Origin of the sequence: Chryseobacterium antibioticum (genome assembly GCF_012927325.1) — a bacterium.
Classification (GTDB): domain Bacteria; phylum Bacteroidota; class Bacteroidia; order Flavobacteriales; family Weeksellaceae; genus Chryseobacterium; species Chryseobacterium antibioticum.
In genome coordinates this window covers 1-57,671 of the sequence record NZ_JABBGI010000025.1, presented here as the reverse complement: position 1 = coordinate 57,671, position 57,671 = coordinate 1, and the positions used below count along the sequence as shown (strand labels likewise).

Genomic DNA, 57,671 nt, shown 5'->3' with positions numbered 1-57,671 from the left:
AGCGTGGAAAGATTCAGAAGGAAATTGAAGAACTTTCCAGAAAACGTCAGGAATATATTGATAGTGAAATGAAAAAACGGGGCAGTGCAGATTCTGATGACCTTGGAAAAGCCATTGAAAGATCTGTTTTAGAATTAGCAAAAACAAATGGATATACTAAATAATTATTAGAAAAGCCGCTTCCGAGGGAAGCGGCTTTTCATTACACAAAGACAAGTATTACTTTACCTGATTAATGGTAAATAATGATGAAGTTCCAGATAATAGATCTAATGAGGGAAGCGAAGATTTGGCACCAAAGTATACCTGGTCACCTGATTTGAGTGCCACCATTGTCTGTGTTTTTCTTGTAGCAGGAGATACCGGAATACCTAAAACACTTATATTAACATAACTCTCTTCTGCTACTAATTCAGGTTCATTCGTGCCTTTTTTTACAAAAATACCAATCCCTAATTCGCCAGCAGAAACAGCTGAAGAGATTTTATACTGAACATATAACTGATAGATCCCATCCGTAGGAGCCGTAAATGTATTATTTGTTATATCAAAATCATTATTTTCATCAATAACTTTCTTGTCAAACAAGATTTTACCCCAATTCGTGACACCGGAAATAGACACTAAAATGACACCGCTAATTCCTGTACCGGCAACATACGACTTAGCATTTGAAGCAGACAGCTGTTCTTTTGAAACAGTCTGAACATATCCTGCATTATTCCGGACCAAAATAAAGTCTGTACAGGATTCTCCCAGACATTTTTCCGTAGTGCGTATACGCAGATCCCCGTTAATATCCAGTGCAGCTTCCGGATTTGCCGTATTAATGCCTACCTGACTAAAACATTTAATTCCCACTAAAAAGAATAGTAAAACTGAAATAATTTTTTTCTTTTTCATGATTTTGTTGATTTTGAATTCTTCAATAAATTTAATTTTTAAAAATCAATAAATTATCATAATTATTATAAAACTGATAATTTATTAGCGAAAGTTAAATTATTAATTAACACCTGCTAACGATTCAATAACCAACACCCCTATTTTATTGTACTCCACCTATCTTGAAACTTGGAAATTGGAATAATATTTTTAACTTAGTTAGGCACAAAACACTTATTATGAAATCAAATGAATACACCAAAAATTATTTTGAACAAAACGATTTTTTAAACGACTCAGATAAGGAAAAGTTATTGGAAATGGTCCAAATAATAACTTATCCGATGAATAAAGTAATTCTACACAGAGGAGAACAGATCAGCCAGGTCGGAGTTGTATTAAAAGGCCTGATCAGGGTTTATGATAAAAACAATAAAACAGTCTGGCTGGTTCCTGAAAACAATGTATATGGTTCAATGGAGACTTTAGCCCTCCAACGTCCGTCTTCACTTACTTATGAAGCATTAGAGGAGACAACAGTGTTTTTGCTTAATTATGATGATCTGGAAAATGCTATAAAAGACCATCCCAATATCGCAACATTACTTTTAATGTACTGGAAAAGCACTGCTATGGATATTTACAGTAATTTCTACTCTTTCATTCATTTAACGCCTGAAGAAAGGTACCTTCAGTTAATCCAACAAAACTCCAAATTAATCTTACGCGTAAAATCTAAAGATCTTGCCACCTATCTGGGGATGCATCCTGTATCCTTGAGCAGACTGAAAAAAAGATATTTTAATTCTAAATAACAAAAAAAATAAATCTGGAGGCTTCAAGTGCCACAGCCATGAATAGAGCCTCAGCCACCAGATCTTTATCTTCCAAATTTAAAATACTCAGACAGCAGATGTTTTTTGTTTTTCATAAACTGAGAAGCCATCTCCATTCCTGTTACGGAAAAAGTAATTCCGTTTCCTCCGAAACCCAGGACAAAATAGGAATTTTTAAATTTTTTATGTTCCCCGATATAGGGTAAACCATCTTTGGTTTCCCCGAAAGTTCCGGCCCAGACAAAATCTGTATAGAACTGATAATCCGGTTTTATTTTTTTTAGATTTTTCAGGATCTCCTTCTCTTTTTTATCGAGAAGGGCATCCCTTTTTTTGGCATCGTTGAAATCTTCATCTCCGCCGCCGATCAGAAGCCTTCCATCATCTGTCGTCCGCATGTAGATGTACGGATCATCTGTATTCCAAACCAGGGTGCTGCTTATATTTTTAAATTTGTCATTATCAATTTCTGAAACAACGGCGAAAGTGCTTTTTAAATCAACAAAGTTTTCCCGGATGATGTTTTTACTCTCATAACCGATGCAATAGATTACCTTTTTAGCTTTGATCTGAAAACCACTGTTTACCGTTACCTGATTAAAACCTTTATGGTATTCTACCTTTTTCATTTCAGTTTTATCAAATATTTTCAATCCTTTTTTTGTGTTATGCTCAAATAATTCATGGGCAAACTTAAAGGCATCGATGCTGGCTCCCTGTTTTGAAAGAATACCGCCATAGGTATTTTCAAATCCAAACTGTTCTATAATTTGGTCTTCTTCCAGCCATTTTACATTGAATCCGGCATTTTTTCTGGCTCTACATTCCTCTTTCAGCCACTTTACATCTTTCTTTTTTGAAGCAAAATACAGAGATTTTTTTCGTTTAAAACCAGCATCAGACCGGATCTGTTTAGTCAGCTTTTCAAGATGGTCTATGGCGTCAGAGCAAGCTTTATAACTTTCCACGGCTCCTTTCTCACCGATCTTATCAATCAGTTTATAGAGCGGAACATCTATTTCGTATTGCAACATTGAAGTGGTGGCTGAAGTACTTCCATTACAGATTTCGCGTTTGTCAATCAGGATTGTTTTATAACCATCACTGACCATCTGGTGGGCAATAAGGCTTCCGGTAATACCACCGCCTATAATTAAAACATCACATTCTTCATTTGATTTCAGGGACGGATAAGATTCTATAAGTCCATTCTTTATAAGCCAGAAAGGTTCGTTTGATTTTAGATCCATAATTGAATATTATATTAAAAATATTAATATTTATAAGTATTTTAACGATTTATCATCAATTTATGGTGCAATTATTGTACCCAGTTTAAAACCCAACCACATAAATAATTTACTATGATAACGATTATTCCAGAAGCTCCGGAAAATGTTGCTGCGTTCAATGCAACGGGAGAAATAACCAGAGAAGATTTTGAAAACCTTGTCATTCCTCATGTAAAGGAAAAAGTAGACGAATTTGGTGAGCTGAATTACCTTTTATATTTGGACACGGATCTGGATAAGTTTACCATGGGAGCATGGCTTGAAGATGCGCTTTTAGGTCTAAAAAATCTTTCCAAATGGAACCGGGCAGCTATTGTTACAGACAAAGAAGCGGTACAGAACTTTACCGATATTTTCAGTGTTCTGATGCCGGGAGAATTTAAATCTTTCCCTAAAGAAAATTTATACAATGCCCTTTATTGGTGTAAAAACGGCAATGAGGTAGAAGTATAACCGTATTTTATAAAGAAAAAGAGACTTTGTTCATGAACAAAGTCTCTTTTTGTATTGATGAGCGAATTATAAATTCCTGACCTCCTTTTATTTGTAAATATCTTTTTAACGCAAAGGGTTTATTGTAATACCCAATGAATTAAAGAATGCATATCCATTCTTTTTTTACTTATCACAAGGCACGTACTCTACAACGGTATCATCGTTATCAGGAGTTTCCCGACCATACAAATATCTGTATCTTAAGCTTATAGCAAGACCAATGAATGTCATCCCCACTCCTACCAATGAAGGATATTTGAATGAAAAGCCATATTCTAAAGGAATCCCACCTAAAAATGCTCCCATTGCATTGGCAATATTAAAAGCAGCCTGCATGAATGCGGCAGCCATCATTTCACTTTTTGGAGCTGCTTTCATCATCATGATGTTAATAGGCGCGGCAACAGACATCGACAATGCCCCACAGACAAATGTCAGGATAAGTGCTATATTCTGATGCTCGGCAAAGAAAAATACACCGGCAAGCGAGATCATCATCAGAAAGATCAGTAATGCACATGTTTTTTCAGGTCCAAGTCTGTCGGAAATAAATCCTCCGGCAAGATTTCCAACCACCATTCCGGCACCGGCAAGAACCATCACGTAAGCCATCTGATTAGCCTGGATTCCGGCAACGATGGTCATCAAAGGTGTTATATAGCTGAACCATGTGAAAAGTCCTCCAAATCCAATTGCTGTAATCCCTAAAACCAGCCACGACTGCTTCCCTTTAAGAAATTTCAGTTCTTCGAGAAAGTGCGTATCCTGATTCGTTTCTATGGCAGGAAGCCACAATTTCAGGAATAATATGGCGAAAAGACCGATCAATGCTACAATGGCAAAGTATAGTTTCCAGTGATAAGCATGCCCGATATAGGTAACAAGCGGAACCATGACCAGATTGGCCACCGTAAGTCCCGTAAACATTAAGGATATATAAAATGCCTCCTTCCCTTTTCCAGCCATTCGCGATGCTACTACCGTTCCTACCCCAAAAAATGCTCCATGAGGAAGTCCAGACATAAACCTGATGATCAGCATGCTCGTATAATCGGGAGCTATCGCAGAAAGCCCGTTAAATAGTGTAAAAAGGATCATCAGAACCATCAACACTTTTTTTGGTGGAAATTTCACAGAATACCCGATCAGGATTGGAGCTCCGATCACTACTCCCATCGCGTAAGCCGAAATCAGATGTCCTGCTTCAGGAATGGTAATCTTTAAGGTATTTGCAATATCAGGAAGCAATCCCATCACGGTAAATTCCGTAGTTCCGATTCCCAAACCGCCGATGGCCAGCGGTATTATTCTTTTATCAATCTTCATTGTGAGTAAACTTCTTTTTCGAATTTAATTTTAAATGATTTTTCTGAACATTAAAAATGGGCATCCATCTTTAGTTTGAAAGTGCAAAATTCGCAAGAAATATCGGTTTTTACTTCTCTTGAAATGATAAAAATTTGCTCCATATTAACCTTTTTATGTAATTTTAAAATCAGAAACAATCAAATGAGGACAAAATGAAAATCCAGAAAGAAATTATAGAGTTTGAAAAAGGAAAGTCTTTTAAGCTTTTTTCGCCGTCTTTAAAGAACTGTTTTTTCTGGCATCATCATCCTGAAATAGAGCTGGTGTATGTACAAGCCGTCAACGGAATTCGCCATGTAGGAAGAGATATTTCAGGTTTTACAGAGAGTGATTTGGTTCTGATTGGATCTAATGTTCCGCATCTGAATTTCGATTATGGTATCCAGACGGAATGCAGGCAGATGGTACTGCAAATGAGAGAAAATTTTCTTCAGGATATTATTTTCCCTGTTCCGGAATTTGAATCTATTAAAAAGCTCATGGAAAGATCTTATCTGGGACTTTCATTCTCCGGAGAAACGAAAAAAACTGTTGTTGAAAAACTTCATGAGATTAAAGATAAAAACTCTTTTGATGCTCTGATGGGCCTGATTGAAATTCTGCAAATCCTCGCTGACTCCGATGAAGTAAAAGAACTGAACAAAGAAGACACGAGAATAAAATGGTTCCTGAATGACAAGATCAGAATGGGAACAATCTACGATTACATCCACGAAAACTATGATAAAAAACCGAATGTTAATGAAATTGCAAAGATCGTCAGCCTGAGCACGCCCGCTTTTTGCCGTTATTTTAAAAAGCAGACCAATATGACATTTACCGATTTCGTGAATAACTACAGAATCAATCAGGCTAAAATATTTCTTCTGAAAGATTATTCTGTGACGGAGGTTTGTTTTCAGGTGGGTTTTGAAAGTCTTTCCTATTTTAATAAACTATTCAAACAGCATACGGGTGAAACACCATCGGAGTTTAGGAAAAAATATTTGAAGAATATTGAGGTGAGAAACTAATGTAAGTTTCGTATTTACTATTTTTTATTACCCGCAGATTGCACGAATAGCACAGATTTTTTTTGCTGAAATTTTAATTCTTTAATTAAAAAAGAAAAAAACCGCTTCAAAAATGAAGCGGTTGTATTTTTAGTGAATATGTTTTTCAGCGTGGTAAGAACTTCTTACTAATGGAGAGCTTTCCACATGTCTGAAGCCTAAGCTTCTTGCAAAATCTCCAAGCTCATCAAACTCTTCCGGTGTAATGAATTTTTTCACCGGTAAATGTTTTTTGGTAGGCTGAAGATACTGTCCAAGTGTGATCACATCAACATTGGCATTTCTGATATCTTCGATGGTTTGGAAAACTTCATCTTTAGTTTCGCCTAAACCAAGCATCATTCCCGTCTTTGTTCTTCTCTGACCCGCTTCTTTTAAGTATCTCAATACTTCTAAGCTTCGCTCATATTTAGCCTGTATTCTCACTTCTCTTGTCAGACGTTTTACAGTTTCCATATTGTGAGAGATCACTTCAGGAGCTACCGCTACTAATCTGTCAATATGCTTGGTGAGTCCCTGAAAATCAGGAATAAGAGTCTCCATGGTCGTTCCCGGAGAAATTCTTCTTACTGCATTCACGGTTTCTCCCCAAAGGATAGAGCCCATATCTTTCAGGTCATCGCGGTCTACAGAAGTAAGAACAGCATGCTTAATCTTCATCAATTTGATAGAACGGGCCACTTTTTCAGGCTCATCCCAATTGACGTCAAGCGGTTTTCCTGTTTTTACACCGCAGAATCCGCAGCTTCTTGTACAGATATTTCCTAAGATCATGAACGTTGCCGTTCCTTCTCCCCAGCATTCACCCATATTCGGACAGCTTCCGCTCTGGCATATGGTATTTAATTTATATTTGTCGACCAAAGTCCTAAGCTCCCTGTAATTCTTTCCGGTAGGAAGTTTTACACGGATCCACTTTGGTTTTTGAACGGTAGTATCTTGAACTAAATTCTCCATTTATTTCTCAAATTGAGCTTCAAAGTTAGTGATTTTTTTATCGAAACAATCAAAGACAAACATTGATGAAACATATAATTTTGTAATTTTAAACCACCAAAATTAAATTATGAAGAAGATTCTTTTTACCCTATCCGTTATTATCAGTACATTTTGCTTTGCTCAGAAAGAGCTTCAACCGGCAGGTTCGGAGATCATTGAAACTGTGGAAGGAGATCTGGATGGTGATAAAATTCCTGAAAAAGTGGTTATTTATACTACAGCAGATGAAGGTGAACTGGGCAAGATCCGTGAAATTCAAATCCAGAAAAAAAACGGCGGAACGTGGATGATTTTGAGTAAATCAAGAAATGCTGTTCTAGAAAGTGCAGGTGGAGGCATGATGGGAGATCCTTATCAGAGTGCAACTATTTCAAAAGGAATTTTAAGCATCACTCAGGCAGGAGGAAGCAGCTGGAAATGGAGCTATACGGATAAATACAGGTTTCAGAACGGTCATTTTGAACTGATTGGCCATTCTTCAACATATGGAAGACCCGGAGATTATTGGACAGACATAGACTTTAATCTTTCCACAGGGCAGCTTAATTATAAGAAAGAGGTTGAAAATACCGCTGAATATGGTAAATCCCAGCAGGAAACCTATATTAAAAAAGGATTGAAAATAGATCTGCAGAATAGGAATCAGAAAGAGCCGAGGAAAATTATTCTTCCTAAAACAAAGGAGGAAGTTTATTTGTGAAAATTTTGAACCATTAAGATTCTATTAAGTTGTTAAGATTATTAAGGTAAGCTTTGCCTTTAAGATTGAATGAGACTAATTATCTTACTAAGCTATTAATTATCATCAAATTCATTGTTTTTTAGCAGCTCAGCAAGGACTTTCTTGGCGCGCATCACCCTTACTTTGGTATTGGCAACAGAAATCCCTAACTCTTCTGCGATTTCCTTGATGCTTTTTTCTTCAAAAAATCGTAATTTGATAATATCCTGGTAATTGGCATCCAGCGATTCAATGGTTTTGATGATCTTTTTTTGTTCTTCATTAGAAATCATCAGTTCTTCGGGAGATTTTGCGAACTGGTTTTTAACCTCATCAAGATTTTCGGTTGGATCCTGGTTTTCCCGGCTTCTTTTTCTCCAGAAATCAATGACTGTATTTTGGGCAATGGTTAATACCCAGGTTTTAAACTGAAAATGGGGATCATACATATCCAGTTTCGACAGCACTTTTGAAAAAACATTCACCGTGATCTCATCTGCATCATTTTCATCTTTTACTTTCTTCATCACAAAAGAGAAAACATCCACCCAAAAAACATTGATGAGTTTAGTCTGGGCCTTCTGGTCCTTTTCTTTTGCTTTTTGGATAAGCAGAAATAGCTGTTCGTCGTTCATTAGTAACAAATATAATTTTTTTAAGTGGAAAAGCAAAGGAGCCTATACGCCTTTTTATTCATTCCTCTTTTTGCCTTCCGACATCCACTCTTCATACTCCTGAATTTACTATCTTTGCATCGTAAAATTTTAAAGAAAATTATAGATGAATTCCTTTATAGAAGAACTAAAATGGCGTGGTCTTTTTGCCGATATGATGCCAGGAACCGATGAACAACTGAATAAGGAGGTAACTACTGCATATATTGGTTTTGACCCGACTGCTGATTCTTTGCATATCGGAAGTCTTATCCAGATCAAAATTTTAGCACATTTCCAGCAGCACGGACACAAACCGATTGCTTTGGTAGGTGGCGCCACAGGGATGATTGGGGATCCTTCTGGAAAATCTGCGGAAAGAAACCTGCTGGATGAAGCCACTCTTCTTCACTATGTAGACTGTTTAAAAAACCAGCTTTCAAAGTTTTTGGATTTTGAGGGTGATGGTGCTAATAAAGCAGAACTAGTCAATAATTACGACTGGATGAAGAATATTTCGTTCCTTGATTTTGCTAAAAATGTCGGAAAGAATATCACCGTTAATTATATGATGGCGAAAGATTCTGTAAAAAAGAGATTTTCGGGAGATGGCGGAGCAGACGGGATGAGTTTTACAGAATTCACATACCAGCTTATCCAGGGGTATGATTTCCTTCACCTGTATCAAAACAATAACGTAAAGCTTCAGATGGGAGGTTCTGATCAGTGGGGAAATATCACCACAGGTACTGAACTGATCCGAAGAAAGGCTCAGGGAGAGGCATTTGCATTAACAGTTCCTTTGATCACTAAAGCTGACGGTTCTAAATTCGGAAAGTCTGAAAGTGGTGAAAATTACTGGTTAGACAAAAAGAAAACATCTCCTTACAAATTCTACCAGTTCTGGCTGAATGCGACGGATGATGATGCTGAAAGATTTATTAAGTTCTATACTTTCATAGCCAAAGAGGAAATTGAAGCTTTGGTTGCAGAACACAAAACCGCTCCTCACGAAAGAAAACTTCAAAAGAGACTGGCTGAGGAAGTAACAGTGTGGGTGCACGGCAGAGAAGAATATGAAAAAGCTCTGAAGGCTTCTGAAATTCTTTTCGGACGTTCTACGGCTGAAGATCTTGTAAGCCTGGATGAAGAAACTTTCCTTGAAGTTTTTGACGGTGTTCCCCAAAAAGAAGTTTCAAAAGCTGATGTTTTAGGAATCAACATTGTTGAGCTTCTTTCTGAAAAATCTGGTTTCTTAAAGTCTAAAAGTGAGGCTCAGAGAGAGATCAAAGGAAATGCAATTTCTGTAAACAAAGAAAAGGTAGATGATACGTATACCGCTAATGAAAGCGACCTTATTGACGGTAAGTTTTTATTGCTTCAAAAAGGTAAGAAAAGTTACTTTATTGTAAACGTTCAGTAAGAGCCAACCCTTATTATCATATCAAAAGGCTGTTTTATACAGCCTTTTTGTTTTTCTTCCCGGGATTGAAAATGAAAAGACAGCACTTCCCGCTTCTTAAAAAAGCACCTATACTCTTTCTAAAATTCATAAGAAGTCTCAACTTCCCTCAGATATGCCTATAGAAAACAAAAAAACCGCCTTAAAAGCGGTTTCATATATGTTAAGTAAATAATATTTATAATTCTAAGAAGCTGTAATCAATAGAAGCTACTACAGGACCTGCTCCCACCATCTTTTTGGTTCTTACGATTTCCCCATCGATCCGAAGATTAATAACCAGTTCCGAATCTGCACTAGGAAGGTCTGCCTTTGCATCCAGATTCAACTGTGCCTGACTGGAATTCACGAAAAATTCGCCGCTCGCCCAAGTAGTTCCTACAGGATCGAAAATATCAGTTTTAACGGTTCCTACTTGTGTTACAATTGCTCTGATAACACCTCCGGTGGTTGTTTTTACTTCAAACTGAACAACGTGATCTGTAAACTCCTCATCATCATCATTATCCTTTTTACAAGAATTCACCACGGTAAGTACAGAAAATAATAAAACGAATAAAAAAGAAAGTCTAAGTAAACTTTTTGATTTGTAAAATTGCTTCATTTCTCCAAATAGATTTTTAATGTTTCAAATATAAGTTTTTTATTAATATAAAAATAACTTTTATGAAAAATTTCCAATAAAGTTTTCTAATTAATATCAAATCGACAAAAAGCGCAATTGCAGGATCAGTCCCTATTTAAGAGTACAATCTGTTAATTATCAAATATAAAAACAGGACGGTGATATTTTGAATTTTACAATATGATTTATTAATTATATTTGCTCTATGAATTTAGATTATATAGTAAGAGAACCGGAACATATCACTCCCAATACTACTGTACTTTTTATGCTTCATGGCTACGGAAGTAATGAACAGGATCTTTTCAGTTTCAGGGAAACCCTTCCTGCCGACTGGCTTATTGTAAGTTTCAGAGCACCCAGAGATACCCAGTTTGAAGGATATTCCTGGTTTGACATAGATTTCAATAATCCTGAAAATTTCATTGATATTCCCCAGGCTAAGGAATCGTTGGACGGAGTACTGGAAAACATATTAAAAGTTGTGAATCATTATGAGCTTACTGAAGGTAAGGTCCATTTATGTGGTTTCAGCCAGGGTGGAATATTGTGCTATGCTTTAGCTTTAAAGCATCCTGACATGTTCAGTTATGTGGCGTGCCTGAGCAGTTATCCTGAGGAAAAACTTCTGGATGGCATTGTAAAAGACAAGAAGAAACTGGAAAGACTCCGTTTCTTTGTATCACACGGAACAGACGATGCTGTTATCCCTATGGAATGGGGCAGAAAAGCTGCGGATCTTCTGTATGACCTGAGTTGTTATTTTACATTCAGAGAGTACATGAGCGGACACGGCGTGAATCAGAAAAACTATATGGATCTGATGGATTTCTTTTCAAAGTAGCCTCAGCCTTATTTTAGATAAAACTCAACCCATACAGCTGCTTTGTTGCAGTTTATGTAAGCATTCCTGTTTTTGGAATGTTTTTTTATTTATAGTAAGGATTATTTCACTAAATTCAGTAAATGAAACTAAAGCTTTTTTTTCTGACATTATTCTTCAGCATTTTTATTGATGCTCAGAACAATTTTGAGCTGGTTAATGTCAAAAAAGCGGTCATTCCTTTTAAGCTTATTAATAACCTTATTTTCATCCCCGTTAATGTTAATGGTGCAGAACTTACGTTTATGCTGGATACTGGAGTGGCAGAAACTATTCTTTTCAGTCTGGACAATAAGGAAATCAAGTTTGAAAATGTTGAGAAAATAAAATTTTCCGGACTTGGAGGAAATGTAAGTATAGATGGCTTTAAATCTGATCGTAATATTGCGAAGATAGGTGATAAGATCGTTAATTCTTCCATGCTTTTATTTATTGTCACTGATGAAGAATTCAATATTTCATCCCATATTGGAATTCCGGTAAATGGTGTTATAGGATACCATTTTTTCAAAAACCATCCTATTTCAATAGATTATACAGCAAAAAAAATAACTGTTTATCAGGATACTGAAATAGTTAAAAAGAAGATCAGAAAGTTTACGGAACTGCCTATAAGCATAGAAAAGGATAAACCTTACCTTTATGCAGACGTTGAAATGACGAATGGAAAGAAAAGCTCAAAACTTTTGATCGATCTTGGTAACAGTGATGCCATTTGGCTCTTCCCTGCCCTCATCAAAGATTTTGTGTACAACAGACCTAATATTGAGGATTATCTGGGACGTGGATTCAATGGAGATATTTACGGCAAAAGAAGCAGAATCCATAATTTTTATCTTAAAGACTTTAAATTTGAAAAGCCTCTCACAGCAATGCCCGACGAGTATTCTATTCAACATGTGAATCTCGTCGCTGACAGAAAAGGATCTGTAGGTGGAGAAATAATGCGTAGATTTACAGTTGTTTTCGATTATACAGCCGGAAAAGTATATCTGAAAAAAAACAGGAATTTTGACGATCCTTTTCATTTTAATATGAGCGGATTAGATTTTAAACAGGATGGATTGGAATGGCAGGAGGACCGCGTGAAAATTGAACCCAAGAAATTATCTGAAGCCAGCACCGAAATTTCGGTCATTAATAATTTCCAGTATAAATTTACTTTAAAACCTGTCTTTTCTGTTGCAGGAGTAAGAAAGGACTCTCCCGCATTCGTAGCAGGACTGAAGAAAGATGACCGGGTAATCACCATCAACGGAAGCAAAACTTCAGAGATGACCATGGAAAAGATCATGGAGCTGATGAAATCTGATGAAGGCAGAAATATCACCATGGTGATTCAGAGAAAGAACAAGGAAATGACCTTTAATTTTGTATTGGAAGATCCTATCCCCTATCAAGAATAAAATATGGAAACTCAAGAAAGCACAATAGATAAAATAAGAACCCGCCCGAGATTCAAGATGTTTACCCATCTTACCAAGGAAGAATATGCCGAGCAATTAAAAAAATATCTTGCCGATCATAAAGATGAATTTTCGGGAAATATTAACAAGGAAGTGGCTACCATCTGGGTAGAAACAAAATATGACAATTACTGGAAGCCAAGACTGTCTTTAAGGATAGAGGCTGAAGATGATGATATTGCCATACGGGGAATATTCGGTCCCAGCTCTGCAGTGTGGACGTTCTTTATGTTCCTTTATTTTTCCTTTTCTATTCTCTGGATGACATTTTTCACGATGTTCTATGTGGAAAAACAGATAAAAAGCGCTGAGTTCCCGTGGGCCCTGAGCGCTTCATTTGTTATGTTGTTTTTCATCCTTCTTACTTATGTGGCTGCCCGATTCGGACAATACAAGGGTAAAGAAGAAATGCTGAAACTTAGAAGATTTGCTGAAGAATCTACGTCACAGTTTGAGAAGAAACTTAGTTAGTAGGAACTTCTGTTGTTTTTTCAGTTTGAGCCGGTACCGCCATTGCTTTGGCGGTTTTAATGGAGTCTGATACTTTTTCCCTGTTGTCTTGCTCTTTCATCATTTTATCAACATGAGGTTCTAAGAGTTTGGTCATTTCTTCCACTGAAATATTATTTGCATTAGGATCATCCAAAAGCTTTTTCCAAGGTTTTCTCCCGCCCCATTTATAATCTCCGAAGACCATGACCGCAGTTCCTTTAGCTTTGGTTGTAGCACCTCCCGGATTCAGAATCCATGTGTCTGCATAAGAGTACAGCCATTGTGCATCTTTCATCAACAAACGAAGACAAGAATGTGATGCAGGATAGCCCGGAAGATCATACTGGTGCCATCCGATACCTCCGATATTATGAATATTGAAATTATAGGGAAGTTTCCACTCGCTGCTTACTGTTGAAATCGACAGTTTCTTTTTCCAATTGGCAAAAGTAAGTCCTCTTGTTGTCTGCGCCGCTTTTTTTCCCATACTGGTAGGGCCCCATTTTATAAGGCTTCCGTTGGAGTATACTCCGTAAGCCTGGATAGGATAGGAAAAGATCACAAACTTTTTCACTCCGCTCAATATGTCCAACTGCATTGGGAAAGGTGAGTAAGACATCAGCGTGGTATCTATTTTAGCGGGAACCACCAGGGTATCCGCATTAAATCTATTTTTGGAATCAAGCCTGTTCAATGCAAGGATCGAATAGCGTTCTTTCTCGCTGTATTTTTTGCTGAACTCTGCATATACAGAGTCTCTGAGCTTTTTACCTTTCGGAAGGACAAAGGCGTTATAAAAACCGTTTTCCTGCATTGCCGGCGGTACAGATTCTTTTTGAATTACAGAATCTTTCTTTATGGAGTCTTTTTCCACGGCAGGAGCTTCTGACGAAGATACTGTATCTTTAAAAGTATCGCTTATTTTCTCAATTTCTTTTTTACATGAAACCATGAACGTGGCACAGATACATGCATATAAAAATGATTTCTTCACAGATATGTTTTTCATAAATAAAACAGGTCATTTAGTTTGATTACCCATTGCAAATATCAGACCTAAATTTGAATCATAAAAGACATTATAAAAAATACCGTAAAAAAACGGTATTGAAGTATATTGTTTTACAGCAACTTATTCGTTTTAGCGTAGGCAAGTGCTTCAGCAATGTTATTAACTCCAATTTTTTCAAAGAGTTTTTTCCTGTGAAATTTTACCGTATCGGCAGAAATAAACAGTTTATCTCCAATTTCATTAATCGTCAACCCACTGGCATAAAGGCTCAGTATTTCATATTCTCTCTGGGAGAGCTTTACTTTTTCATCTTTCTCCCATCTATTGACCTCAGGATCATATTTCCAAAGCGCATCTGAACCTTCCCTGCTTACAACAACATTTCCGGATGAAGTGTTGTTGGACAGTGATACGATGCATAATGCTTTCCAAATTTGCCCGCCTTCGGTAAGAAACATCGGTGTCAGTTTATGGTTGACCAGTACCCTATTTTTTTTACCGTTGATCAGGTAAAAATCGTAAGAAATGGAATACAATTTCCGTTCGTCTACAGGAATATTTTCATAAAATTCAAATCCGGCTTCATTGATCTTGATCAACAGTTCCACATCTTCGGGCTTCACATTCTGAAAATAAAAAGCATACCCCAGTTCTTTCACTTCTTCCGATGTTTTACCACATAGAAACAATGGATTATCAGATACATACTCAAAAGCTCTGGTCTGATAATCTATGACATACAGACTCTGGTAAGTAAGCCTTGAAAATGCCTTTACTGCTTCTAAATACTCCCCGACCTGGCTGCGATCTATTTCAACATCACTTCGGACATCATTTTTATCGTTAAAAAATTTATCAATCTCTTCCATATACCACTTAATAAATTGACGAAATCACTACCCAAAAGTGTAGTATTTGTCGCACTTAAGCAAATCTACACAAAAGTGTAGTGGTTATCAAAATGCCGTGATATAATTTTGCTGAAAATAACTTCCGCTCTGTGCCAAAATGAAAAATATCTATTTTTATTCCCTATTTATTTTCTCTACAGTCCTTGTTATTATCCTGTCTTCTTTCCAGATTACCAGAGGCAGACCTATCTACCGTAATCAGTGGAAAATTCCTGCCCACAAAAATCTAAACATTAAAAATTCATCAAAAGAAAGTCTTGAAGTTGTTTTATACAATCCTTCACAGACCGATCAACTTCAATATGTCATCAATAACCGTGAAATAAAAGAGCTGCCAACCAACGATTCGGTCAAAGTTAAAGTAGATTTCAAGCATCAAGTTTTTATCGTAAATAACTCAGCCCATGAGGGACAATTCAGACTGAAAATATTAAATAACAGCGGCCGAATTAAAGCAGCCTTTAAAGATCAGCCTTCCAAGCAACAGAATTAATTTCTGTAGTAAAAAACCAAACTGTTTGAAACATCACATCAGCTGATCTTTGCTCTATTACTGTCTTTTTCGGCAGTAATTTTTATTTGTAGGAGTATGTGTGTAGGGTTTTAGGGTTGCGAGATTCGAAGTTGGAGAGCTTTTTGAGGTATGGGATTGGGTTTTGGTATTTGAGTACTTGGATCTCAAATAGCTTTCTCCATCTCGCTATCAATCTCACCCTTAGCTTCATTCTCAGCCTAAATATAATGTCCAAAATCCAGACTCCAAAATTTCATCATCCATTTGTGAAGCAAGTTCACTATTGACCTTTATTCTTCTGTTTCTTCCTGCAATTCTCTTGAATCTAGCCATTTTAACGCCCCATTCTTATCGAAACGGTATAAATCCTGATGCCATGAAGCACCACCTCTGCAACCGGTCTGCAGCAGTTTCTTTTCTTTGTTGACCAATACATCACACAGACAAGAGCAACTTGACTTAGAATAATCCGGTTCTTTAAATTTCTCGAAACGTTTCTTTTTCGGGTTATAGAGGTAAATGGTAAACATATTGTAGACCCCCATTCCTCCATCAGGAATTGTGAAGGCCAGGTCATCATAGCCGTCGAAATTATAATCTTCTATAAAACTCTGTTGGGCTGCATTCGGACTGTCCGGAAACGGAAGTTCTGCATTCATCTTTTTCCCGTCAGGATATTCAATCAGTAGTCTGTTATTATAAAAATGATTAAAAGAGATAATGGCACCATGCAGCAGGTACTTATCATCGCCGTCCGGATCTCCCTCTTCTTCCACAAGTTCAAGGTTGAAATGTGTGAAATCCCGTATTCTGATGTAAGAAGGATCTACAATAACATTCTTCATTTGCATCATTTTATATGTTCCGCTAAGTTTTCCGTTAACCATTTCATCCCACACAAAATAATGGTGGGCCGGCTGACCGGGGCCTTGCGAAATGGTATCCAGTTTGTAACTTTTGACCTTTAACGGAATAATTTCTTTTTTCCCTTCATACTGTATAAAAGCTCCTTTCCCGCCATTCCCATAATACAGCTTCAGCCTGAGTTCTTTCATTGCAGCAACATATTTTAAAGTGATCGGCTGGGCGTGCAGAAAAGTCCCGAAAATAGCAATTACAAAGAGTAGAAAAAGTTTTCTCATAATCTGTCCTTATCCGCTTATACATCATTAATGATTATTTAAATTTTTCTTAAAACTTAGCGTCAACCAATTTTTTTGAAAATAAATGATCCCCGGGGCAGAGCCCCGAGGTATTTAATGGAAGAGATTCTATTTTTAGTTTTATGAAAAACCATCCGTTTTTCAAACTTTTCCTCTTTTGACCCCGAGGCAAGCCTCGAAGTATTCTCTTCGAATAAAAGAATTTTTGCAGATATTAATTTAATTATCGGGCTTATTGAAAAAGTAGAATTAGTATTGAAACACTTCGACTTTGTTAAGCATGATACCGCAAATGCGAGCTCCTTTATTTATACATTAAAAAGCATAATTAACATTTAGCTGAAAAATTGTTCCGTTAAATCCAAACTGATTTACTTCCCAAGGATATTTGAACCTTCCTCCAAGATCTGTTACTACATCTCCTTTACTATCTATAACATCCGGATAAATATTAAATAAATTATTTACTACTCCGGAAACTTTAAGATCTTTCGTGATTTTATATGTTAAAACAATATCTGTAACTACCTTACCAGAAAATGTCTGATCTTTGGCAGGATCAGATGCGTGCTGCCATGCAACAGAACCAAAATAAGTATTATTAAGGTTAAAATTAAACTTTGAAATATCATATGAAAGACTAAGAATAGTTTTTGTTTTTGGTCTTGCAGAGGTAATTCTGGATTGCTCCTTTCTATCAAAAAAGTTTTCTGAATAGCCATTTTCAGCCAAAATAGATGGAACAACAATATTGTCTATTATTTTAGTTTCGTTATAATTGAACGCGGCTATAATTCCTAATCTTCCTTTCCCTATAGCAGAAGTATAATAATTAGCTACAAAATCTACCCCATTAGTGACTGTATTTACAGCATTGGTAAAAAACTTCAAAGAGGTTATATTGTTATTATCTAGTATTACTTCAACAGGATTTGTCATATCCGGAGTCCCAGGAGCACCTGTTTTATAGCCAATATCTCCTGAGAAAAGCACGCGGTCTTTAATTCTTATTCTATAATAATCTGCTGTAATGGTCAAGTTCTTAAATGGTTTTACAGCAAATCCTCCGGTAATGTTAAAAGCTTTTTCAGCATTTAATTTTGGTACACCAAGATCGGATCTTACAATTTGAGAGTCATTATTAAAAGTACCTTGATTGGCTACAGTGTTTCCTGTAATTTTGGTTTGAACATTCGAATAATAAATTTGGTGTAATGAAGGTGCACGAAATCCTGTAGAAACAGACCCCCGGAAAACCAATTTATCATCTAGCAATTTATACCTTGCATTTCCTTTCCACGAAACATTATTCCCAAAATCACTGAAATTTTCATACCTCACAGTTCCTCCAAGTAAGAAGTTTTTCGTAATATCCCATTCAGCATTCATATAAGCTCCAATATTTTGACGATTTTTATTGACTTCATTTTGAGGTTGTAATCCAGGAAATGATTCTGCACCACTTCCTATATAAGATGCTTCTTCTCCTGCTATAGCCTGATAATTTTCATTGCGCGCTTCAATACCAGCTCCCAAAACAAGTGTACCAAAATTTCGGTTAATATCTAAATTACCTATAATATTACTAAACTGATGCCCACCTGCTTTAAAACTAGTTGGTGAATTTCCACCCAAAGATGTATTAATGGTATTTCCTACAACATAATGTACTGCATTAGAGCCAAAAGTTGCACTACCATCAAAACTCCATTTTCCCAACATGCCTTTCCACCCGGAGGTTAAATTATAATCATAAACATCCGTTTTAAATTCCGGCTGAAATCCATTGTAAGGCTCTCCTTTTGGAGTCAATAAACCAAAATCTGAAGTTACCCAATATGGCGTTCTATACAAACCATAACTAGTCCCATTCCTGTAAGTTGTACCACCAAAAGCGTAAAATTTGCCTGTTTCACCTGTTGGCAACTCAAAATTGACAAACATATTGGCCACTTTTGTCTCCGGCTGCCCTATAGTCATTCCTAATCCAGGATTGGCTTGCGTCCAGGCATTATCAACACCAAAAAGTTCATCTTTTGTAACAGAACCTGCACGGTTAGTTTTATTTTGGGAAGAATACCCCAATGTAAGATTCAAACTTCCATTTTTTGCCACTCTGATTCCTGTATTAAAATCTGCTCCGATATTAAAGCCGTCTCCTTCTGAAGTAATACCTGAAAAAAGATTGACTGTACTTTTTCCAACGCTGTTCTTAAGAATAATATTAATAACTCCTGCAATAGCATCGGAACCGTATTGTGCAGATGCTCCATCTCTCAAAACCTCTACGTTTTGTAAGGCTGCTGACGGAATGCTTTTCAGATCTGTACCTACTTCACCTTTTCCTGGTGTATCATTTACATAAATTAAAGCACTTTGATTTTTTCTTTTACCATTAACCAAAACTAATGTTCTGGAAGGGCCTAATCCTCTTAAATCTGCTGGATCAAAGTGAGCCGTTGCATCGGAAACGGTCTGCTGTGATGAATTAAAAGATGGCACAGCATATGTCAAAGCTTTATCAAAAGTAACCTGCCCTGTGGATTTTAGTTGTACTGCCGAAATATTATCAATAGGACTTGCCGAGGTAATTATAGTTCTAGGCTTAGTTCTACCCGTAGTAACCACAACTTCATCTATGTTGTTTTCTTTTACGTTTTCCTGAGCATATCCCATAGTACCAATTCCGCTTAATACTAATGCACAGATTTTTTTATTAAATAGTTTATCTTTCATTATTTGTTAATTATTCAATAAATGTAGCAAAAATATCAGTATTAAACACAAAAATTCAATATAGAATAAACATTTCCTCAGCTCATGCAAATACTATTGCCTTATAAAAATATAAGACATTGATTTACAAAGTAGGCAATCCCAAAAAGTTAGACACTTTTTAGGAGTAGTCTAAATAAATGGAGGCTTAAAAAGTTTCAGCTGATGCATCAATCATTGAAGTGATCCATATTCCAACAGATGCACGGATACATCGGAAACTTTTATCTAGATTTGTGTTTAAAAGTAAATCATCAAATTCATGAAAAAAATAGGATTGGTAGGTGGAATAAGCTGGGTTTCCACATTAGATTATTATAAGTTCATCAATGAAGGCATGAATGCAAGACTGGGAGGACTGAATGCTGCCGAATGCATGATCTATTCTTTAAATTTTGGAGACATTCAGGCTAAAAGCTGGATCAATTCCTTCGAATTATTATTAAACGCCTGCAATCACCTTAAAAATGCCGGAACAGACAGCATTGTCCTGTGTGCCAATACCGCTCACCTCTTCGCAGACGAGCTTCAGGACAACATAAAACTGCCCATTATCCACATAGGTACAGAAACTGCAAAAGCCATACAAAAGGCTGGTTTTACAAGGGCAGGCTTAATTGGAACAAAGTTTACTATGGAAATGGATTTCTACAAAAAGAAACTTGAAGAATACGGACTTGAAGTACTGGTTCCGGAAAAGCAGGAAACAAGAGATTATATCCAACAGACGGTAAAAGATGAACTGGGAGTGGGATTCATTAATCCAGAGACCAAAGCCAGCTATCTTTCAATTGTAAAAGACCTTGTCTGCCGTGGTGCAGAATGTATTATTCTGGGCTGTACGGAAATTCCTCTGCTGATCAGTCAGGATGATTTTACCATTCCTGTTTTTGATACGACCAAAATACACTGTGAAGCTATCGTGGAGTATATGGTTTCTTAGGATTTTTGAGTTATCAAACTCACGACCACAGATCTTGTAAGGATACTCATAATTCATCGTTGGTTGCTATCTTTCCCTACTCCTTGAAAGATAACCGTTTACTATATGATTATGCCATTCGTGACTACATTTATTTTTACAAATAAGCCCCTTTGTTCTACCTAAATGTCGTCCATTAATGCCTCCAACTCATCTAATTTTTCAATAAAAATATTAATTGATTCTTCAGGGTAAAATAAACTTTGATAGTCTTTGGGGGTAAAACTATATTCTTAACAAAGTTATTTGTATGACAAATCGAAAAATCAATTTTATTAATGTTCATTAATCCATTTATAAAGATTTATATCCCTAGAAAGGTCTAGTTTTTTTCGCAATCTATATTTTTTAGATTCGACAGTCCTTACTGAAATATGATCATATTCTGCTATTTCACTAGAAGAAAAGTTTAACTTTATAAAAGCACATAATTTCATGTCATTTGAGTTGATATTTTGATACTTTGAAGTAAGATTATTATAAAATTCGGGATATAATTTCTTAAATTGATTCATGAAAGAAGGATCGGAGTTTATAGCAAGCTTTACCACTTCATCATATGCATTGTCTAGTTTTTTTTTAAGTTCTTGTGCTTCTAATTCTTTTTGACTAAGTAAATTTTGCCGGGTTTTATATTTGTTATAAATTGTGTAAATTAAAATACTGCTCATAAAAATAATAGCGAAAATAGTATAATAAAAATTGAGACTACTCCTTTTTTCATTCTCTTTCTGCTCAGTAATCAATTTTTCGACAACCTCATTAACAACTGTTTTCTCTTCTCCTTGTAAACTATCATCCAGTTTAGAATATTTTGATAAATATTCATTTTCCTTATCAAGTTCATTAAGTCCTTTATATGCCTCTGCAATTAGTTTATAAGATTTCAAATCTCTACTTCTTAGATTAGCTTTGTTAGTAATTTTTAATGAACTCAGCAAGTAATCCAGAGCTTTGTTATAATTGTGCTTCTCTATATTTAATCTGCCAAAAGCTCTCAAGATATTAGCTTTGCCTTCAAGAGGAATCTGCTTGGTGAACAATAATTCATTTGCCTTATTAATATAATATTCAGCAGAATCAATATTATGACTTTTAAAGTGTCTTTCCGCAATATTTATGTATAGCATAGGCGTCGGAGACTTCATGCACTTGTGCTCAGTACTGTATACAGAATCCATCATACCTAGAAATTCAAAACTAGATCTTTTCCAATCATAGATAAAATAGATTTTTTTTTCTCTTTCTTTGTTGTTTTTTATTTTTTTTGCAAATTCCAAAGCTATATTAAAAGATTTAATTGCCCGCTCATGTAATTCCAATGAATAATAATTTACACCATATACATAATTCAAATATGCTTCCAGTTCGTCATCTTTAACTTTTTTAAGTTTAATTTCAGCAATTTCAAGAAACTTTATACTTTCTTGGTTTCTTTTCATTGCACTCAGGGCATTTGCAATATTTAAACATCCTTTTATTTCCCCCTTTTTATAATCTATTTTTTTGCTTGCTTCAATCAATTTTCTTTCTTGCAAAATTACTCTGTTAAGATCACCTTCCTTTACCAGTTTACTAAAAATATAAGTTTGTATGCTATCAATTTCAGCGACATTAGATTGGGCTTTAAATTTAAAAACAAAAAAAAGCAGAGTAAAAAAAAGTACTTTTCTTAAATGTGTATTCATAATAGAATAGAATCTAATTTTCTAGTAATTTTTTAATCATTCTATTAAAAAATTATATATATATATCAAGATTTTAACTTTAATTATTTCATATAAATAATTGTTTATAATGATCCTTATTAGTAGAATCAAATCACTTACAGAATTAAAAATGTATTAAATTTTAAAAATCAAAGGTACAACATTTTGTTATCGAAAAACCTTGATGTCAGCCTTATAATTTAAATAAATTAGAATGTTTTTTTATATGATAATACAATTATTAAAAATAATATTTGAATATATCAATTACAGAAAATTACATAATAACCTCAAATAAAGTTTTAAAAATTGTAATATTCAAAATAAAAATCTAAGTTCTACTATATTAATATTTAAATTAACACAGAATCTCAGGTTAAATTAAGTATTTCCTCTCAATATAGATTAGAGGATTTTGTATTTTAGCATAATGGGAAGAAGCAATAGACCGATTTTGGAAGAAGGATAAGGATTCTCTTTTTTATGCGGTTAATAGATGTATGGCAAATATTGGAAAAGCAATACACATCCAATACTCACCTTTTTCTCTAACCTAAATTTGGTGGGATACTTATATGAATTTCTAGTTAGGTAAATTATTATCTCCAGTAAAATAGATTACTACAAAGTTTGAAATTAATATTATAAACTTTTGTTTAAAATATAATAGAGGGGAATATGAAAATTAAATCATAAAGATAAACAATAAATTATTTTACCAAACCTTTTCTCTATATTTTCCAAACTGAGAATTTAATCTCAGTTTGGAAAATAAATTTATTAAGGCACAGACAGCTGCTGCAGTGAGAAATTTCTGGTTTCTATTAAGGAATTGGGGGTGCCAATATGAACATTTGTTGTAGGAGATAATACACTATTATGATTTGCCTTATTGTGCCTTTGCAAATACCTGGGCAGTCATTGATCCATAACCCCAGTTAAAGTTGGGGTTACCAATATTATCCCACATATTGAATACCATATTTGTAGAAGTGAAACCAGCATTTCCCAGTTCTATATAGCCATTTAAATTATAGGTAACCGTTTGAACAGCACTAGTATTATTTGTTTCTATTCCTATATAGGTAGCTCCTGAACTTACCATTCCTGAAGACGCCCCGTCTCCAGAAGGAAGAATCGAATACTTCCGAGAGCCTGAAGGATCTTCAACTCCATTTTTCGTAAACCGAACACCGTAATATCCAAAACCACTTGCATTAATTGGTACTGTACTATAGGTCCCTACTGGAACAGAATAAGTAACAATCACCCGGCAAGCACTGTGGGGAGGAATATTGACAGTCAAGGATAATCCCAAAGGAACATTATTAATAATGGTTGAAGGTAATAATCCAGTTTGTTTTACAGGAGCGGTAGCCACAACACTATAAGTATCATCTAATATATACAGTGCAGGTGTCCACTGCTGATAAGTTCTCCACAGCGGAGAGGCAGGAGTACCATAGTTGACATAGAAACCATTACCTGTTGTGATGGTACCTCCATTACTGTACACCATAAGTCCTGTGGCAGGAGAGGCAATAGTGGTTCCGTCTGTATGGTTCACCAAAGAGACTTTGGGGATTAACAGTCCTCCCTTTTTAGTAGCAGTAGATTGTACATCAAGTATGGCTGAAGGATCGGGCGTTGAGGTATTGATACCGACCTGAGCGTATGTTATAGCAGGCAATGCTAAAGCTACGATTGTCAAAAGTGTAAAAAATGTTTTTTTCATTTTGCTGATTGTTTTAAACTATTTTAAATATAATTTTTTTATTTCAAGAACTAATAAGTCTTTTAAATGCTATATTCTAAACTTCCAAATATATTGCTGTAGTGGCAGCTATGAATGTAGGTAGGGTGAATGTTCCCGCTATATTGCCTCCAAACGCCATATAAAAGTCGTCTGTTCTTGGTATCATATGATGCGAATATATTACTCATATATAGAATCATTTACAATAATAATAATAATAATACATCCCAAAATCCTTGGATTTATTTCTATCTGAGTGTTAAAATTTAATTAATTAATTTTTCACTAGACAAAGCTAAAAAAAAAAATATAAACACTTAAAAAAAATTATACTGCATTTATACTGCATTTTACATTCGACTGATTTACAATACCTTAAAAACCATTACATTAGTTTATAATATCAAGCTTTTTTAATTAAAGCAGTGATATTTCACAAATTAAAAACAGCAATGGAGAATCGCAATTATATTGTACACTTTGGAAGAAATGATTGAATTTGATGAATCTTATTTTACAGTAGAATCCAGTAAAACAGAACAAGATAAAGATATTTGTGGGAAAGGAGCAATTGACAAACAAAACATTTCAGTGATGGAAAAGTCTTGACTGTATATTCCAGCTAAACTGACCAACTAATTCCTGATTAAATTGACCACTAAGAATGAAGTTAGTCTTATAAACGATTTTAGTAATTTTTTATGGAAATCCTTATAATACAGTAATTTGGAACCATCCTTTCTCAAGGATTAAAGGTCGTTAGTGTTTTTGTGTTGCAATCTCTCAGAAAAATCATAAAACCTGTAAAACAGCTAAACAAAAAAATATCTCTTACCAAAGATAGCCCCTCATTCTTAAAATCTTTAGAAAAAACAGCCTCTATTTCAAGCTCATTCAGAAAAACTCTTGTTACTTCCTTAAATTTAGAATGATAATTTATAAAAGGATCTTTTTCAATCCATCCATTAGCAATACAGATTCTGATAATTTTTCCTAAATTCTTTATGTACTTTACTGAAGAGTTATTCTTACACGATTTTTCTGTTCTCAGAAACAATTCAAAATCATTAAGAAAAGCATAATTAATTCTTCGAATATTAATATCAGAATTGTTATACTTCCATACTAAAAATTCTTCAGTATGGCTTAAACTGGTTTTGTAATGGGTTAACGTTCCTTTAGCAAATTCTTTCCCGATTAATTTCTCCATTCTGTTATTATGATCCTGAAAAATTGGAATCAACATTCTCTGCTTTTCGGTTCTTCCTAAGAGTTTGTTTTTAAGAGATTCACAAGTCACTGTTTCTTCCTCTCTCATTAATTCATGATAGGTTCCGTAAACTTTCTGTTCAAATGTTTTAAGATAAAATTAAGTGATTTGATTTCTTCTGAAGAACCACTGACCTTTTGTACGATTGAATTCCATTTTAAGGGCTGTACTGTACGTTTTGTACTGACCTCGGATATTCTGCCGTCAATGGTAATTCGTAAGTAAATAGGAGCCTCTCCTACAGAATTAACCTTAACTTTCTTTACATAGAAAAGTAAATTAAATGTCTTGTTCATTTTGTGTGGATTTTAAGATTTTAAAATTAACCTTAGCAAAACCTTATTACAAGATATTCAGTTTCTGAACTCGCTCTTGAACAGGTTTTGTCTGAATTTCCAGTGACCTTTTTTAACCTGTTGCAACAGGTCACTGAATAGGTCACTTTCAGATTGTGCTTTTTTAACTCTCTTTGAATCGACACAAAACAAAAAATGCTTTAAAACATATGTTTTAAAGCATTTGCACTATTTTGATTTAATAGTTGCGATCCGGACGGGACTCGAACCCGCGACCTCCGCCGTGACAGGGCGGCATTCTAACCAGCTGAACTACCGGATCAATTTTTTTAAAGTAAATTGATGAAAACTTCTGCGATCCGGACGGGACTCGAACCCGCGACCTCCGCCGTGACAGGGCGGCATTCTAACCAGCTGAACTACCGGATCAATTTTTTTTAAAAGAAATTGAATAAAAACTTCTGCGATCCGGACGGGACTCGAACCCGCGACCTCCGCCGTGACAGGGCGGCATTCTAACCAGCTGAACTACCGGATCTAATTTTTTTTAAAGTAAATTGAAAAACTTTTGCGATCCGGACGGGACTCGAACCCGCGACCTCCGCCGTGACAGGGCGGCATTCTAACCAGCTGAACTACCGGATCATTTTCTGTTGTTATAAAGAACGTTGTTTCTTTTTTGTGATTGCAAAACTACGACTTTTTTTGTTACCTGCAAACTATTTGCAAAGAAAAAGCCTTCCAAAAATGGAAGGCATTCATTATCAAAGTTATTTTTTACAAGTGTGCGCTTAATTTTTCAGCGATGATCTCCTTTGGAGTCACGCCTACCAATTTATCAACCACTTCACCGTTCTTAAAAATCAGAACTGTAGGGATATTTCTGATGCCATATTGCATTGAAATTTCCTGATTGTTGTCTACATCAACTTTTCCTACTACTGCTTTTCCTTCAAAATCTGATGCTACTTCTTCGATGATTGGTCCCAAAGTTCTGCATGGTCCACACCATACTGCCCAAAAGTCTACCAATACCGGCTTATCTGATTTTAAAACCATTTCCTGAAATGAGCTGTCCGTAATTTCTAAAGCCATTTTGTTTCTTTTATTTAAATTAATATTATCTTCTTATTTAATCCTTATTGGATATTCAAAATTACGATTTTTAAGCAATAAGACTATCTATGCTCAACATTTGTTTTTTCTATAGCATAGTCTTTTGAAATTTCTTTCAAAGCTTCTGCCAGTGCGTCTATATCTGCTTTTGTCGTCATATGGCTGAAAGAAATGCGTAAAGGCGTACAATGTTCCATTTCATCCTCAGAAAGAACCATCATCATCACCATAGAAGGTTTCGATGCTCCTGAAGAACATGCACTACCTTGAGAGATTGCAATTCCCTTCATATCCAACTGAAGTCCGATCAAAGGATTTTTATATGGAAGCAATGCACTTAGAACACTGTCCACACTATTTTCCATCTCACCACTTCGTCCATTGAATTTAATATTGGGAACCTCTGCATACAATTTTTCAATAGCGTATTCTTTGATTTCTCTGATATGACCGGCATAAGCCTCCATATTGTTAATACAAAGCTCTAAAGCCTTACCTAAGCCTACGATACCCGCAACATTTTCAGTTCCTGCTCTAAGACTTCTTTCCTGAGGACCACCCGTAATAATTCCTTTCAAACCTGTAGCTTTTCTAATAAAAGCAAAGCCTATTCCTTTCGGACCGTGGAATTTATGAGCACTGCAAGAAGCAAAATCTACAAGGATATCTGAAAAATCAAATTCCATGTGGGCCATTGTCTTTACTGTATCAGAGTGGTAAAGGGCATTATTCGCTTTGCATAAGGCTGCAATTTTTTTAATATCAACGACATTTCCAATTTCATTATTGGCGTGCATTAAGCTTACCAAAGTCTTTTTATCAGAAGCTTTTAATAGTTCTTCCAGCTTATTAAGGTCTATATCCCCTTTTTCATCAGGACGGATATAGACTACCTCTACTCCTTTTCTGTTCTTCATATCCAGAATACTCTCAGAAACACATTTGTGCTCCATCGGGGAACTGATGATTCTTTCTACGCCAAGATGCTCTACACTCGACTTAATAATCATATTGTTCGATTCTGTTCCGCATGAAGTAAAGATGATCTCTGCAGGACTTACATGAAGATAGTCTGCAACCTGTCTTCTTACATTTTCAATAAGGATCTTAGCTTCCTGACCGAAACTATGAGTAGAAGAAGGATTTCCGAAATTCATCTTCATGGTGCTCACCATTGCATCTATGACTTCTTCTGCCAAAGGGGTCGTTGCAGCGTTATCTAAATATATTTTGTTCATTTTTATTTGGAATATTTTAATTCTACTGAGGTAAACTGATAATCTGAAGGAACGGCAAAAATAAACCATGGATTTGAAAGCACCTGAATTTCCATTCCACCTGATGCTGCATCCGGAACTTCCACATACAATACCCTGTTTTTTACAGATATATTTCTGATGCTGGTCACTCTATGACTTCCTGATCTAAAGATTCCCATGTGGTACAAAACTACTTTTTTGTTTTTAGGAAATTTCGGATAGTTCACAGATGGTTCTTTTTTCAAACCAATAAGACCAAAACTACCCTTGATGGAGTTTCGGAATTCCTGTTCATTTTTAATAATAGTAAATCCAGCTTCATCTGTACCTCCCTGCGACTCAGAAACAAGCAGTTCTGCATTTTCCTGCATCCCTGATGATGGTTGAGACGGCGTAGCTGTACAGTTCATTAAGATTGCAGTACATACAATAAGCAGTCTTTTCATTTTTACATTTTTACCTCCCAAAATTAGTGAAAAAATTGGTAATGACCTTCATTTGCCCACTTAAGCATCTGCCGGTCTCCGGAAGTATCCCCGAAAGCGATTATTTTATCGTATTTGGAATCGTGTATTTCAGCTTTTATTCTGATCAGTTTTTCCTTTCCGTTGCAGTTTTTGCCTATGAAATTCCCTGTAAAAATACCATTCTTAAACTCTGCACGTGTGGATACCAGCTGCATTTTCAATTCTTCAGCAAAAGGTTTCACCCAGATATCGAGTGAAGCGGTGACCAATAAACTCTGTGTATTATTCCTATCGATATTTTTTATAAAGTCCAGAGCATTTTCTCTAACGATTTTAGGATAGTGCTGCTCAAAAAACTGTTTAGACTTCATCTCGATTTTTTCCTGGCTCTGCCCTTTCAGAATAGATCCTATAAAGCTTTTCTTTACTTTTTCTGTTTCTGCAAGCTTCAGTTTCAGTAATATAAAAAGAGGAACGTGTCTTAAAAATTGTATCCGGAATTTTGTAGGATCGTAGAATTTAAGATACATGAACATGGTATCTTTATACGTTAGAGTTCCGTCAAAATCAAAACAATACAATTTTTTCATTTTTACTAAAGCTTTAATTTTTTAAATATAAATTCAGGTATATTCCTGATAATCATCATAATAATACTCCAAACCGGTAAAACGTACGCTACATTTTTTTGCTTTTTAAAAGCTTTGTAAATGCAGTCCGCAGCTTGCTTTGGAGTAGCTGTCAATTTCGGATTTAAGGGCAGTCCTTCCGTCATTTTTGTGGCCATGAAGCCAGGTTTTATGGTAAGAACATGCACTTTCTTCTCAAAAAGATAATTTCGGAGTCCGCTCAGATACGCTGTAAAAGCCGCTTTTGCGCTACCGTAAATAAAATTGCTCTGTCTTCCCCGGTCTCCCGCTACAGATGAAAGTCCAATGATTGTTCCCGACCTTCTGCTTTCAAACTTCTGTGCAAAATAGTTCATTACAGGAATCAGTTTGGAATAATTGATATTGATAATCCTTTCTGTATTCCTGTTGTCATAAAGACCTTCCTCGGTTCCATCTCCTAAATATCCGACAGCACAAAATAATACATTTGAACTCACATGATCAAATTTATTATAATCAATCTCCTTCATCAGATCAATTTCGATGACTTCAGACTGCTGTAGAAATTTTACATCAATATGTCGTGCAAATCTTTCCGTGGTCTCTTTACTTGAAGTGAAAAGATATATTTTTTCAAACTTTTCTCCTTCCTGCAGAGCCTTTTCCACAAAAGCCTGAGCCACCTCAGACGTACTTCCCAGAACTATCATTTATGAATTGTTGTTTATGATTCTTTTGTGCTGTAAAGACACAAATTTTGAACTTTGAATATTTTTAAGGTAATTCGTGAGTGAGGACCTGCTCATGCTGTCTTTGGTAAGATAAATTCTTCCTCCGAACTGCTGTACGATATCATCTAATTTCTCCACCAGTTTTTTCAGTTTTGAATTGACCTTAAAATCGAGAGCCAATGTATATCCTTCGAAAGGAAATGAGTTATAAGCCTCCGGATTATTTTTTCCAAAGAGCTTTAAAACAGCCAAAAATGACCCGTTGCCACTCGATGCAATAGTCTCAAGGATCTGCTTCATTCCTTCTTTCCCTGCTTCTTTAGGAATCACCATCTGATACTGGATGAATCCTGATTTTCCGTAGATTTTATTCCAATCGGTAATAGCATCCAGCGGATAGAAAAAGGTTTCGTAATCAATAAAGGATTTCACTTCTTTTTTTGCCTGTTTTTTGTAATACAGCAGATTGAAAATTTTGACAGTCAAAGCATTCAAAACAAATCCCGGAAAATAAAACGGAACGGTAGGCTGAAGTTTTTTCTTCAGTCTTAATGGTTGTTTGTTCAGGTTTTGGGGAAGTTCATGCTGAAAAGCGTGCTCCCCTCTCATTAGAATACTTCTTCCCAGGTTTTTTCCTTTTTGAAGACAGTCGATCCATGCTACGGTGTACGTCCAGCTTTCACTTTCTTCAAAGAGTCTGAAAATTTCATCCAGGTTCTCTGCTTTAATACTTTCCTGACGAATGTAGGCCGATTCAATGTTTTTAAGTTTAAATTTTATCGTAAGAATGATTCCCGTAAGTCCCATTCCTCCGATAGTAGCCCAGAATTTATCTGCATTTTGTTCTCTGGAGCATGTTATGATGTCTCCGCTTTCTGTCATCAGCTTAAACTCAATTACATATTCTGAAAAACAGCCTTCTGCATGATGATTTTTGCCGTGAACATCTGAAGCGATGGCTCCTCCTACAGAGATAAATTTTGTCCCCGGAGTTACGTACAGGAAATATCCCTGCGGAACTGCAATTTCAAGTACATCTGAAAGCAGTACACCGGATTCACATTCTATAACACCGTTGAGACGGTCGAAACTGATGAATTTATTTAATTTCTTGGTAGAGAATATGGTTTCTCCCAGGGAAGCATCCCCGTAGCATCTTCCGTTTCCTCTTGCAATAATTTCGTTATGATTAAGTACAAACTCCTTTATTCTTTTGAAGCTGTCCTCAGATCTCATTTCTTTTTCTACTACTGGAAAATTACCCCAGTTTGTAACTTTTTGTGTGAAATTTGGCTTCATTTTTTAAAATAAATCTGAATTAAGAATGCCGCAACCCAAAGGACTAAAGTTACCTGGATATATCGGTCTCTGTAAACAATTTTTGTAGGAGATTCTGTTCTGTTGTACACCAATGTCTGCTGCAGATATCTCAAAAAAGCAAAGACTACAAATATAACGGTATAGAAAACCCGCTGGTGAAATCTTCCCTGAACTTCAGGAGAGAGGGTAAACATCAGGTAACATACAATCGCAAGCGTCACTGAAATAGACAGTGCAATATCTGCAAACTGTACATTATATCCGTCCAGTGCTTTTCTTGTTTTTCCGGAAACCTGTGCATTGATGAGCTCTCCTCTTCTTTTTCCAATCGCTAAAACAAGAGCCAGCACAAAAGTCAGCAGGATGGCCCACTGAGAAATACTAATTCCTGTGATGTAACCTCCCGCTAAAACTCTAAGTACAAAACCTAAAGCAATAATGAAAATATCAATGATCGGAACATGTTTAAGTTTAAAAGTGTAGGCAATATTGATCACGACATAGAGGCCGATGATTGTAGCAAATTTCCATAAGGGTTCATGAAAATAAAGCTGAGCAAGACACACCAGAGCTATATCAACAATAACCAGCCCTGCAAGAATGCCTAACGCTTTTGGTTTTGAAATGGCTCCGCTTGCCAGAGGTCTTCTCCTTTTTTCAGGATGTTTGCTGTCTGCTTCTATATCATTGTAATCATTGAGTATATAGACGCTGCTTGCTGCGAGGGAAAAAATGATAAATGCAAAGACGCTTTTGCTGAGTAAATCTACGTTTGTAATGTTTCCTGAAAAGAACAAAGGAACGAAAACAAATAAGTTTTTGACCCACTGTTCTACCCGGAGGAGTTTAAGATATTTCTTCATTTATGTTATTTCAGTTACAAAAATAGTGAATTCAAAATTTAAAGCATAAAAATACAAAAAAAACCGCCGAAGCGGTCTTTTACGAAAATATTTATATATAAAATTAATTACTGCCCTTGCTTGGCTTCATTAATCATTTTTTCATTGGCTGTAATAGCAAATTCTACTCTTCTGTTTTTAGCTCTTCCTTCATCTGTATCGTTGCTAGCTACCGGCATAGCTTCTCCTTCTCCTTTTGTAAACATTCTTGCTGATGCAATCCCTTTTCCTGATAAATAAGCTTTTACAGCATCTGCTCTTCTTTGAGAAAGCGATAAGTTGTAAGCATCTGCCCCTTTGCTGTCTGTATGCCCGTAAATATTGATATTGGTATCCGGGTTGTCAACAAGAACTTTAGCTAATTTGTCAAGGTTAGTTTGAGCAATAGAAGTTAGATTTGAAGAATCAAATGCGAAGGTCACAATGCTTTCGTTCATTGTAATTTTAATACCATCTCCTACTCTTTCTACTTCAGCCCCAGGTAAAGTTTCCTTAATCTGTTTAGCCTGCTTATCCATTTTGTTACCGATAACATTACCTGCAACACCACCGATAATACCTCCCAATACTGCTCCTAAAGCTGAGTTTTTACCACTTCCTACATTATTACCCAAAATACCTCCAAGTACAGCTCCGGATGCAACACCTACTGCTGTACCTCTTTGCTGGTGGTTAGAATTCTGCACAGTTTCACAACTGGTTAATAATAGTGCTGATGATAAGAAAAGAGCTCCTATATATGTTTTAGTAAATTTCATTTTTTTAATCTTTTAAATTGATAAATTATTTCATTCCTGTTCTCTGGAAGTTGTAAACAACCTGTACTGTGCTTCCGTCGAAAGGAACGCTTTGTACAAGTGAAAACTGATCTGTAGACTGGTTGGTAATTGTTAAAGAATATCCTACAGTATTTTGCTTAGCTTTAGTTCCCGCAGCGATTTTTTTAAACAAGAAAGTATTGCCATCTTTTACTTCAAATTTAATAGGCTGTGTAAGGCTTGGGCAAGCTCCACCTCCGTTTAAAGTATAGGCACCGGTGTAGTTATTAGGAATTAATCTCCAATGACTTCCTACAAAACACTGAGCATCTGCACCTTCGTCAAAAGGCTTGATTTTGAGTCCTTTTTCATAATCAACGCTAACAATCTGCCAGTCGCCTTTTAATTTCAAGTATTCAACTCTTTGGTTTTGTGATGTTTCTGCTTTTTTCACTGAGGAACAAGACACTGCAAAAAGTGATGTTCCGATCATCCCTGCAAGTAGTAACTTTTTCATTTTGTTGTTTATTATTTTGTTATTATAAAGTTACAAAAAACCGTGCCAAATTGAAAAATAAAAATAAAAAAAGTCCGAAATTTTCGGACTTTAAATGGTTTCTCTTTATATACAGGGAGATATACTATTTTTTAACAGTCTTTTTTATAGATTTCGCAGGCTTACTACTTGTTGAAGATTTTCCGTTGTAGAAATTCGTATACGCATACTCTGCGGCTTTTTGAAGATCTATCACGCCTCCGGCCTGAGAATACTCAGGAAATTTATTTTCTGAACTCAGGTTGCTGCTTTTTACAAGGGCTTCAATAATCTGGCCAGGCTTCAGGTTAGGCATATAGGCTAATAATACAGCCGCTGCTCCCGCTACTACAGGTGATGCCATAGAAGTTCCCTGAAGATATTTATATTCGTTTTTAGGCACGGTAGAATAAATTTCTTCACCCGGTGCGAAAACGTTGACCATCTTCTTGTTATAGTTAGAGAAATCCGCTCTCAATTCATTATTTCTGTTGGTACTTGCTCCTACAACCAGTACGTTGTTGACAAACGGTTTTTCATCTGTAACGTTTTTAAAGTTGGTAGGGAAAGCAAGATGCTCAGCTACGTCTTCATTTTCGTTACCTGCTGCTTTTACTAAAAGTACGCCTTTCTCTTCAGCATATTTGAAGGCATCCCATACTACATTTTTTCCCGGAGATACTGGTTTTCCGAAGCTCATATTTAAAACTTTAGCTCCATTATCCACTGCATATCTTATCGCATTGGCAACGTCTTTATCTCTTTCGTCTCCGTTAGGAACAGTTCTTACAGACATGATCTTAGCTACTTTAGAAGCTACTCCATACTGAATTTCTTTTCCCTGTGGAAGACCTGCTATAATTCCCGCAACGTGTGTTCCGTGTTCTGCATCAGGTCCTTCGTAATGGTTGTTTCCGTAGCTTTTCTCAGAATAGTCGTCGTATTTATCTCCTACAATTTCTTTCCTCGGATCATAGCTCAGATCATACTGCTTAGATTGTGGTGCAAAATGATCGATTGCTTCCTTCATTTGCTCTTTCATCAATTTTTCGAAATCAGTGGAAGATTTCCCCTTGAATTCAGGGGATTGAGAAACCTGCCCAAGAACATTAAGTGCAATAGCATCTTTCTGATCCGTTGGAGGTTTGATTCCCTGTAAAGTTTCTGCAGTAACAGACTTACCACCTAATAGTTTCACCATATTGGGGATGATGCTGTTGATCATCGTGTAAGTCTGTAAGTTTTGTTTTGCATCGATGCTTTTTTTATTGAAAAGCTCTTTCGATTTCATATACATCGCAAACTCTTCCGGCATTTTCGCTTGGTTTGCTTTGTTTTTTGCAGAATCATCACCTTCGAAAACCGACTTATATTTAGCAACGACTCTCGTTACTTCCATATTGTCGATATCAATATCGCCATTTTTGCCACCGATAAAGTTCCAACCGTGTACATCATCGATATACCCGTTTCCATCATCATCTTTTCCGTTTCCGGGAACTTCATTAGGATTTGACCATACGTTCTTTACAAGACCCGGATGATCAACCTGAACACCGCTATCTAAAACTCCTACAACAACAGTTTTAGGTTTAAGGCCTTTGGATTCTAAATATTTATATGCATTTGCTGTATTTACACCATATACTTTTGTTCCCGAAAAGTCTTTATGGTACCAAGTCATGAGATCTTTGTCTTCTTTTGGATCAATACTCTTAGCCTGAGCTTCCTGAGCATAAGAGAAACTAAAGCCTGCAAAAAAAACAGCTGCTAATAATACCTTTTTCATATGTTGATATTTATTTTTTTCTAAAATTATATGCAATCGCCATATTCATTGGTTTATACCCTTAGAATTTCGTTAACGGCGATTTCATGTCAGTATGATTGTTTAATATTTTTTATATAAGTCAGAGATTCAGGTCCTTTGTTACATATAAGATCTAAAATTGACAAATCTTCTAAAAACCCTAATTTGTCTGAAAAGGTCTGGTAATATTCTTCCATTTGAAACTCAGAAGGAAGTTTAGCCGAAAACTTTTCTCTAAAATTAATGCTTTCAGGATTTTTGATATATTCTACATTCAAAGACTGTGCCTTTTCCGTTTTCAGGATCTGCTGGATGATCTCTAATACTTTAAGATTGAAATCAAGGAGAAATTTCTCTTCCAGATCAAAGATTTTCTTAAACTTATCTTCATAATACTCAAAGTACGGCGAGCTCTGATACGCGGTCTTGATGGATTTCCAGTGCAGGCTTCTCCAGTCTTCCCTGTAAGAGATCTCAATATCTTTGAATTCTTTTTTACCGTTATGATTGACAGGAATGATTAAAGAAAGCTTTCCATTTGCCCCATAGATATTGGCTCTGCTCCTATAGGTCTGCTTAGGGAAACTCTCAAACTGTTCAAATATAATCTCATTTTCAGGATTTAAAAACACTGAAAACCATGAAATCGGGGGCATATAAAATACCGGTAATAATACATTTGTCATGTTCATCATATTAAAAAATGAAGTATTTTTTCAAATACTTCATTCTATCTTTAAGTTTTAAATTAAATTATGCTTCGTCTTCCGTTTTCTTTTTTCCGAATAATTTCGTGAAATATTCCCATCCGAAAAACAGGATAAGGATCATGGCAGCTACCCACCAGTATGAAGTTTTATTAGCTTCTCCTGTGTTGGTTGCTTTAAACATTCTGTCCCAACGGACTTTGAACGGCGCCTGATATGTAGAGCTGCTGTCTTTGAAAGCACCCTGAAGGCTCATCCATGTAAACATTGGCTTTCCTACAATATTCTCTTCCGGAACGAAACCAAAGAATCTCGCATCCAATGATGCATCTCTGTTGTCTCCTACCATCATATAATAATCCTGCTGAATCGTATAATTATTTGCTTCTTTTCCGTTGATAAAGATCTTTCCGTTCTTTGTCTCAAGGCTATTGTGCTCGTATTGTGAAATAATCCACTGGTATAACGGAATTGTCTGAGTATTGACTGCCACTACATCCCCTTTTTTAGGAATTCTCAGCGGGCCATACCAATCCTGGTTCCAAGGCTGATTGATCGGGAAGATCGACTGAGTGGTATCAATTTTTGTTTTAGCTTCGTCTCTGTAGTATACTGCAGCTTCTCCTTTAGGGGTAACATCCTCTTTCATGTCAATGACCTGAGGAAGCTGTTTGATTTCTTTAGCGGTTTTATCCGTCAAGCCCTGGAAAGCATAAATATATCCTTTTTCACCCTGAATCTCCTGTACAGGTAAGAACCCATAGGTGTTATATAGAGCAGGAATATCCAACTGGCTTCCTGTATTGACAATATATCTGTGCTGTACTTCCTGATCGCCTAAAACGGCTTCCGGTTTTCCATTAACAAAAAGTCTTCCGGCTCTCATTTCAAAAGTATCACCGGCAGTGGCCACACATCTTTTAACGTATGGATCTTTTCTGTCGATCGCAGTATGTACGGAGTCTCTAGGATAGTTGAATACTACGACATCATTTTTCTGTGGCTTGCTGAACTGGAAAATTCTTGTATACGGAAGTTTTATACCATCAACATATGATTTCGCATCATCTTTTGGATTTCCTTTCTGACCTGTATCCATAATAGTTCCCTGAAGGAATGGTATGGCAACGGGACGCATCGGCATTCTGTATCCGTAGCTCCACTTGTTTACAAAAAGGAAGTCACCTACAAGAAGTGTTCTTTCCATGGATCCAGTAGGAATCCCGAATGGTTGCGTTACAAAAACATGGATAATGGTTGCAAAAACCACCGCAAAAGTAATAGACCCGATGAACGTATCTTTCTTTTTTGCCATTTTCTCATCATCTGTAATGAACAGGTCGTTGGCATTTTCATCTTCTATTTCAGGATCTTTTGAGTAGTTCACTGTCGCCATATAGATAAACGGCAGGATTACGGTAAGCAACTGGTCCTTGAAAAGAGATTTTCCAAATTTCTTCATTAAATAAAGATGGAAAGCAGACATCATAATAGGTCCTACTATCGGAAGATAGGACAGGATAGCCCACCATTTCGGATGTTCCGTTTCCTTTAAAATAAGGAAATAATTATAGAAAGGTATAAATGCAAATACGGGATTGTGTCCCATTTTTTTGAACAGTTTCCAAGTGGAAATCCCCATCAGTACAGACAAAATGAGAACATATACTGTATAAGTTAAAAAATAATTCATAGTTTTTTGTGCCTATTCTGATAATATAAATGATCAATGATGATTAATAAATGATAACATCATTACCTGTTATTAGTTTACTATTTAGCGTGTTTGTTACAAATTAAAGCCCCAAAACGTCTTTCATTGTGAAATTTCCTTTTTTATCTTTGATCCATTCTGCCGCCACTATAGCTCCGAGTGCAAACCCGTCTCTGTTGAAGGCTGTATGTTTGATTTCAATTTCATCAACTTCACTCTTGTAATAAACGCTGTGGGTACCCGGAACCTCGTCTTCACGAATCGCAAAAATTCCCAGTTCCTGACCTTGCGTTTCTTCCAGCTTCCAGGCGTTAAATTTAGGATTATTTTTGATGATTCCTTCAGCAATTGAAATTGCGGTTCCACTGGGTGCATCTTTTTTATGAACGTGGTGAATTTCTTCAAGCTGGCATGAATATTCATCCACATTTTTCATGATATCAGCTACTTTTTCGTTAAGGGCAAAAAATAAATTTACACCCAAACTAAAATTTGAACCGTATAAGAAAGCGCTGTCGTTATCTGCAGCAATATTTTCAACTTCTTTTTTTTTCTCCAGCCAACCTGTGGTACCACAGATCACCGGGATTTTATGTTCAAGACAGACTTTGATATTGTCAAATGCCACTTCAGGAAGTGAAAATTCAATAGCTACATCCGGATTATTAAGATTTTCAGCGGTTGGAGTCTCTTTCAGGCGGGCTACTATTTCGTGACCTCTCTTCTGTGCAATCTCATCAATGATCTTCCCCATTTTACCGTATCCAACTAATGCTATTCTCATGTGATGTCTTTATTTATAATGATCCTTAACCGTAAGGTTGGTATCAACTTTATTAAAAATTTGTTTTAAAATCTATAACTTAAACTCAAGCCTGTTTTCGGATTAGAAATCCCATACTGATCCTGGATCACTGTAGGATTAAAAGTAAGATCCGGGTCGTGGCGGCTTTCGTAAAGATGGGCATCTACCACTGCATCTACAATGTTCAGGATGTAGATCAGACTTGTAATCGCTATTGCGTAATCCCTTTGTCTTTTATATCTGTCCTGGGCATTCCCAAAAGCCTTTTTATCCAGCCACGGATGACTGTCTACGAATTCGTTAGGCGTTCCATTAAGTTTTGCCACGTAATATTCCCTATATTTCTTGTACTGGTTATTGCTCCACAGCGTGTATCCAATACCGGCACCCATAGCCCCCCAAACAATAGGAATTTTGATGTACCTTTTATTGTAATACTGCCCAAGTCCCGGTAATACTGCAGAATACAGTCCGGCTCTGGTAGGATTCAGTTTGATGGTTTTCTTTGTGGGACCGTTCGCATTTTCAAGATCTTGAATAATCTTAGCTTCTGTTTTCACAGGTTTTGCCGGCTTTGCAGATGGAGTCACAACCGCAAGGCTGTCCTTAGGGAGAGGTCCTACACGAACTGTATCGCTGGGTGTAACCTGCGAATAAGCGAAAGCAAAAGTGCACAAAAAAAATGTGAAAAATATTTTCTTCATTATTTAATATGGGATAAAATATACTCCAGTTCTTCTTCGTTTTTGAAGTCCAGGACGATTTTACCTTTTTTACCGTTTCCGGAGGTTTTGATCTCTACTTTTACGTCTAAAATATCAGCGATCGTTTTCTGGGCTCTTTTAAAATTATTGGAAAGCTCAGCATTTATTTTTTTCGCTGCCGGTGATTTAGGGTTCTTCAACGCTGTCGCAGCCTGTTCGGCCTGACGTACATTGAGTTTTTCTTTGATGATCAGATCAAATAGGATCTGCTGATGTTCTTCACTTTCAAGACTGATGATCGCTCTTCCGTGTCCTGCAGAGATTTCACCGCTTCTGATCGCATTCTGAATATCAGGATTTAACCTTAATAGCCTGATAGAGTTGGTAATGGTACTTCTGTCCTTCCCTACTCTCTGGCTCAGGTTTTCCTGGGTAAGACCGATCTCATCCAAAAGTCTCTGATATGTAAGAGCAATCTCGATAGCATCAAGATCTTCTCTCTGAATATTTTCAACAAGAGCCATTTCAAGCAGCTCCTGATCGTTTACTAAACGGATATATGCAGGAATCGTCGAAAGTCCGGCAATTTTACTTGCACGGTAACGTCTTTCCCCTGATATGATTTCGAATTTCTCACCGTCTTTCCTTAAAGTAACCGGCTGGATCACTCCTAAGTTTTTGATTGACAGAGCAAGTTCGTTTAATGCTTTTTCATCAAAATAAGTTCTCGGTTGGGTAGGATTCGGATAAATATCTTCAAGGGCTACCTCTACAATATTGCCCACAAACTTATCTGCTCCTTCATCGGTAGCGGAGTTGACACTTGCTTTGGATTCAGCACTTAAAATAGCACCTAAACCGCGTCCCATTGCTCTTTTTTTGTCCTTCATAGATATAATTGATAAATGATAATTGATAAGTAATGATGTACATTCACTTATACTCCATTTATTATTAAATTAATTTTTTACTAAATTTTCGTTCCTCAACAGAACTTCTTCTGCAAGCTGAATGTACTGGATAGCTCCTTTACTTTCCGCATCGTAGTTAAGGATACTTTCTCCGAAGCTTGGTGCCTCACTTAACCTTACATTTCTGCTGATGATTGTTTCGAAAACCATGTCAGGGAAATGTGAATTCACTTCTTCAACGACCTGGTTAGACAATCTCAATCTGCTGTCGTACATCGTAAGAAGAAGGCCTTCAATCCCAAGATCTTTATTATGGATCTTCTGTACATTTTTTACGGTATTCAAAAGCTTACCCAATCCTTCCAATGCAAAATATTCGCACTGGATCGGAATGATCACAGAATCTGCTGCGGTAAGCGCATTGACTGTAATAAGCCCTAAACTCGGTGCGCAATCGATAATAATATAATCATAATCGTCTCTCACCTCAGCCAGTGCTTTCTTCAGCATGTACTCACGGTTTTCTTTATCCACGAGCTCAATTTCTGCTGCAACAAGGTCAATATGTGAAGGAATGATATCCAGGTTGGGAGAAGCGGTTCTTTTGATACAGGTTCTTGTATCGGCGCTGTGCTCCAATAGATTATATGTAGAATACTGAACATCATCTACACCAAGCCCTGAGGTTGCATTAGCCTGTGGGTCAGCATCAATAAGGAGTATTCTTTTTTCCAATACCCCTAATGCTGCCGCCAAGTTTACAGCTGTGGTCGTTTTTCCAACTCCACCTTTTTGATTAGCGATACCTATGATTTTTGCCATTATTAGAACTTTAGGTTTCAAAAATACACTTTTTTCTTTGCTCTGTAGGAGTGGCTAAATTCAAAATTGAGTTAAAGTACTGTTAATAAACAGTTTAACAATTAAAAAAATTATCCACAAAAAAAATTCTTTGTGGATAACTATTAAGATTTGCTTTTTTATCTCAATTATTCAAAGTTCATTGTAATTGGAAATTTGAAATAACTTCTTACGGTTTCGCCCTGTTTATTTTTAGCAGCTTTCCAGGTTCCTCCGATACTTTTGATGGTTCTGATCGCTTCTTTATTAAATTCAGCATCCTTACCATCCGCTTTAATTCCGGAAATAGTTCCGTCCTTTTCTACAATAAAAGTAATTACTGTTCTCATTGTTTCTCCGGTTCCGTCAAATCCTGAACCGTCAAATTTATTAATCACTTTATTTCTGAATGACTCAAGTCCTCCTGGAAATATTGCTTCTGCTCCAAGCTCTCCTGTATCTGCAATATGATTATCAGGACCTTTTGGAGCTGGTGGGGTTGGTGGAATATAAGGCACTGCAGGTCCTGTTCCTGCTTGGGGAAGTACAGGATGGTAGTTTGTTTTTGCAATTGCCCCTTCTGAAGAGTTTATTGGTCCTGCAATCGCTCCTTCAACCTTTTCTATAACCTGTTCATTTCTTACTTTTGCTTTAGGTTCTGGTACAACATCAACATAAGTTTTAACCTTTTCAGGCTTAACCTGTGGTTTCACAATTTCTACAGGCTGATCTTTGGGCAGATCCGGCTCAATATAAATTGGTGGTGGGAGTACATATCCTCCACCAGTTACAACTTCGGTAGTTTGAAATGCTGAAATTACAAGGGGGGTTATTGAAATGGCAGCCAATAAACTCACTCCCACAAAAAGTGCTTTGGTTAGTATTCTATCTGATTCATTTCTTAATGCATAGGCTCCGTATTCTTTGTTGCGGTGCTCAAAAAGAACTTCGTTGAAACGAAATTCCTGATTTTGGTTTAGGTGTTTCATCACTATTAAATATTTAAACTGTTAAAATAAGTGATTATTAGTTTTAATGGCTTTTTGCAAAAAGTTTAAAATATCAATCAACAATCCTGCCAAAAAAATACATAAATGTTAATTATTTAACTAATTATATGAAATATTTAACAAAATAGCGTTTCACCAAATTAAAAGGGTGAGAATACTTGTAAAATAATTATATGCTATGTGTAGGAAAACAGAAAGTATTCCAAGACAAGCTACCGATTTTGAAATGAATGCTTCAGATTGGTATCCCGGACTCTATTTATTGATTCCTGTAAAAGACGGTGAAAGGAAGCAACCCATAAAGCTACTGAAAAAATAAAACCATTTATTGAACTTAAAAAATCACCTCTCTTGCCGGGTGATTTTTTGCACTCCATTGTAGAATACCACTGCTCGATCAGCATTCCAACAACATTTATTTGATAAAAATAACACATATAAATTAAAACAAATTCAACATAAATTAAAAAATAGTGAAAACCACGCCTAAAAAACAGGAAAAACACTGTTGATTTACTCACACCACTGAAATACATTTGTACTATAAAAAATCGGGGATGCTGAAAACCAAAAAGAGTAAGCAAAGAAAATTTTAAAAACTTATAATTATGCCAACTTTAACTCAAGAAGCAAAAACAAATTCATTAATGAGCATGCTTTTAAAGCAAGTTTATGACACGGTAACCAACGGAGGAAATCCGGAATCTTTAGGAACTGATGATTTCATCGCCTTTGATCCGGTAGGGATTACACTTTCTGAAGACACTTTCGATTATGCGCTGAACGGACTTTTCGGAGATGCACCTTCTCCAAAACCAATGCTGGACGGAACAGGAAAACCTATTCTGGACGCCAACGGAAATCCGAAAATTGATATGGAGGCCTACCAAAATGCTTTATCTAACAGCAAATTCAAAAAATACCTTCAGATGGAGCAGTTCGCAGCGATGACTGATGCTATTCCTTCCCAACTACCTCCTCTTACCGAAGACGGAAAAGGAAGAGCGATCACGATTATGAATGATTCCCAGAAGAGGGTTTCAAAAGTATACGAGGATCTTTTGCAGTGGTCTGTAGTTGTAGACACAGATTTTGACCAAAAAGTAGAAAAGAAGCTTGATTCTCTGAGAGATAAATTATTCAAAATCAAAAAGGTAAAGAATCCTGATTTTGACGAGAATGCTCCGGTAGATGACCTGAACAAGCCTGAGCTGATCCACACTTTTGTAGCGCCTAGTTATGCTAAATATGTAGAGTATCAGATGAAGTATTATGATATCGTAGATGCAAACAACGAAATCAGAGTGGCAGCAGACAATGGGGACACCGATGCTATGGCTAAGGTTTCTATTGACGGAAAAAACATGAAAAAGCGCGAGGAAGCTGCTTTAAAGGCATGGCAGTCTCTAGGGTATAAGGAAGCTGTGGAAAGAATTCAAAATTATCTGAGCGAAATTGAAGAAAAGCATATGCTCGTGATCAAGAAAAGAATCCAGGCAGAATTCAGAAACAGTCAGAGAACCAGAATTTTAGATTACACCAACTATTCTCCTTGTATTCCGGTTGCAGCCAACGCTTTAAGGGAATCAAAAGGCTGGCCTGAAATTTCTATTTCACAAGGGAAATCAAATTATGATTATTCTAAATCTATCCATAACTGGGGTGCTGCCGGCGGGTTCAGCATGGGATTATTCTCTATCGGAGCCAAAGCAGGAGGAAAAAATGAAAAGACCAAGATCAATTCTGATTATACCAGCATGGATATTTCCTTCAAAATCGGAAAGGTAAGAGTGGAAAGAGGCTGGTTCAATCAACAGTTTATAGAATCTAAATACTGGAAGCTTCACGAACAGTCTCCACAAACATTGAACGGTGACATGATCAGTGATGGAAAAGGTAAAGGATTAATGCCGTCTATCATCACGGAACTGATTATTGCAAAAGATGTTTCTCTGAACTTTAAAGACAGCAGCTCGGCATACACTGAGGCTAAAAATTCAGTATCCGGTGGTGGTGCAGTAGGAATAGGACCTTTCGTAATCGGAGGAAACTACAGCTACGATAACCAGAATGTAAAATCCACCTATGAATGGGAAGGCAAAAAGCTGGTCTCAAAAGGAATTTACATCATCGGGTATAAATGCCACATTGTCCCTAAATCTCCCAACCCGAATCCGGAGATCAAAAAATGGGCAGACGGAAAATCATAATGAGGTAAGGAGGTTTGAAGCCGGAAGAGGGAAGTTACTGGAATCCTAAAATACAACGATAGTGCAGTTTTATTATTTTATTAAAACTACTTTATAAATTTTACGGCATCTGTTCAATATAAATGTTCAGGAGTAACTTCAAGCCTCCCTCTTCAAACTTCCAACTCATTAATATCATTTTCTTTAACCCAACCTGAGATTACTTATATATCCTTCTCAATAAGAATAGCCGGCAGAAGTTTTTTCTGTCGGTTATTCACCTAAACTAAAAACTATAACCATGAAATATTTTGTAGCCGTTTACCAGAAGCTTAAGAATATCTATATGTCGCAGAGTTCGATGGAAAATGACCTGCCTATGATCTGCCCATCTCTTCGGGTATATGATAATGAGGAACTGGAGCTCCTGAAACCTCAGAGTCTGCTGAACGATGACCAGAAAAAAGCCCTTTCGATCATCAAAAAACAGAACGTCGCCTATGAGCTAAACTCTGTTCCTATTTCTCAGAATTTCTGGGATCTGAATCCGAACAATTCTTTATTTGATATCTACAGAGATATTCTGGACAAAAACAATCTGAAAAATCTGGAGGAAAATCTGGACAAAGTTCTGGACAACAAAAGCACGGTTCTTTTTGATGCTAAAAACAGTGACACCAAAGAATTCAAAGCTTATAAAAAATACAGAACATTATTTGAAGAGGCTGTCAATACAATAACAGACCATCTGATGGTATTGGACGGACTTGACACTGAAGAAGAAAAAAGCAACTGGAACGACAGGCTTATCAACCTGAATAATCTGAAAGAACTGGCTTTTTCTGAATGGAAGGTTAAAGGAAGTAAAGACAGCATTGAAAAGGAACTGGCAAGGATCAACAAATCTTCTGACGCTGACCTCTATCTTGCCATGGCACAGAATGCGAAACATACTTTTGAGGCCGCTGAGAAAACGGATGTGATCAGCAATTCTTCAATTCACGATATCAATTTTATTCCATATGATTTCATGGAAAATGAATCCGGATGGAACAGCATGCGCATTGAAAAATCTGAACTGGAGGGACTTCATTCTGAGGCGAAAAACAGCAATGAAAATATTCCTTCTGAGATTTTATCTATAGATTATGATGAAAACATGATCCAGGCTGTGGAAGCAGATTATTCTTTCGTGCATTTAAAAAGAAACTGGTTCAATAAAAATTTTATGCTGTCGGATTATTTTGAATGGAAAGAACCTAAAAAAATATCAGACGGACAGACCATTTCCAATGACTTTAAGCTTCCGGCTTTTCCGAAAACCATGATTCTGATCAAAAATCTAAAAGTGATTCTGGATCCTTCTATTGTCAGTACCAGTGTTAGCAATAACGAGCAACTTGTTTATTTTGGACCGATGGTGATGAAGCAACAGGTTTTTGTCAACAAAAATAATAATCAAAGGTTTCTGAAAGCGATCACCAATGTAAAAACCATCAAGTCTGACCAATTTAATTATTTAGCTAAGAAAACAGCTATTGCAGGAACTCAAAAAGCAATGGTTATTAATGGTTTTACTGCCAGACCCTCTGTGGAAACAGAACCTTCAGAAACACTGAAAACAGCAGCCAATCCTTCTTTCGCCGGTAAAACGAACATGGGAAACCTTATTAATACTATTAAAAACTTAACACCGTTGAATCCGGTTCCTCATGGAGCAAGTCCGGTACAGCCTACGCCCCAACCTGCCAACCCCATTAAAGTACCCTGGGGTTCATGGGGCCCTAAATTCCCTACTATTCCAACTCCGACACCGACACCAATTCCCACCCCTATTCCATTACCGCCTGCAGGTGCTGTTGTACAATTCAGAGTTTCGGATAAAATTAATAGCGACCCCATCTATAAATGCGCTATCTCCATTAAAGGGACGAACAACAACCGGATCTTTGAGATCGAAAGCAATGAAGCCGGTATAATCAATCAACTCATCCCTCTAGGCGAGTACAGTATTGAACTGAGAATCGATGATTACGCCGTTTTAAATCAGAGTTTCAGCGTTACCAGCGCAATGCCGCTTAACCTGGAATATAAACTTCAGAGGGAAGAAGTGAAATTTAAGTCGTTCTTTCTGATCGGAATGATTTGTGAGAGAATGCCGCGTATACCGGTTAATTAGATGCTAGACTTCAGATGTCAGACATGAGATATGAGACTTCAAATTTTGATACATATCTAAAACTATTCACTATTCACTATTCACTATTCACTATTCACTATTCACTATTCACTATTCACTATTCACTATTCACTTATAAAAAATATTACCATGAGACTTTTAAAACATTATACAAAAGCACCGGAAGTACTAACCTTATGTGAGATTCTTTACCAACTTGGATACAACATTAAGATCTCGGATTCATTCACTCTGGAAGTAGATGCAGCCGTGAAGGATTTTCAAAGTAAAAACTCTTTGGTTGTAGACGGAATCGTTGGGGTAAAAACCTGGGCCGTTCTTCTTGAAAAAGATGAAAGACCTGTAAACCAGACCGATAAATTCCTGAAGGAGAGCGACCTTGTTAATTTTGCAGATGAATACAATCTGGAACTCGCTGCCGTAAAAGCCGTGAACGAAATTGAAAGCAGCGGAAAAGGATTTTTAATCAATAATAAACCTAAAATTCTGTTTGAGGGTCATGTTTTCTGGAATGAACTTAAGAAAAGAGGTGTCGATCCTAATTCTTATTACAATTCAAACAGCCAGAACGTTCTTTATCCGAAATGGACCAAAGTGTATTATCAGGGTGGTGTGAAAGAATATGACAGACTCAGTGAAGCTATCAGCCTCAACAATAGTCCGAACTTCAAAGAGGCCGCATTATCTTCCGCTTCATGGGGGAGTTTTCAGATCATGGGCTATCATGCTAAAAATTTAGGCTATAGCGATGTTCATCACTTTGTTTCGCAAATGGAACTCAATGAGGGTGCACATTTGAAAGCATTTGGGAAATTTCTGGAGAAAAATAACTGCCTTGTTCATCTCAGAAATAAAAACTGGGCGGGCTTTGCAAAGCTTTATAACGGAGCCGGATACAGGGAAAATAAATACGATGAAAAGCTGGCTAAGGCTTACGCCAAATATTCTCAAAATTAAATAATCAACTTTTTTATTTCCCGCAGATGACGCAGATTTCGGAGAGAATTTTGTGGGATCTGTGGGATTTTGTTTTATAGCTGCTGTAAACCACCCCGTCAAAAATTCTTTGAATTTTAGCCACCTCTCCGTGGGGGAATTAAGGGCCGACGGATTCCTGTCATTATGAAAATATTTGATTTTCAAAAAACTTAAATGATCTTCTTTTTGTAAGGCTTTCAAACTTAAATAACTGAAGTGCTTAAAAAATTTTCGTGCCTTTTGTGGTTGCAAAAAAAATCCAAAGGATATCACATTATGAATTTAAACAACCCTTCTTTTCATCATTAATTCAATCCTATTAAAAAGAAAGGACATTTTGAAACAGGTTTTCCGGAATCGTTTTTATAACAAAGCTTCAACCAGCTAAAATTCAATTTTTTGCAAATCGACACTTTTCAGTTACAAACTGATAATCAAACGGTTATATTTGTATTTTTTTAACATTAGTTTAACATTTTTGCTTATCTTTGCCTTTCGTCAAACAATCAGGGATGTCTTTATATCAACAAATTGCAGAAAAACTACAATATATAAGTCCGAGTTTTTACAAGAAAAGATATTTTAAAAATTTAAACCATCTTACTCAAGCTAATTTTTCGGCACGGAATGTAGAACCGGAACTGGTATGGATCAAGGAGTACCTCCCCAAAAATGCTGTAATACTGGACATCGGGGCCAATGTCGGGACTTTTCTTTATCAACTGGAAAGCAAACTGAATCATGAAAATATTTATGGTTTTGAACCGAACAAAAAACTTTACCGACGTCTGAAAAGGCTTTTCCCAAGAATGAGAGTATTCCCCCTGGCTCTCTCTGACGAAAACACGACCGCTGAATTTAAGGTTCCGATTATTAACGGCAGACAGATTGCTTCCCGTGGAACTTTAAACACATTATACAAAGAAAAAGGTGAAGAGGAAAGCTATACCGAAAAGGTAAAGGTGATCAAACTGGATGAATGGGCTGCTATAGAGCACTTCGACAGACTGGACTTCATCAAAATAGATGTGGAAGGAAATGAAATGAAAACCCTTTCCGGCGCTAAAAAAATCATCAAAAAGTTTCTTCCGACATTGATGGTCGAAATGGAACAGAGACACCATAACAATCCCATTTGGAATGATATTTCTGAAGTAAAAAGCTGGGGCTATGAAGCAAAATATCTTAACCGTGACAGTTTTAAGCTGGAACTTCTGACGGAAGAGATTTTACTACACAATACAAACGATGAAAAAAATAAAACCAGCTATATAAACAATATTATTTTTACGCCAAAAAACCATTAAAAGAACAGTATGAGTGTAGTAGCGAGACAGGGCTTCAAATATTCCATCATAGGTTATATTGGTTTTCTGCTGGGTACCATATCCGCCATTTTTATTTTTCCGTATAATTTTGAATTTTATGGAAAGCTCCGCTATATCCTCCCTACCGCAGAAATGCTGGTTCCTTTTGTAGTATTGGGTATTTCCTACTCCAATGTAAAGTTTTTTCATAGAGTGGAAAAAGATGGCAAAAAGCAGAATATGCTGTCGCTGTCGTTACTAACGGTTTTTATCAATTTTATCATTTTTACGGGCGTATTTTTTGTACTCCCCTATTTTTTCCCAAAATTTCAACATTCGGAAGCCTGGAAGCTAAAGGAAATGATCCTCCCACTGATTCTTATCCTTTCATTCTGTGCGATCTTCAATAAATATACATCCAATTACAAGAGAATTGTAGTTTCCAATATTTTTGACAATCTTTTCCCTAAAATAGCCAATCTGGGAGCTTTCTGCCTGTCTGCTTATTTTATGCTGTCTCAACAAATAGCATTTGCTTTCTTTTTTGGAATATTTGCTTTAATGCTTTGTGGATATATTTATTACACCAACAGGCTTGAAAAGATACAGCTGGATTTTAATACTGATTATTTCAAGAAAGATCATTTCTGGAAAGAGTTTTTCAATTACAGTTTTTTCGGATTCCTGGGAACTTTCGGCAATTACCTAGCGATCAACAGCTTCATGATCGGTGAATTTATGGGAATGGAAGAAGTGGGAATCTACTCTGTTCTGTATGCCCTGATTTCATTGATCTCTGTTCCACAGCTGGGGCTGTTTAATATTTCTGCCCCGATTATCAGTAAGACATTGGCTGACGGTGATATGGCGGAACTTGACCGATTTCACAAAAAGACATCTCTATCTTTATATTTTTTAGGGGCGGTCCTGTTTTCGTGCATAATGGTCGGTTTTCCTTACCTGACGGAATTTATGCCTAAAAATGGAACCATGCTAAGGGAATATGAGCCTGTAGTATGGATTTGGGGCTCTGCCGTTTTAATTGATCTTGCGACAGGATTTAACGGGAATATTATTTCGCTTTCAAAATATTACAGATTCAATATCCTGATCATGCTGCTTCTTGCAGGACTTACCATAGGACTGAACTATTATTTCATTAAAAATACAGATCTGAAACTGATCGGAATTGCTTTATCTACAGCTATTTCTCTGACGACTTATAATGTCATCAAGATCGCTTTCAATTATTTTGTTTTCAAAGTATCTCCTCTGACGATTGAAATGATCTTCGTTTCTATTATCTGCACTTTAGCCATTACAGTGGCTATTGTTTTACCAACTTTCAATAATAATTTCATCAACCTGATTTACAAACCGGCTGTCGTTTTGATTTTGATTTTTATTGGTAATTATTTCACAAAGGTTTTCCCACTCGAGAATTATCTGAATGCAAAATTTATTAAAAGTATTTTTAAATTTAAATAGAAATTAAGCCAGACAGAACATCTTCAAGCTTTTTCAGCACTGACTTTTTGTTGTAATTTTCCTGGAAATCGAAACGGGTGTTTTTAAGCTCTTTAAACTGCTCTAAAACATTTTCCTTCTCAGGAATAATAAATTCTAATTTCGACGGATAATCTTTAGGAAAAACGGCTATTTTACCATATTTGATGGCGTCTCCTAAGTTTCCAGTCATTTTTGTACGCCCATAAATTTCTTCCCTGCTGAAAAATTCTGCTTTCTGCTGAATAGGACACCATAAAACGTCTGCCTTCTCCATCCCTTTTTGGAAATCGATATTCGAAACTCTGTCAGAAAAATACTGTATGGAGACATTTTCGGGAAGTTTTTGTGACAGTTTTTCAAGATGTTTCAGTTCGTCATCTTTAGCTTTCCCCAGAAATATGAATTCACACTTTTCACCGGTTTCTAAATGTTGAATTGTTTTAAAAACACGATCATAATCTCTTCTTTTTTGAGAAACTCCCCCGGGAATAACAACAACAAGCCCCTTATTCTCTTGTTTTTCAATAGGTTCACTATAAAAAAGAGGCAGAAACTTATAAGTGCTTGATGAAAGTTCTTCGTCCAATATCAACAGGCTTTTGGCATTCCTGTAGGTCTTCGAAGTGTAAAACAAGCCTTCTTTCCACCATAATTTCAGCCGATACACAAGATCTCCCTTGAAAATACTCTTCATCAAAGCCCCTTTTGAGGCTACTGAAAAATTGATGTTGTGAACAATAACTGCTGCATTATACTTTTGAACCAGTGCATGAAAAGTGTTGAAATACCGGTGAACCGTCCCAATAATAATCAGGTCATATTTTTTTAACTTCAACTGCTCCATGATCATAGAACTGTCAGATAAAAACACAGTTTCTCCATTCTCCTCCACTATATCTTTAATCTTTTTAGAAAAATAATAATCTACACTAAAGTCGGCAGAATCCTTCATAATATCCATGAAAGCCTGCGCAATTTCTGCGTGGGTATCTATTTCTATGTAGGCGATTTTTTTCAATTAGGGATTAGGGATTAGGGATTAGGGATTAGGGATTAGGGATTAGGGATTAGGGATTAGCAAAGGTAATAGGTTTGGCTGGATCTCAATCTATCTTTCTTACATGTTCAGCCATTTTTTCTTCAGCGTTTTCCAGCGTTTATCATTGATGGCTTGCTGCTCTTCTTTTGAGATTTTCAGTTCCAGTTTTTCTGTTTTACAGGCTTCGTAAGCTTTAATGATGTTAAAGAAAAAAGATACAGATCTGCTCTTCGCTGCTTCTTTTGAAGAAGCAATATAAGCCAGAAATCTATTCAGTCCCAAAAAGTAAAAATACCTTCCGTAGTAGTCTGCAGGCCTTATCGTATAGTCTGCTCCTTTCACTTTAATCAGTTTTACCTGAAGTTCGGGAAGAACCATTTCTTTCCAGCCCATATTTTCCAACAGAATGGAATCAATATTATCCCAACCCAGTGTTTCCCTCAAGCCACCGATCTGTATAAAACATTCTTTGCGGTAGGCTTTCATAGGCCCTCTTACATGCTGTTTATTTGAATTGCCTTCATATACCCATTTTCCGTCTTGCTCTACATACAATAACCCGCCAACAAGCCCGTATTCCGGATTGTTTTTGAAAGCACTTTCCAGTGTTTCCAGATAATTGCCCGGAAGAATAATGTCTGCATCAAATTTACAGATGACATCAAATTCATCCATATTCTGAGTCTTCAGCCCGTTGTTGAAGGCATTCACAACTTTAGAACCTGGCTGATGTGCCGATTTCTGAAGATCCATTGTTTCAAAACGGGAATCATGATCTGTATATTTTTTGATCACTTCCGCTGTTCTATCTGTAGAGCCGTCATTCACAACCACAGTTTTGAAATCTCTGAAGCTTTGTTGCTGCAAAGAATCCAAGGTGAATGAAAGATTTTCTTCTTCGTTATGAGCAGGAATAATGATTAAGAACCTCACTTTTTAAATTGATCAATGATGAAGAATGAATGATAAATGATGTATTTATTATCACTTATCATTCATCAATTCTGGTTTATTTATTTGTTATGCGGTTTCAGCATGTTTTTAGGATCTAGAATTTCATCTAATTTCTCCTGGGAAAGAATACCTTTCTCTAAAACAAGATTATAAACGCTATTTCCGGTTGCCAGAGCTTCTTTTGCGATCTCTGTAGACTTTTTATATCCGATGTAAGGATTCAATGCGGTTACAATACCTATGCTGTGTTTCACCATGTTCAGACAGATCTCCTTGTTCGCTGTAATACCTACCACACATTTCTCACGAAGCGTATCCAATGCATTGCAAAGAAAATTAATGTTTTCCATTATCGCGTGGGAAAGTACAGGCTCCATTACGTTAAGCTGTAATTGTCCTGCTTCTGCGGCAAAAGTTACGGTAAGGTCATTTCCAAATACTTTAAAACACACCTGATTCACTACTTCCGGAATAACAGGGTTTACTTTTCCTGGCATAATAGATGATCCAGGCTGCATAGGAGGAAGATTGATCTCGAATAATCCGGCTCTTGGACCTGAAGAAAGCAATCTTAAGTCATTACAGATTTTGGAAAGCTTTACAGCCAGACGTTTTGTAGCAGAAGAATAAATCACATATGAACCTGTATCCGGTGTAGCTTCAACAAGATTGGGTGCGGAAATAACCGGAAAACCAGTTATCTGAGCCAGATTTTTAGCACAAAGCGTTGCATAACCTACCGGAGCGTTCAGTCCTGTACCGATAGCCGTAGCTCCCATATTGACTTCTACGAAAAGGTTGGCATTGTTATTTAATTTAGAAATATCTTCTTCCAAAGTGGCTGCATAGGCTTCAAACTCCTGTCCCAAAGTCATTGGAACGGCATCCTGAAGCTGGGTACGGCCCATTTTGATCACATCATGGAATTCATTGCCTTTTGCACGGAAAGCATCAACAATTTTCTCAAGCCTCTCAACCAATCCGATATTCATATGAAGCAGTCCCATTTTGATCGCTGTAGGATAGGCATCATTGGTAGACTGGGAAAGGTTGATATGATCATTCGGTGAACAGAATTCGTACTCGCCTTTATTTTTTCCTAATTTTTCTAAAACGATATTGGCAATCACTTCATTCGCATTCATATTGATTGAAGTTCCGGCTCCTCCCTGAATCATATCTACAGGAAACTGCTCGTGGTACTTCCCTGCTACAATTTCATCACAGGCTTCTGCTATTTTGAAATATAGACTTTCATCAAGCAGACCCAATTCATAATTGGTTTTTGCCGCTGCCTTTTTTACAAAAGCCAAACCTTTGATAAAGTCCGGATAGGAAGACAGAAGCTGTCCTGAGATTTTAAAGTTATCGATCGCTCTCTGCGTCTGTACCCCGTAATAAGCATCTGCAGGCACATTGAGTTCGCCTAACAGATCACTTTCTTTTCTGAAATTTTCCATTACAGATAATTTAACTGTTTTTATTTTTGAATATAACAAAAACGCATCTTAACCGATGCGTTTGAATTTTTATTTCGCTGGATATTTTTGATTTAAAGCCTGAAGGATCGCCCATGTTTCAGCATCCATAATTCCGTCATAGTTCTGGGGACGGAAATGATACTGGAAGGCTTCGATTGTTTTTTTCGTTGCATCATCCCATTTTCCGCTCAGATCCACGTAATATCCGAATTTCTGCAATGCCGTCTGGATAACAAAGATAAAGGAAGGATCGTTATATTTAAGAGGTACTTCTTCCTGTGCCAGAGCTAAGAAATTCTGCTTTGCCGCTTCATCATACCACATCCCAAGCTGGTATTCGTCATAAAGCTTTTTCCATGGGAACATAGGCCCCGGATCTTGTTTTCTTGTAGGTGCAATATCTGAATGGGCAAGTACATTCGTTGCCGGAATCTGATATCTTATCACAATGTCTTTAGCCAGTGCAGCCACTTTCTTGATCTGATCATCACTGAAAACTGCAAATGTTCTTTTTCCTGTAGCATCAGCTGTATATCCTGTATTAACGATCTCAATTCCTATTGAGGTGTCATTAAGGTTTTTGTCATTTCTCCATGCACTTACTCCTGCATGATAAGAACGTTTGTTCTCATCTACCAGCTGATAGATCTCATTGTCTCCGGTATTGTTGACCAGATAATGAGCGCTTACGCCCTGTTGGGTAAGTACGGTAATGGATTTATCGTCAGGAAGTGCTGTATAATGTAATATAAGGTAACGCTGTCGGAAGTTCTGTGCAATAGCAGGAAAGTAAGTCTTTACTACTTTATATCCTATTGGTTTTGCTGAAACGATAGAACCGTAGCTTGCCGTATTATCATTTTTTGCAGGATCTGCGAGATTGGTTGTAAAAAACTCTACACCATGCTCATTGGTAATTTTAGGTTTTGGTGTTTGAGCCACCGGAGTTTTAACTGCGGGTTTGGCCTGTGATACCGGGGTTTTCGGCTTGTAGGTATTTTTTTTTACATTTTGTTGGGAAGTACATGAAAAAACAAAAGTACTTAATCCGATGATATATAATGTCTTACGCATCAGTTTATTTTTTTAACCATTTATCACCTCAAAAATACGCAAATTTTATTTGAATTTTATTTGGTAAATAAAGAAATCTGTTCTATATTTGCACTCGCAATAACGGAACAACGATCATTAAAAAATAAGAAAAAAGGAGGGTTGCCAGAGTGGTTAATGGAGCAGTTTGCTAAACTGTCGACGTGCAAGCGTCGCAAGGGTTCGAATCCCTTACCCTCCGCTATTTTTCTTACCAACAATTATATTCTCGGGGCGTAGCGTAGTCCGGTCATCGCGCCTGGTTTGGGACCAGGAGGTCGCAGGTTCGAATCCTGCCGCCCCGACAGTTTTAGTAATTTTCTCAAAATTATTTAATGGGTGCGTAGCTCAGCTGGATAGAGCATCTGCCTTCTAAGCAGACGGTCTCAGGTTCGAATCCTGACGCGCTCACTTAAGGAGACACTATTTAATGGTTGTCTCCTTTTTTTATGCCATTAAAAATCTGTGACCCAAACTCTTACTATCTAGATTTTTATAGTTGGATTTTTGAAAATAGAATCTTGAGGCAGCTATATTAAACTGCCTAAAAAAGTGTTTCAGCGTATATTTAATGGTCTTTTTCAGAAGTTCGATCTCTCCTTAAGGTTTCGATGCCTTATCTTTTGGTTTATTATAATTTTTTGACATCAGATATAGGAAGTCCAATATAACTGCCACTTCTGCATCATCCACCTGAATACCATTTTTTGCTAATATAGCAATTGCCCGTTCAACGGAAACCTTTTTATCATTGAAATTCATTTTTGTTACTTTTTCGGTTATTCTTTTTTGATAGTATCTTTGATAACGCATCGTTTAAACCCAAAGAGAGGTTTCCTGATTGGTAGTCAACATTAGCAGGCGGGATTAGATTCACAAGATGTTTTTTATCTGCAGTGTCCAAATCTGAGAATCCCTGAAAAATGTCCACAAACGATCTGTCTTCTAATTGGTTTTGTTTTTCAATGTCTCTTAATTTAACATTGATATGAAGTAATTCCTTTTTTAAACATTTGGAATTAATTTGGTTCTCCCTTTTTAATTCACTGTAATCATCAAGTTTCAGTATTTCTCCCACAAATAACTTTCTGGCTCGGGAAAGAATCAATCCCTCTTCTTTTAACTTTCTCTCCACCAAATTCCGTTCGTACAAATACCCTGTTTTTTGTGTTTTTACACTCCGATCTTCCAAAATACAACTGAATAGGTCAATTGCCTTATTTGAGAGTGTCAATTGTTGAAGTTTACTTTGGTAACTATCATTGAGAATAATCGCATTTATTCTTGTCTTGCATCCTCCATGACAATGATAATAGGGATATTTTTTTCTCGCGCCTTGAGAAAAACTTCCACTAAGTTTGTGACCGCAAAGAGGACATACCAAAAATCCTCTTAGGAAAAACATGGCTTTCAGATCGTCTCTTTTAGCAGTGGTTTTCCTTTTTGTTGTAATGATGCGCTGAACTTCGTAAAACAAGACTTCCGGGATCAATGGCTCGTGTGTTCCCTTTACCATTTGTTCTTCTTCAGAATTAAACTTTATCGTTATAAGGCCACAGTAAATTGGATTGCGCATAAGTCTGAAAAAATGTGATCGTGAACATATCAATCCTTTATCATTGCCCATTTTTCGGATTTCTTCTACCTTATGAATATTCTTGGAAAGCTGATGGAAGATCCATTTTATAATACCTGCTTCTGGTTCCTTAGGAGCAATAATTTTTTTGCCATCCACCAATGTCAGATTGATGAATCCCAAAGGGGCCTTATTGGGATACCTACCCATCAGTTTCGCCCGACGAATACCGTTGGCTGTATTCTGGGCTCTCCTACTGTTTTCCGCCTCAGGGACTGATAGGTAAACAGCAAGCATGACTATGCTTTCAGGCACGGAAAAATCAACGGGTTGATCAATAGCCATTGCCGTGGTTCTACATTTTCGAAGCATACCTATCATTTCATAGGCGTATTCAATATTCCGGCTAAATCTATCCCATTTAATAAATAGTATATTCTTGTCTTCCCGTGATGATTTGTGTTTAATTATTGAAAGTAGTTTTTTCCATTCGGGCCGATTGAAATTCTTAGCTGAAAAGTCTTCGCGATAAATACCCTTGACTTCTATATTATTAAATTTACAGTATTTCAATAAGCGATCCTCCTGCTCAGGTAATGAATATCCCTTTCTTTTTTGTTCGTCTGTACTTACACGAACGTATAAATAAGCTGTTTTCATATGAATCTGTATTTGGCATTTCTAGTACATTTTCAAACATTTAAAAAGTGATTATAGAGTTACAATCTCAATTTCATTTCCAAATTTAGTTCTTAATTCATTTTCGGTTGTCTTGGAAGGAACTCTAATTACTAAGAGTCGTTTTGGTCTCGAACATGCCATGTAAATCATTCGCTACTTTTCGTTAGGAAATGATGTTGCTCTAACAAAGCTATTAAGACCTACACTTTCACCAGCTCCAGTGGATGAAAAGAATAATAGGAAACTGATTTTTTAATGATTTGAGCTTTTTATAAGGTTTATTCCATTCTGGACGGTTGATTGTTTTGGCAGAATAATTTTCAAAAATGTTTTCTGCACTAAAGAAATTATTCAATTTGCATTATTGGTCAGCCGGTCGGCTTGACTACGCTGAGAATAACCTTTAGCAGCCTACTCATCGGTACTCACCCTAATATAAATACGCAGTCAGCATTTAGAAAGCATTTAAGTACTTAATATTAAACGGAAAAACACCTTCTTTATTAAGTGTATTTATATAATTCAAACAACAATGCAAAATACGGTTACAATAAATGACTTACACATAATTAATTTATTCCTAAATAAACTATGCATTGGTAAGCATACCGAAAGTAAGTCTTGCACATTTAAAAATAAATTTTGATGAAACATTGCAAAAGCTACAAAACATTTTATCAAAAATAACCGTAAAAAAATTGTTCCCGCTGATCTTGATGATTGAAGTCATTTAAACTTTTCCTATAAAAAAGGCTTGCTTATTTTTGTGTTGCGAAACATAAAAAAAGAAAGCAAGCCAATGATGTACCAAGTACTAGACAAAGATATAATAGAAACTGAGATCGTAC

54 protein-coding genes, 7 tRNA genes and 1 pseudogene (1 of these 62 running past the window's edge) are annotated in these 57,671 nt (G+C 36.4%); 21 read left to right on the top strand and 41 right to left on the bottom strand.

What is annotated here, in order from left to right; all coding sequences use genetic code 11:
• On the top strand, positions 1-164 hold the 3' end of the coding sequence (locus HHL23_RS17430) for a VWA domain-containing protein (RefSeq protein ID WP_169236060.1). It extends 1,030 nt beyond the left edge of the window; only the last 164 of its 1,194 coding nucleotides appear in the window; its start codon lies off the left edge, out of view; the stop codon is at positions 162-164.
• 55 nt (positions 165-219) lie between these two features.
• On the opposite strand, the gene HHL23_RS17425 is transcribed toward HHL23_RS17430, so the two are convergent.
• Positions 220-903: a C1q-like domain-containing protein gene (locus HHL23_RS17425; RefSeq protein WP_169236059.1), complete on the bottom strand. Its 684-nt coding sequence runs from the start codon at positions 901-903 to the stop codon at positions 220-222.
• Between the two features lie 302 nt (positions 904-1,205).
• Between HHL23_RS17425 and HHL23_RS17420 the strand changes: the two genes are divergently transcribed.
• A complete protein-coding gene (locus HHL23_RS17420; protein WP_169236058.1) occupies positions 1,206-1,700 on the top strand; it encodes a Crp/Fnr family transcriptional regulator in 495 nt (164 codons plus the stop codon).
• 65 nt (positions 1,701-1,765) lie between these two features.
• Here HHL23_RS17420 and HHL23_RS17415 read toward each other — a convergent pair whose 3' ends face one another.
• Positions 1,766-2,971 (bottom strand): NAD(P)/FAD-dependent oxidoreductase, encoded by a 1,206-nt coding sequence (locus HHL23_RS17415; RefSeq protein ID WP_169236057.1) that lies wholly within the window; start codon positions 2,969-2,971, stop codon positions 1,766-1,768.
• A gap of 114 nt (positions 2,972-3,085) precedes the next feature.
• On the opposite strand from HHL23_RS17415, the gene HHL23_RS17410 reads away from it, so the two are divergent.
• A complete protein-coding gene (locus HHL23_RS17410; RefSeq protein WP_169236056.1) occupies positions 3,086-3,466 on the top strand; it encodes a SpoIIAA family protein in 381 nt (126 codons plus the stop codon).
• 165 nt (positions 3,467-3,631) lie between these two features.
• On the opposite strand, the gene HHL23_RS17405 is transcribed toward HHL23_RS17410, so the two are convergent.
• Positions 3,632-4,834, bottom strand: coding sequence for an MFS transporter (locus HHL23_RS17405; protein WP_185194889.1), 1,203 nt, complete (start codon positions 4,832-4,834; stop codon positions 3,632-3,634).
• 194 nt (positions 4,835-5,028) lie between these two features.
• Here HHL23_RS17405 and HHL23_RS17400 point away from each other — a divergent pair, with 194 nt between their 5' ends.
• Positions 5,029-5,889: an AraC family transcriptional regulator gene (locus tag HHL23_RS17400; protein ID WP_169236055.1), complete on the top strand. Its 861-nt coding sequence runs from the start codon at positions 5,029-5,031 to the stop codon at positions 5,887-5,889.
• A gap of 129 nt (positions 5,890-6,018) precedes the next feature.
• Here HHL23_RS17400 and lipA read toward each other — a convergent pair whose 3' ends face one another.
• On the bottom strand, positions 6,019-6,885 hold the full coding sequence (lipA, locus tag HHL23_RS17395; protein ID WP_169236054.1) for a lipoyl synthase: 867 nt from the start codon (positions 6,883-6,885) through the stop codon (positions 6,019-6,021).
• A 109-nt stretch (positions 6,886-6,994) separates the two neighbouring features.
• Between lipA and HHL23_RS17390 the strand changes: the two genes are divergently transcribed.
• Positions 6,995-7,627 carry a hypothetical protein gene (locus HHL23_RS17390; RefSeq protein ID WP_169236053.1) on the top strand — a complete coding sequence of 211 codons (633 nt, stop codon included), beginning with the start codon at positions 6,995-6,997 and terminating at the stop codon, positions 7,625-7,627.
• Between the two features lie 95 nt (positions 7,628-7,722).
• Here the strand turns inward: HHL23_RS17390 and HHL23_RS17385 are convergent, their stop codons facing one another.
• A complete protein-coding gene (locus HHL23_RS17385; RefSeq protein ID WP_169236052.1) occupies positions 7,723-8,283 on the bottom strand; it encodes an RNA polymerase sigma factor in 561 nt (186 codons plus the stop codon).
• 145 nt (positions 8,284-8,428) lie between these two features.
• Between HHL23_RS17385 and tyrS the strand changes: the two genes are divergently transcribed.
• Positions 8,429-9,724 (top strand): tyrosine--tRNA ligase, encoded by a 1,296-nt coding sequence (gene tyrS / locus HHL23_RS17380; protein ID WP_169236051.1) that lies wholly within the window; start codon positions 8,429-8,431, stop codon positions 9,722-9,724.
• A 217-nt stretch (positions 9,725-9,941) separates the two neighbouring features.
• Here the strand turns inward: tyrS and HHL23_RS17375 are convergent, their stop codons facing one another.
• Positions 9,942-10,367 (bottom strand): hypothetical protein, encoded by a 426-nt coding sequence (locus HHL23_RS17375; RefSeq protein WP_169236050.1) that lies wholly within the window; start codon positions 10,365-10,367, stop codon positions 9,942-9,944.
• Positions 10,368-10,593: 226 nt separating this feature from the next.
• Between HHL23_RS17375 and HHL23_RS17370 the strand changes: the two genes are divergently transcribed.
• The 3 genes from HHL23_RS17370 (at position 10,594) to HHL23_RS17360 (ending at position 13,208) form a co-directional block, all read left to right on the top strand.
• The gene (locus HHL23_RS17370) at positions 10,594-11,232 is read left to right on the top strand and encodes an alpha/beta hydrolase (protein WP_169236049.1); all 639 of its coding nucleotides are present in this window, start codon (positions 10,594-10,596) and stop codon (positions 11,230-11,232) included.
• Positions 11,233-11,354: 122 nt separating this feature from the next.
• Positions 11,355-12,677 (top strand): PDZ domain-containing protein, encoded by a 1,323-nt coding sequence (locus HHL23_RS17365; RefSeq protein ID WP_169236048.1) that lies wholly within the window; start codon positions 11,355-11,357, stop codon positions 12,675-12,677.
• Positions 12,678-12,680: 3 nt separating this feature from the next.
• The gene (locus tag HHL23_RS17360; protein WP_169236047.1) at positions 12,681-13,208 is read left to right on the top strand and encodes a hypothetical protein; all 528 of its coding nucleotides are present in this window, start codon (positions 12,681-12,683) and stop codon (positions 13,206-13,208) included.
• Here the strand turns inward: HHL23_RS17360 and HHL23_RS17355 are convergent.
• Positions 13,201-14,238, bottom strand: coding sequence for a L,D-transpeptidase (locus tag HHL23_RS17355; RefSeq protein WP_185194888.1), 1,038 nt, complete (start codon positions 14,236-14,238; stop codon positions 13,201-13,203). The genes HHL23_RS17360 and HHL23_RS17355 overlap by 8 nt on opposite strands.
• A 113-nt stretch (positions 14,239-14,351) precedes the next feature.
• Positions 14,352-15,110: a response regulator transcription factor gene (locus HHL23_RS17350; RefSeq protein WP_169236046.1), complete on the bottom strand. Its 759-nt coding sequence runs from the start codon at positions 15,108-15,110 to the stop codon at positions 14,352-14,354.
• Between the two features lie 139 nt (positions 15,111-15,249).
• On the opposite strand from HHL23_RS17350, the gene HHL23_RS17345 reads away from it, so the two are divergent.
• Complete coding sequence (locus HHL23_RS17345; RefSeq protein ID WP_169236045.1) at positions 15,250-15,645, top strand: hypothetical protein; 396 nt, start codon at positions 15,250-15,252, stop codon at positions 15,643-15,645.
• A 311-nt stretch (positions 15,646-15,956) separates the two neighbouring features.
• Here the strand turns inward: HHL23_RS17345 and HHL23_RS17340 are convergent, their stop codons facing one another.
• Entirely contained in the window at positions 15,957-16,808 is an 852-nt protein-coding gene (locus HHL23_RS17340; protein ID WP_169236044.1) for an XAC2610-related protein, read from the bottom strand.
• 336 nt (positions 16,809-17,144) lie between these two features.
• A complete protein-coding gene (locus HHL23_RS17335; RefSeq protein ID WP_169236043.1) occupies positions 17,145-19,565 on the bottom strand; it encodes a TonB-dependent receptor plug domain-containing protein in 2,421 nt (806 codons plus the stop codon).
• A gap of 301 nt (positions 19,566-19,866) precedes the next feature.
• On the opposite strand from HHL23_RS17335, the gene HHL23_RS17330 reads away from it, so the two are divergent.
• Positions 19,867-20,547, top strand: coding sequence for an aspartate/glutamate racemase family protein (locus HHL23_RS17330; protein WP_169236042.1), 681 nt, complete (start codon positions 19,867-19,869; stop codon positions 20,545-20,547).
• A gap of 314 nt (positions 20,548-20,861) precedes the next feature.
• Here HHL23_RS17330 and HHL23_RS17325 read toward each other — a convergent pair whose 3' ends face one another.
• Together HHL23_RS17325 and HHL23_RS17320 are read right to left on the bottom strand one after the other, a co-directional pair.
• Complete coding sequence (locus HHL23_RS17325) at positions 20,862-22,274, bottom strand: helix-turn-helix domain-containing protein (RefSeq protein ID WP_169236041.1); 1,413 nt, start codon at positions 22,272-22,274, stop codon at positions 20,862-20,864.
• A gap of 910 nt (positions 22,275-23,184) precedes the next feature.
• Complete coding sequence (locus HHL23_RS17320; protein ID WP_169236040.1) at positions 23,185-24,030, bottom strand: hypothetical protein; 846 nt, start codon at positions 24,028-24,030, stop codon at positions 23,185-23,187.
• 455 nt (positions 24,031-24,485) lie between these two features.
• On the opposite strand from HHL23_RS17320, the pseudogene HHL23_RS22570 reads away from it, so the two are divergent.
• Positions 24,486-24,657, top strand: a pseudogene (locus HHL23_RS22570) (IS1595 family transposase); the annotation flags it as partial.
• A 136-nt stretch (positions 24,658-24,793) separates the two neighbouring features.
• On the opposite strand, the gene HHL23_RS17315 reads toward HHL23_RS22570, so the two are convergent.
• The 23 genes from HHL23_RS17315 to HHL23_RS17205 form a co-directional block, all read right to left on the bottom strand.
• The gene (locus HHL23_RS17315; protein WP_169236039.1) at positions 24,794-25,369 is read right to left on the bottom strand and encodes a phage integrase SAM-like domain-containing protein; all 576 of its coding nucleotides are present in this window, start codon (positions 25,367-25,369) and stop codon (positions 24,794-24,796) included.
• Positions 25,369-25,617, bottom strand: coding sequence for an Arm DNA-binding domain-containing protein (locus HHL23_RS17310; RefSeq protein ID WP_169236038.1), 249 nt, complete (start codon positions 25,615-25,617; stop codon positions 25,369-25,371). The genes HHL23_RS17315 and HHL23_RS17310 overlap by 1 nt, the downstream gene beginning before the upstream one ends.
• 248 nt (positions 25,618-25,865) lie before the next feature.
• Positions 25,866-25,939, bottom strand: a tRNA-Asp gene (locus tag HHL23_RS17305).
• 33 nt (positions 25,940-25,972) lie between these two features.
• Positions 25,973-26,046: transfer RNA gene (locus tag HHL23_RS17300), tRNA-Asp, on the bottom strand.
• Positions 26,047-26,081: 35 nt separating this feature from the next.
• Positions 26,082-26,155 (bottom strand) — tRNA-Asp (locus HHL23_RS17295).
• A gap of 33 nt (positions 26,156-26,188) precedes the next feature.
• A tRNA-Asp gene (locus tag HHL23_RS17290) sits at positions 26,189-26,262 on the bottom strand.
• A gap of 132 nt (positions 26,263-26,394) precedes the next feature.
• On the bottom strand, positions 26,395-26,736 hold the full coding sequence (trxA, locus tag HHL23_RS17285) for a thioredoxin (RefSeq protein ID WP_341483005.1): 342 nt from the start codon (positions 26,734-26,736) through the stop codon (positions 26,395-26,397).
• A gap of 59 nt (positions 26,737-26,795) precedes the next feature.
• Positions 26,796-27,971 (bottom strand): cysteine desulfurase family protein, encoded by a 1,176-nt coding sequence (locus tag HHL23_RS17280; protein ID WP_169236036.1) that lies wholly within the window; start codon positions 27,969-27,971, stop codon positions 26,796-26,798.
• A gap of 2 nt (positions 27,972-27,973) precedes the next feature.
• The gene (locus HHL23_RS17275) at positions 27,974-28,438 is read right to left on the bottom strand and encodes a hypothetical protein (protein WP_169236035.1); all 465 of its coding nucleotides are present in this window, start codon (positions 28,436-28,438) and stop codon (positions 27,974-27,976) included.
• Between the two features lie 23 nt (positions 28,439-28,461).
• Positions 28,462-29,049, bottom strand: coding sequence for an HAD family hydrolase (locus HHL23_RS17270; RefSeq protein WP_169236034.1), 588 nt, complete (start codon positions 29,047-29,049; stop codon positions 28,462-28,464).
• 5 nt (positions 29,050-29,054) lie between these two features.
• Positions 29,055-29,780 (bottom strand): SDR family NAD(P)-dependent oxidoreductase, encoded by a 726-nt coding sequence (locus HHL23_RS17265; RefSeq protein ID WP_169236033.1) that lies wholly within the window; start codon positions 29,778-29,780, stop codon positions 29,055-29,057.
• Positions 29,781-31,100, bottom strand: coding sequence for an FAD-binding oxidoreductase (locus tag HHL23_RS17260; protein ID WP_169236032.1), 1,320 nt, complete (start codon positions 31,098-31,100; stop codon positions 29,781-29,783).
• Complete coding sequence (locus HHL23_RS17255) at positions 31,097-31,984, bottom strand: decaprenyl-phosphate phosphoribosyltransferase (protein WP_169236031.1); 888 nt, start codon at positions 31,982-31,984, stop codon at positions 31,097-31,099. The genes HHL23_RS17260 and HHL23_RS17255 overlap by 4 nt, the downstream gene beginning before the upstream one ends.
• A gap of 107 nt (positions 31,985-32,091) precedes the next feature.
• A complete protein-coding gene (locus HHL23_RS17250) occupies positions 32,092-32,781 on the bottom strand; it encodes an OmpA family protein (RefSeq protein WP_169236030.1) in 690 nt (229 codons plus the stop codon).
• Between the two features lie 25 nt (positions 32,782-32,806).
• A complete protein-coding gene (locus HHL23_RS17245) occupies positions 32,807-33,298 on the bottom strand; it encodes a lipocalin family protein (protein ID WP_169236029.1) in 492 nt (163 codons plus the stop codon).
• A gap of 124 nt (positions 33,299-33,422) precedes the next feature.
• Positions 33,423-35,105 carry a S8 family serine peptidase gene (locus tag HHL23_RS17240; protein WP_169236028.1) on the bottom strand — a complete coding sequence of 561 codons (1,683 nt, stop codon included), beginning with the start codon at positions 35,103-35,105 and terminating at the stop codon, positions 33,423-33,425.
• Positions 35,106-35,194: 89 nt separating this feature from the next.
• Positions 35,195-35,818 (bottom strand): WbqC family protein, encoded by a 624-nt coding sequence (locus HHL23_RS17235; protein ID WP_185194890.1) that lies wholly within the window; start codon positions 35,816-35,818, stop codon positions 35,195-35,197.
• A 61-nt stretch (positions 35,819-35,879) separates the two neighbouring features.
• On the bottom strand, positions 35,880-37,526 hold the full coding sequence (gene lepB, locus HHL23_RS17230) for a signal peptidase I (RefSeq protein WP_169236026.1): 1,647 nt from the start codon (positions 37,524-37,526) through the stop codon (positions 35,880-35,882).
• Positions 37,527-37,629: 103 nt separating this feature from the next.
• Positions 37,630-38,331 (bottom strand): 4-hydroxy-tetrahydrodipicolinate reductase, encoded by a 702-nt coding sequence (dapB, locus tag HHL23_RS17225; protein ID WP_169236025.1) that lies wholly within the window; start codon positions 38,329-38,331, stop codon positions 37,630-37,632.
• 65 nt (positions 38,332-38,396) lie between these two features.
• Entirely contained in the window at positions 38,397-39,056 is a 660-nt protein-coding gene (locus tag HHL23_RS17220) for a DUF5683 domain-containing protein (RefSeq protein WP_169236024.1), read from the bottom strand.
• Complete coding sequence (locus tag HHL23_RS17215; protein ID WP_073335466.1) at positions 39,056-39,946, bottom strand: ParB/RepB/Spo0J family partition protein; 891 nt, start codon at positions 39,944-39,946, stop codon at positions 39,056-39,058. The genes HHL23_RS17220 and HHL23_RS17215 overlap by 1 nt, the downstream gene beginning before the upstream one ends.
• A 69-nt stretch (positions 39,947-40,015) precedes the next feature.
• A complete protein-coding gene (locus HHL23_RS17210) occupies positions 40,016-40,789 on the bottom strand; it encodes a ParA family protein (protein WP_169236023.1) in 774 nt (257 codons plus the stop codon).
• Positions 40,790-40,956: 167 nt separating this feature from the next.
• On the bottom strand, positions 40,957-41,796 hold the full coding sequence (locus HHL23_RS17205) for an energy transducer TonB (protein WP_169236022.1): 840 nt from the start codon (positions 41,794-41,796) through the stop codon (positions 40,957-40,959).
• Between the two features lie 199 nt (positions 41,797-41,995).
• On the opposite strand from HHL23_RS17205, the gene HHL23_RS17200 reads away from it, so the two are divergent.
• The 6 genes from HHL23_RS17200 to HHL23_RS17175 all read left to right on the top strand — a co-directional run bounded on the left by HHL23_RS17200 (position 41,996) and on the right by HHL23_RS17175 (position 49,979).
• On the top strand, positions 41,996-42,136 hold the full coding sequence (locus HHL23_RS17200) for a hypothetical protein (RefSeq protein ID WP_169236021.1): 141 nt from the start codon (positions 41,996-41,998) through the stop codon (positions 42,134-42,136).
• Between the two features lie 289 nt (positions 42,137-42,425).
• Positions 42,426-44,027: a hypothetical protein gene (locus HHL23_RS17195; RefSeq protein WP_169236020.1), complete on the top strand. Its 1,602-nt coding sequence runs from the start codon at positions 42,426-42,428 to the stop codon at positions 44,025-44,027.
• Positions 44,028-44,307: 280 nt separating this feature from the next.
• A complete protein-coding gene (locus tag HHL23_RS17190) occupies positions 44,308-46,185 on the top strand; it encodes a hypothetical protein (RefSeq protein WP_169236019.1) in 1,878 nt (625 codons plus the stop codon).
• 150 nt (positions 46,186-46,335) lie between these two features.
• Entirely contained in the window at positions 46,336-47,163 is an 828-nt protein-coding gene (locus HHL23_RS17185) for an N-acetylmuramidase domain-containing protein (protein ID WP_169236018.1), read from the top strand.
• A 533-nt stretch (positions 47,164-47,696) separates the two neighbouring features.
• Complete coding sequence (locus tag HHL23_RS17180; protein WP_169236017.1) at positions 47,697-48,491, top strand: FkbM family methyltransferase; 795 nt, start codon at positions 47,697-47,699, stop codon at positions 48,489-48,491.
• A 9-nt stretch (positions 48,492-48,500) separates the two neighbouring features.
• Complete coding sequence (locus HHL23_RS17175; RefSeq protein ID WP_169236016.1) at positions 48,501-49,979, top strand: lipopolysaccharide biosynthesis protein; 1,479 nt, start codon at positions 48,501-48,503, stop codon at positions 49,977-49,979.
• On the opposite strand, the gene HHL23_RS17170 is transcribed toward HHL23_RS17175, so the two are convergent.
• The 4 genes from HHL23_RS17170 to HHL23_RS17155 all read right to left on the bottom strand — a co-directional run bounded on the left by HHL23_RS17170 (position 49,972) and on the right by HHL23_RS17155 (position 54,548).
• Positions 49,972-51,018: a hypothetical protein gene (locus HHL23_RS17170; protein ID WP_169236015.1), complete on the bottom strand. Its 1,047-nt coding sequence runs from the start codon at positions 51,016-51,018 to the stop codon at positions 49,972-49,974. The genes HHL23_RS17175 and HHL23_RS17170 overlap by 8 nt on opposite strands.
• Before the next feature lie 99 nt (positions 51,019-51,117).
• On the bottom strand, positions 51,118-51,972 hold the full coding sequence (locus HHL23_RS17165) for a glycosyltransferase (RefSeq protein ID WP_169236014.1): 855 nt from the start codon (positions 51,970-51,972) through the stop codon (positions 51,118-51,120).
• Positions 51,973-52,052: 80 nt separating this feature from the next.
• Positions 52,053-53,453 (bottom strand): aspartate ammonia-lyase, encoded by a 1,401-nt coding sequence (gene aspA, locus HHL23_RS17160; protein WP_169236013.1) that lies wholly within the window; start codon positions 53,451-53,453, stop codon positions 52,053-52,055.
• A gap of 69 nt (positions 53,454-53,522) precedes the next feature.
• Positions 53,523-54,548: an N-acetylmuramoyl-L-alanine amidase gene (locus HHL23_RS17155; protein ID WP_169236012.1), complete on the bottom strand. Its 1,026-nt coding sequence runs from the start codon at positions 54,546-54,548 to the stop codon at positions 53,523-53,525.
• Positions 54,549-54,683: 135 nt separating this feature from the next.
• Between HHL23_RS17155 and HHL23_RS17150 the strand changes: the two genes are divergently transcribed.
• The 3 genes from HHL23_RS17150 to HHL23_RS17140 all read left to right on the top strand — a co-directional run bounded on the left by HHL23_RS17150 (position 54,684) and on the right by HHL23_RS17140 (position 54,977).
• Positions 54,684-54,768: transfer RNA gene (locus tag HHL23_RS17150), tRNA-Ser, on the top strand.
• A gap of 28 nt (positions 54,769-54,796) precedes the next feature.
• A tRNA-Pro gene (locus tag HHL23_RS17145) sits at positions 54,797-54,871 on the top strand.
• Positions 54,872-54,903: 32 nt separating this feature from the next.
• Positions 54,904-54,977 (top strand) — tRNA-Arg (locus HHL23_RS17140).
• 189 nt (positions 54,978-55,166) lie between these two features.
• Here the strand turns inward: HHL23_RS17140 and HHL23_RS17135 are convergent.
• Positions 55,167-55,328 carry a PTS sugar transporter subunit IIBC gene (locus HHL23_RS17135; protein WP_169236011.1) on the bottom strand — a complete coding sequence of 54 codons (162 nt, stop codon included), beginning with the start codon at positions 55,326-55,328 and terminating at the stop codon, positions 55,167-55,169.
• Positions 55,315-56,802, bottom strand: a complete 1,488-nt coding sequence (locus tag HHL23_RS17130; RefSeq protein ID WP_169236010.1) for a recombinase family protein — start codon at positions 56,800-56,802, stop codon at positions 55,315-55,317. The genes HHL23_RS17135 and HHL23_RS17130 overlap by 14 nt, the downstream gene beginning before the upstream one ends.
• Positions 56,803-57,671 lie beyond the last annotated feature (869 nt).

Bases quoted from the DNA above. Each gene is read 5' to 3' on its own strand.
- HHL23_RS17425 (WP_169236059.1), bottom strand. From the start codon at position 903: ATGAAAAAGAAAAAAATTATTTCAGTTTTACTATTCTTTTTAGTGGGA.
- HHL23_RS17420 (WP_169236058.1), top strand. From the start codon at position 1,206: ATGGTCCAAATAATAACTTATCCGATGAATAAAGTAATTCTACACAGA.
- HHL23_RS17415 (WP_169236057.1), bottom strand. From the start codon at position 2,971: ATGGATCTAAAATCAAACGAACCTTTCTGGCTTATAAAGAATGGACTT.
- HHL23_RS17410 (WP_169236056.1), top strand. From the start codon at position 3,086: ATGATAACGATTATTCCAGAAGCTCCGGAAAATGTTGCTGCGTTCAAT.
- HHL23_RS17405 (WP_185194889.1), bottom strand. From the start codon at position 4,834: ATGAAGATTGATAAAAGAATAATACCGCTGGCCATCGGCGGTTTGGGA.
- HHL23_RS17400 (WP_169236055.1), top strand. From the start codon at position 5,029: ATGAAAATCCAGAAAGAAATTATAGAGTTTGAAAAAGGAAAGTCTTTT.
- lipA (WP_169236054.1), bottom strand. From the start codon at position 6,885: ATGGAGAATTTAGTTCAAGATACTACCGTTCAAAAACCAAAGTGGATC.
- HHL23_RS17390 (WP_169236053.1), top strand. From the start codon at position 6,995: ATGAAGAAGATTCTTTTTACCCTATCCGTTATTATCAGTACATTTTGC.
- HHL23_RS17385 (WP_169236052.1), bottom strand. From the start codon at position 8,283: ATGAACGACGAACAGCTATTTCTGCTTATCCAAAAAGCAAAAGAAAAG.
- tyrS (WP_169236051.1), top strand. From the start codon at position 8,429: ATGAATTCCTTTATAGAAGAACTAAAATGGCGTGGTCTTTTTGCCGAT.
- HHL23_RS17375 (WP_169236050.1), bottom strand. From the start codon at position 10,367: ATGAAGCAATTTTACAAATCAAAAAGTTTACTTAGACTTTCTTTTTTA.
- HHL23_RS17370 (WP_169236049.1), top strand. From the start codon at position 10,594: ATGAATTTAGATTATATAGTAAGAGAACCGGAACATATCACTCCCAAT.
- HHL23_RS17365 (WP_169236048.1), top strand. From the start codon at position 11,355: ATGAAACTAAAGCTTTTTTTTCTGACATTATTCTTCAGCATTTTTATT.
- HHL23_RS17360 (WP_169236047.1), top strand. From the start codon at position 12,681: ATGGAAACTCAAGAAAGCACAATAGATAAAATAAGAACCCGCCCGAGA.
- HHL23_RS17355 (WP_185194888.1), bottom strand. From the start codon at position 14,238: ATGAAAAACATATCTGTGAAGAAATCATTTTTATATGCATGTATCTGT.
- HHL23_RS17350 (WP_169236046.1), bottom strand. From the start codon at position 15,110: ATGGAAGAGATTGATAAATTTTTTAACGATAAAAATGATGTCCGAAGT.
- HHL23_RS17345 (WP_169236045.1), top strand. From the start codon at position 15,250: ATGAAAAATATCTATTTTTATTCCCTATTTATTTTCTCTACAGTCCTT.
- HHL23_RS17340 (WP_169236044.1), bottom strand. From the start codon at position 16,808: ATGAGAAAACTTTTTCTACTCTTTGTAATTGCTATTTTCGGGACTTTT.
- HHL23_RS17335 (WP_169236043.1), bottom strand. From the start codon at position 19,565: ATGAAAGATAAACTATTTAATAAAAAAATCTGTGCATTAGTATTAAGC.
- HHL23_RS17330 (WP_169236042.1), top strand. From the start codon at position 19,867: ATGAAAAAAATAGGATTGGTAGGTGGAATAAGCTGGGTTTCCACATTA.
- HHL23_RS17325 (WP_169236041.1), bottom strand. From the start codon at position 22,274: ATGAATACACATTTAAGAAAAGTACTTTTTTTTACTCTGCTTTTTTTT.
- HHL23_RS17320 (WP_169236040.1), bottom strand. From the start codon at position 24,030: ATGAAAAAAACATTTTTTACACTTTTGACAATCGTAGCTTTAGCATTG.
- HHL23_RS17315 (WP_169236039.1), bottom strand. From the start codon at position 25,369: ATGAGAGAGGAAGAAACAGTGACTTGTGAATCTCTTAAAAACAAACTC.
- HHL23_RS17310 (WP_169236038.1), bottom strand. From the start codon at position 25,617: ATGAACAAGACATTTAATTTACTTTTCTATGTAAAGAAAGTTAAGGTT.
- HHL23_RS17280 (WP_169236036.1), bottom strand. From the start codon at position 27,971: ATGAACAAAATATATTTAGATAACGCTGCAACGACCCCTTTGGCAGAA.
- HHL23_RS17275 (WP_169236035.1), bottom strand. From the start codon at position 28,438: ATGAAAAGACTGCTTATTGTATGTACTGCAATCTTAATGAACTGTACA.
- HHL23_RS17270 (WP_169236034.1), bottom strand. From the start codon at position 29,049: ATGAAAAAATTGTATTGTTTTGATTTTGACGGAACTCTAACGTATAAA.
- HHL23_RS17265 (WP_169236033.1), bottom strand. From the start codon at position 29,780: ATGATAGTTCTGGGAAGTACGTCTGAGGTGGCTCAGGCTTTTGTGGAA.
- HHL23_RS17260 (WP_169236032.1), bottom strand. From the start codon at position 31,100: ATGAAGCCAAATTTCACACAAAAAGTTACAAACTGGGGTAATTTTCCA.
- HHL23_RS17255 (WP_169236031.1), bottom strand. From the start codon at position 31,984: ATGAAGAAATATCTTAAACTCCTCCGGGTAGAACAGTGGGTCAAAAAC.
- HHL23_RS17250 (WP_169236030.1), bottom strand. From the start codon at position 32,781: ATGAAATTTACTAAAACATATATAGGAGCTCTTTTCTTATCATCAGCA.
- HHL23_RS17245 (WP_169236029.1), bottom strand. From the start codon at position 33,298: ATGAAAAAGTTACTACTTGCAGGGATGATCGGAACATCACTTTTTGCA.
- HHL23_RS17240 (WP_169236028.1), bottom strand. From the start codon at position 35,105: ATGAAAAAGGTATTATTAGCAGCTGTTTTTTTTGCAGGCTTTAGTTTC.
- HHL23_RS17235 (WP_185194890.1), bottom strand. From the start codon at position 35,818: ATGAACATGACAAATGTATTATTACCGGTATTTTATATGCCCCCGATT.
- lepB (WP_169236026.1), bottom strand. From the start codon at position 37,526: ATGAATTATTTTTTAACTTATACAGTATATGTTCTCATTTTGTCTGTA.
- dapB (WP_169236025.1), bottom strand. From the start codon at position 38,331: ATGAGAATAGCATTAGTTGGATACGGTAAAATGGGGAAGATCATTGAT.
- HHL23_RS17220 (WP_169236024.1), bottom strand. From the start codon at position 39,056: ATGAAGAAAATATTTTTCACATTTTTTTTGTGCACTTTTGCTTTCGCT.
- HHL23_RS17215 (WP_073335466.1), bottom strand. From the start codon at position 39,946: ATGAAGGACAAAAAAAGAGCAATGGGACGCGGTTTAGGTGCTATTTTA.
- HHL23_RS17210 (WP_169236023.1), bottom strand. From the start codon at position 40,789: ATGGCAAAAATCATAGGTATCGCTAATCAAAAAGGTGGAGTTGGAAAA.
- HHL23_RS17205 (WP_169236022.1), bottom strand. From the start codon at position 41,796: ATGAAACACCTAAACCAAAATCAGGAATTTCGTTTCAACGAAGTTCTT.
- HHL23_RS17200 (WP_169236021.1), top strand. From the start codon at position 41,996: ATGTGTAGGAAAACAGAAAGTATTCCAAGACAAGCTACCGATTTTGAA.
- HHL23_RS17195 (WP_169236020.1), top strand. From the start codon at position 42,426: ATGCCAACTTTAACTCAAGAAGCAAAAACAAATTCATTAATGAGCATG.
- HHL23_RS17190 (WP_169236019.1), top strand. From the start codon at position 44,308: ATGAAATATTTTGTAGCCGTTTACCAGAAGCTTAAGAATATCTATATG.
- HHL23_RS17185 (WP_169236018.1), top strand. From the start codon at position 46,336: ATGAGACTTTTAAAACATTATACAAAAGCACCGGAAGTACTAACCTTA.
- HHL23_RS17180 (WP_169236017.1), top strand. From the start codon at position 47,697: ATGTCTTTATATCAACAAATTGCAGAAAAACTACAATATATAAGTCCG.
- HHL23_RS17175 (WP_169236016.1), top strand. From the start codon at position 48,501: ATGAGTGTAGTAGCGAGACAGGGCTTCAAATATTCCATCATAGGTTAT.
- aspA (WP_169236013.1), bottom strand. From the start codon at position 53,453: ATGGAAAATTTCAGAAAAGAAAGTGATCTGTTAGGCGAACTCAATGTG.
- HHL23_RS17155 (WP_169236012.1), bottom strand. From the start codon at position 54,548: ATGCGTAAGACATTATATATCATCGGATTAAGTACTTTTGTTTTTTCA.
- HHL23_RS17135 (WP_169236011.1), bottom strand. From the start codon at position 55,328: ATGAATTTCAATGATAAAAAGGTTTCCGTTGAACGGGCAATTGCTATA.
- HHL23_RS17130 (WP_169236010.1), bottom strand. From the start codon at position 56,802: ATGAAAACAGCTTATTTATACGTTCGTGTAAGTACAGACGAACAAAAA.